The 55,101-nt window shown below is 69.2% G+C and carries 61 protein-coding genes and 1 pseudogene (2 of these 62 cut by a window edge); 32 read left to right on the plus strand and 30 right to left on the minus strand.

The genetic code is table 11. The annotated features are described in order from the left end of the window. Both DMC61_RS04140 and DMC61_RS04145 read right to left on the minus strand, forming a co-directional pair. Positions 1–232, minus strand: partial view of a GNAT family N-acetyltransferase gene (locus tag DMC61_RS04140; RefSeq protein ID WP_016330853.1) — the 5' portion only. It extends 68 nt beyond the left edge of the window; only the first 232 of its 300 coding nucleotides appear in the window; it begins with the start codon at positions 230–232; its stop codon lies beyond the left edge, outside the window. Next, positions 229–3,009 (minus strand): EAL domain-containing protein, encoded by a 2,781-nt coding sequence (locus tag DMC61_RS04145; RefSeq protein ID WP_125686891.1) that lies wholly within the window; start codon positions 3,007–3,009, stop codon positions 229–231. The genes DMC61_RS04140 and DMC61_RS04145 overlap by 4 nt, the downstream gene beginning before the upstream one ends. Before the next feature lie 246 nt (positions 3,010–3,255). Between DMC61_RS04145 and DMC61_RS04150 the strand changes: the two genes are divergently transcribed. After that, the gene (locus DMC61_RS04150; protein ID WP_125686893.1) at positions 3,256–3,777 is read left to right on the plus strand and encodes a serine/threonine protein kinase; all 522 of its coding nucleotides are present in this window, start codon (positions 3,256–3,258) and stop codon (positions 3,775–3,777) included. Here the strand turns inward: DMC61_RS04150 and DMC61_RS04155 are convergent. Beyond that, positions 3,774–5,123 carry a nucleobase:cation symporter-2 family protein gene (locus DMC61_RS04155; protein ID WP_063272037.1) on the minus strand — a complete coding sequence of 450 codons (1,350 nt, stop codon included), beginning with the start codon at positions 5,121–5,123 and terminating at the stop codon, positions 3,774–3,776. The two genes, DMC61_RS04150 and DMC61_RS04155, sit on opposite strands and share 4 nt — an antisense overlap. 95 nt (positions 5,124–5,218) lie before the next feature. On the opposite strand from DMC61_RS04155, the gene DMC61_RS04160 reads away from it, so the two are divergent. The 3 genes from DMC61_RS04160 to DMC61_RS04170 all read left to right on the plus strand — a co-directional run bounded on the left by DMC61_RS04160 (position 5,219) and on the right by DMC61_RS04170 (position 8,271). Further along, a complete protein-coding gene (locus DMC61_RS04160; protein ID WP_125686895.1) occupies positions 5,219–6,433 on the plus strand; it encodes an NAD(P)/FAD-dependent oxidoreductase in 1,215 nt (404 codons plus the stop codon). 32 nt (positions 6,434–6,465) lie between these two features. Continuing rightward, positions 6,466–7,185, plus strand: coding sequence for a Clp protease N-terminal domain-containing protein (locus DMC61_RS04165; RefSeq protein ID WP_125686896.1), 720 nt, complete (start codon positions 6,466–6,468; stop codon positions 7,183–7,185). 126 nt (positions 7,186–7,311) lie between these two features. Next, complete coding sequence (locus DMC61_RS04170; protein ID WP_125686898.1) at positions 7,312–8,271, plus strand: hypothetical protein; 960 nt, start codon at positions 7,312–7,314, stop codon at positions 8,269–8,271. An 82-nt stretch (positions 8,272–8,353) separates the two neighbouring features. On the opposite strand, the gene gndA is transcribed toward DMC61_RS04170, so the two are convergent. Continuing rightward, on the minus strand, positions 8,354–9,793 hold the full coding sequence (gene gndA, locus DMC61_RS04175) for an NADP-dependent phosphogluconate dehydrogenase (RefSeq protein WP_007030805.1): 1,440 nt from the start codon (positions 9,791–9,793) through the stop codon (positions 8,354–8,356). A 384-nt stretch (positions 9,794–10,177) separates the two neighbouring features. Then, positions 10,178–11,086, minus strand: coding sequence for an MBL fold metallo-hydrolase (locus tag DMC61_RS04180; RefSeq protein WP_125686901.1), 909 nt, complete (start codon positions 11,084–11,086; stop codon positions 10,178–10,180). A 221-nt stretch (positions 11,087–11,307) separates the two neighbouring features. On the opposite strand from DMC61_RS04180, the gene DMC61_RS04185 reads away from it, so the two are divergent. The 3 genes from DMC61_RS04185 to DMC61_RS04195 are packed head-to-tail and all read left to right on the plus strand — an operon-like array spanning position 11,308 to position 13,854. Next, positions 11,308–12,165, plus strand: a complete 858-nt coding sequence (locus DMC61_RS04185; protein WP_037335949.1) for a helix-turn-helix transcriptional regulator — start codon at positions 11,308–11,310, stop codon at positions 12,163–12,165. A gap of 1 nt (position 12,166) precedes the next feature. Then, positions 12,167–12,982: an SAM-dependent methyltransferase gene (locus DMC61_RS04190; protein ID WP_125686903.1), complete on the plus strand. Its 816-nt coding sequence runs from the start codon at positions 12,167–12,169 to the stop codon at positions 12,980–12,982. 14 nt (positions 12,983–12,996) lie between these two features. After that, positions 12,997–13,854, plus strand: a complete 858-nt coding sequence (locus DMC61_RS04195) for an SAM-dependent methyltransferase (protein ID WP_125686905.1) — start codon at positions 12,997–12,999, stop codon at positions 13,852–13,854. 7 nt (positions 13,855–13,861) lie between these two features. On the opposite strand, the gene DMC61_RS04200 is transcribed toward DMC61_RS04195, so the two are convergent. Both DMC61_RS04200 and DMC61_RS04205 read right to left on the minus strand, forming a co-directional pair. Further along, positions 13,862–14,134: a hypothetical protein gene (locus tag DMC61_RS04200; protein WP_016330864.1), complete on the minus strand. Its 273-nt coding sequence runs from the start codon at positions 14,132–14,134 to the stop codon at positions 13,862–13,864. Then, complete coding sequence (locus DMC61_RS04205; RefSeq protein ID WP_063272044.1) at positions 14,131–14,403, minus strand: hypothetical protein; 273 nt, start codon at positions 14,401–14,403, stop codon at positions 14,131–14,133. Before DMC61_RS04205 ends, DMC61_RS04200 begins: the two co-directional genes overlap by 4 nt. A 306-nt stretch (positions 14,404–14,709) precedes the next feature. Here DMC61_RS04205 and DMC61_RS04210 point away from each other — a divergent pair, with 306 nt between their 5' ends. Further along, the gene (locus DMC61_RS04210) at positions 14,710–14,964 is read left to right on the plus strand and encodes a DUF397 domain-containing protein (protein WP_016330866.1); all 255 of its coding nucleotides are present in this window, start codon (positions 14,710–14,712) and stop codon (positions 14,962–14,964) included. A gap of 58 nt (positions 14,965–15,022) precedes the next feature. On the opposite strand, the gene DMC61_RS04215 is transcribed toward DMC61_RS04210, so the two are convergent. The 7 genes from DMC61_RS04215 to DMC61_RS04245 form a co-directional block, all read right to left on the minus strand. Continuing rightward, a complete protein-coding gene (locus tag DMC61_RS04215) occupies positions 15,023–15,571 on the minus strand; it encodes a hypothetical protein (protein WP_037333098.1) in 549 nt (182 codons plus the stop codon). Next, positions 15,564–16,694: a hypothetical protein gene (locus DMC61_RS04220; protein WP_125686907.1), complete on the minus strand. Its 1,131-nt coding sequence runs from the start codon at positions 16,692–16,694 to the stop codon at positions 15,564–15,566. Before DMC61_RS04220 ends, DMC61_RS04215 begins: the two co-directional genes overlap by 8 nt. An 18-nt stretch (positions 16,695–16,712) precedes the next feature. Continuing rightward, a complete protein-coding gene (locus DMC61_RS04225) occupies positions 16,713–17,075 on the minus strand; it encodes a FixH family protein (protein ID WP_199749898.1) in 363 nt (120 codons plus the stop codon). A gap of 41 nt (positions 17,076–17,116) precedes the next feature. Then, a complete protein-coding gene (locus tag DMC61_RS04230; protein ID WP_370456383.1) occupies positions 17,117–18,565 on the minus strand; it encodes a hypothetical protein in 1,449 nt (482 codons plus the stop codon). Positions 18,566–18,664: 99 nt separating this feature from the next. Further along, positions 18,665–19,516, minus strand: a complete 852-nt coding sequence (locus tag DMC61_RS04235; protein ID WP_125686911.1) for an oxygenase MpaB family protein — start codon at positions 19,514–19,516, stop codon at positions 18,665–18,667. Continuing rightward, complete coding sequence (locus DMC61_RS04240; RefSeq protein WP_199749881.1) at positions 19,513–20,061, minus strand: TetR/AcrR family transcriptional regulator; 549 nt, start codon at positions 20,059–20,061, stop codon at positions 19,513–19,515. The genes DMC61_RS04235 and DMC61_RS04240 overlap by 4 nt, the downstream gene beginning before the upstream one ends. After that, on the minus strand, positions 20,058–21,440 hold the full coding sequence (locus tag DMC61_RS04245; protein ID WP_125686915.1) for an amidase: 1,383 nt from the start codon (positions 21,438–21,440) through the stop codon (positions 20,058–20,060). The genes DMC61_RS04240 and DMC61_RS04245 overlap by 4 nt, the downstream gene beginning before the upstream one ends. 76 nt (positions 21,441–21,516) lie before the next feature. Between DMC61_RS04245 and DMC61_RS04250 the strand changes: the two genes are divergently transcribed. Continuing rightward, positions 21,517–22,521: a D-cysteine desulfhydrase family protein gene (locus DMC61_RS04250; protein WP_125686917.1), complete on the plus strand. Its 1,005-nt coding sequence runs from the start codon at positions 21,517–21,519 to the stop codon at positions 22,519–22,521. Between the two features lie 78 nt (positions 22,522–22,599). Here DMC61_RS04250 and DMC61_RS04255 read toward each other — a convergent pair. Together DMC61_RS04255 and DMC61_RS04260 are read right to left on the minus strand one after the other, a co-directional pair. Beyond that, positions 22,600–23,151 (minus strand): annotated as a pseudogene (locus tag DMC61_RS04255) (DUF998 domain-containing protein); the annotation flags it as partial. Positions 23,152–23,204: 53 nt separating this feature from the next. Continuing rightward, entirely contained in the window at positions 23,205–23,978 is a 774-nt protein-coding gene (locus DMC61_RS04260; protein ID WP_125686919.1) for a protein phosphatase 2C domain-containing protein, read from the minus strand. A gap of 62 nt (positions 23,979–24,040) precedes the next feature. On the opposite strand from DMC61_RS04260, the gene DMC61_RS04265 reads away from it, so the two are divergent. Together DMC61_RS04265 and DMC61_RS04270 are read left to right on the plus strand one after the other, a co-directional pair. Continuing rightward, on the plus strand, positions 24,041–24,250 hold the full coding sequence (locus tag DMC61_RS04265; protein ID WP_004559389.1) for a sigma factor-like helix-turn-helix DNA-binding protein: 210 nt from the start codon (positions 24,041–24,043) through the stop codon (positions 24,248–24,250). After that, positions 24,250–24,774: a Clp protease N-terminal domain-containing protein gene (locus DMC61_RS04270; protein ID WP_016330877.1), complete on the plus strand. Its 525-nt coding sequence runs from the start codon at positions 24,250–24,252 to the stop codon at positions 24,772–24,774. The genes DMC61_RS04265 and DMC61_RS04270 overlap by 1 nt, the downstream gene beginning before the upstream one ends. A 94-nt stretch (positions 24,775–24,868) precedes the next feature. Here DMC61_RS04270 and DMC61_RS04275 read toward each other — a convergent pair whose 3' ends face one another. After that, positions 24,869–25,501: a YitT family protein gene (locus DMC61_RS04275; RefSeq protein ID WP_125686921.1), complete on the minus strand. Its 633-nt coding sequence runs from the start codon at positions 25,499–25,501 to the stop codon at positions 24,869–24,871. A gap of 61 nt (positions 25,502–25,562) precedes the next feature. On the opposite strand from DMC61_RS04275, the gene DMC61_RS04280 reads away from it, so the two are divergent. Next, on the plus strand, positions 25,563–27,017 hold the full coding sequence (locus DMC61_RS04280; protein ID WP_125686923.1) for a PLP-dependent aminotransferase family protein: 1,455 nt from the start codon (positions 25,563–25,565) through the stop codon (positions 27,015–27,017). A 471-nt stretch (positions 27,018–27,488) separates the two neighbouring features. Here DMC61_RS04280 and DMC61_RS04285 read toward each other — a convergent pair whose 3' ends face one another. Further along, entirely contained in the window at positions 27,489–28,583 is a 1,095-nt protein-coding gene (locus DMC61_RS04285; RefSeq protein WP_233594689.1) for a hypothetical protein, read from the minus strand. Positions 28,584–28,948: 365 nt separating this feature from the next. Here DMC61_RS04285 and DMC61_RS04290 point away from each other — a divergent pair, with 365 nt between their 5' ends. Next, a complete protein-coding gene (locus DMC61_RS04290; protein WP_125686925.1) occupies positions 28,949–29,422 on the plus strand; it encodes an RNA polymerase sigma factor in 474 nt (157 codons plus the stop codon). Between the two features lie 12 nt (positions 29,423–29,434). Here DMC61_RS04290 and DMC61_RS04295 read toward each other — a convergent pair whose 3' ends face one another. After that, complete coding sequence (locus DMC61_RS04295) at positions 29,435–30,598, minus strand: pyridoxal phosphate-dependent aminotransferase (protein WP_125686927.1); 1,164 nt, start codon at positions 30,596–30,598, stop codon at positions 29,435–29,437. Positions 30,599–30,627: 29 nt separating this feature from the next. Between DMC61_RS04295 and DMC61_RS04300 the strand changes: the two genes are divergently transcribed. Next, entirely contained in the window at positions 30,628–31,926 is a 1,299-nt protein-coding gene (locus tag DMC61_RS04300; protein ID WP_125686929.1) for a DUF445 domain-containing protein, read from the plus strand. 182 nt (positions 31,927–32,108) lie between these two features. Here DMC61_RS04300 and DMC61_RS04305 read toward each other — a convergent pair whose 3' ends face one another. Further along, the gene (locus DMC61_RS04305) at positions 32,109–32,576 is read right to left on the minus strand and encodes a CGNR zinc finger domain-containing protein (protein ID WP_037333063.1); all 468 of its coding nucleotides are present in this window, start codon (positions 32,574–32,576) and stop codon (positions 32,109–32,111) included. Positions 32,577–32,669: 93 nt separating this feature from the next. Here DMC61_RS04305 and DMC61_RS04310 point away from each other — a divergent pair, with 93 nt between their 5' ends. The 3 genes from DMC61_RS04310 to DMC61_RS04320 are packed head-to-tail and all read left to right on the plus strand — an operon-like array spanning position 32,670 to position 34,108. Beyond that, positions 32,670–33,038: a VOC family protein gene (locus DMC61_RS04310; RefSeq protein ID WP_016330885.1), complete on the plus strand. Its 369-nt coding sequence runs from the start codon at positions 32,670–32,672 to the stop codon at positions 33,036–33,038. Positions 33,039–33,071: 33 nt separating this feature from the next. Beyond that, positions 33,072–33,449 carry a zf-TFIIB domain-containing protein gene (locus tag DMC61_RS04315; protein ID WP_073846206.1) on the plus strand — a complete coding sequence of 126 codons (378 nt, stop codon included), beginning with the start codon at positions 33,072–33,074 and terminating at the stop codon, positions 33,447–33,449. A 2-nt stretch (positions 33,450–33,451) separates the two neighbouring features. Further along, on the plus strand, positions 33,452–34,108 hold the full coding sequence (locus DMC61_RS04320) for an AAA family ATPase (RefSeq protein WP_125686931.1): 657 nt from the start codon (positions 33,452–33,454) through the stop codon (positions 34,106–34,108). On the opposite strand, the gene DMC61_RS04325 is transcribed toward DMC61_RS04320, so the two are convergent. After that, positions 34,073–35,203 (minus strand): methyltransferase domain-containing protein, encoded by a 1,131-nt coding sequence (locus tag DMC61_RS04325; protein WP_125686933.1) that lies wholly within the window; start codon positions 35,201–35,203, stop codon positions 34,073–34,075. The genes DMC61_RS04320 and DMC61_RS04325 overlap by 36 nt on opposite strands. Before the next feature lie 151 nt (positions 35,204–35,354). On the opposite strand from DMC61_RS04325, the gene DMC61_RS04330 reads away from it, so the two are divergent. The 5 genes from DMC61_RS04330 (at position 35,355) to DMC61_RS04350 (ending at position 38,827) form a co-directional block, all read left to right on the plus strand. Beyond that, complete coding sequence (locus DMC61_RS04330) at positions 35,355–35,762, plus strand: helix-turn-helix domain-containing protein (RefSeq protein ID WP_125687147.1); 408 nt, start codon at positions 35,355–35,357, stop codon at positions 35,760–35,762. Beyond that, positions 35,759–36,433, plus strand: coding sequence for a hypothetical protein (locus DMC61_RS04335; protein WP_125678936.1), 675 nt, complete (start codon positions 35,759–35,761; stop codon positions 36,431–36,433). The genes DMC61_RS04330 and DMC61_RS04335 overlap by 4 nt, the downstream gene beginning before the upstream one ends. Before the next feature lie 84 nt (positions 36,434–36,517). Continuing rightward, entirely contained in the window at positions 36,518–36,811 is a 294-nt protein-coding gene (locus tag DMC61_RS04340) for a DUF2516 family protein (RefSeq protein ID WP_016330891.1), read from the plus strand. Positions 36,812–36,824: 13 nt separating this feature from the next. Beyond that, positions 36,825–37,379, plus strand: a complete 555-nt coding sequence (locus tag DMC61_RS04345; RefSeq protein WP_063271880.1) for a YbaK/EbsC family protein — start codon at positions 36,825–36,827, stop codon at positions 37,377–37,379. Beyond that, on the plus strand, positions 37,376–38,827 hold the full coding sequence (locus DMC61_RS04350) for an aromatic amino acid lyase (RefSeq protein ID WP_125686935.1): 1,452 nt from the start codon (positions 37,376–37,378) through the stop codon (positions 38,825–38,827). The genes DMC61_RS04345 and DMC61_RS04350 overlap by 4 nt, the downstream gene beginning before the upstream one ends. Here DMC61_RS04350 and DMC61_RS04355 read toward each other — a convergent pair. Both DMC61_RS04355 and DMC61_RS04360 read right to left on the minus strand, forming a co-directional pair. Continuing rightward, the gene (locus DMC61_RS04355; protein ID WP_043848531.1) at positions 38,766–39,482 is read right to left on the minus strand and encodes an ABC transporter permease; all 717 of its coding nucleotides are present in this window, start codon (positions 39,480–39,482) and stop codon (positions 38,766–38,768) included. The genes DMC61_RS04350 and DMC61_RS04355 overlap by 62 nt on opposite strands. Next, complete coding sequence (locus DMC61_RS04360; RefSeq protein WP_016330894.1) at positions 39,479–40,165, minus strand: ABC transporter permease; 687 nt, start codon at positions 40,163–40,165, stop codon at positions 39,479–39,481. Before DMC61_RS04360 ends, DMC61_RS04355 begins: the two co-directional genes overlap by 4 nt. A gap of 173 nt (positions 40,166–40,338) precedes the next feature. Between DMC61_RS04360 and DMC61_RS04365 the strand changes: the two genes are divergently transcribed. The 3 genes from DMC61_RS04365 to DMC61_RS04375 all read left to right on the plus strand — a co-directional run bounded on the left by DMC61_RS04365 (position 40,339) and on the right by DMC61_RS04375 (position 42,917). Further along, positions 40,339–41,235: an ABC transporter substrate-binding protein gene (locus tag DMC61_RS04365; RefSeq protein ID WP_199749899.1), complete on the plus strand. Its 897-nt coding sequence runs from the start codon at positions 40,339–40,341 to the stop codon at positions 41,233–41,235. 149 nt (positions 41,236–41,384) lie between these two features. Continuing rightward, a complete protein-coding gene (locus tag DMC61_RS04370) occupies positions 41,385–41,819 on the plus strand; it encodes an SRPBCC family protein (protein WP_016330896.1) in 435 nt (144 codons plus the stop codon). Positions 41,820–41,918: 99 nt separating this feature from the next. After that, positions 41,919–42,917: an NADP-dependent oxidoreductase gene (locus DMC61_RS04375; protein WP_125686939.1), complete on the plus strand. Its 999-nt coding sequence runs from the start codon at positions 41,919–41,921 to the stop codon at positions 42,915–42,917. A gap of 79 nt (positions 42,918–42,996) precedes the next feature. Here the strand turns inward: DMC61_RS04375 and DMC61_RS04380 are convergent, their stop codons facing one another. The 5 genes from DMC61_RS04380 to DMC61_RS04400 form a co-directional block, all read right to left on the minus strand. Beyond that, the gene (locus tag DMC61_RS04380) at positions 42,997–43,626 is read right to left on the minus strand and encodes a pyridoxamine 5'-phosphate oxidase family protein (protein ID WP_063274379.1); all 630 of its coding nucleotides are present in this window, start codon (positions 43,624–43,626) and stop codon (positions 42,997–42,999) included. A 15-nt stretch (positions 43,627–43,641) separates the two neighbouring features. Next, positions 43,642–44,526, minus strand: a complete 885-nt coding sequence (purU, locus tag DMC61_RS04385; protein ID WP_199749882.1) for a formyltetrahydrofolate deformylase — start codon at positions 44,524–44,526, stop codon at positions 43,642–43,644. Next, a complete protein-coding gene (locus tag DMC61_RS04390) occupies positions 44,504–45,163 on the minus strand; it encodes a DedA family protein (protein ID WP_016330900.1) in 660 nt (219 codons plus the stop codon). Before DMC61_RS04390 ends, purU begins: the two co-directional genes overlap by 23 nt. A gap of 63 nt (positions 45,164–45,226) precedes the next feature. Continuing rightward, positions 45,227–46,024, minus strand: coding sequence for a class I SAM-dependent methyltransferase (locus DMC61_RS04395; RefSeq protein WP_125686943.1), 798 nt, complete (start codon positions 46,022–46,024; stop codon positions 45,227–45,229). Continuing rightward, positions 46,006–46,503 carry a DUF2505 domain-containing protein gene (locus DMC61_RS04400; RefSeq protein ID WP_125686945.1) on the minus strand — a complete coding sequence of 166 codons (498 nt, stop codon included), beginning with the start codon at positions 46,501–46,503 and terminating at the stop codon, positions 46,006–46,008. Before DMC61_RS04400 ends, DMC61_RS04395 begins: the two co-directional genes overlap by 19 nt. A gap of 26 nt (positions 46,504–46,529) precedes the next feature. On the opposite strand from DMC61_RS04400, the gene DMC61_RS04405 reads away from it, so the two are divergent. From DMC61_RS04405 to DMC61_RS04435, 7 genes are all read left to right on the plus strand, one after another. Continuing rightward, on the plus strand, positions 46,530–47,582 hold the full coding sequence (locus DMC61_RS04405; RefSeq protein ID WP_125686947.1) for a UDP-N-acetylmuramate dehydrogenase: 1,053 nt from the start codon (positions 46,530–46,532) through the stop codon (positions 47,580–47,582). Between the two features lie 137 nt (positions 47,583–47,719). Further along, positions 47,720–48,895 (plus strand): Ig-like domain-containing protein, encoded by a 1,176-nt coding sequence (locus DMC61_RS04410; RefSeq protein WP_125686949.1) that lies wholly within the window; start codon positions 47,720–47,722, stop codon positions 48,893–48,895. 227 nt (positions 48,896–49,122) lie between these two features. Beyond that, positions 49,123–49,935 carry an alpha/beta fold hydrolase gene (locus DMC61_RS04415; RefSeq protein ID WP_125686951.1) on the plus strand — a complete coding sequence of 271 codons (813 nt, stop codon included), beginning with the start codon at positions 49,123–49,125 and terminating at the stop codon, positions 49,933–49,935. Between the two features lie 21 nt (positions 49,936–49,956). Then, positions 49,957–51,261, plus strand: coding sequence for a D-inositol-3-phosphate glycosyltransferase (mshA, locus tag DMC61_RS04420; protein ID WP_016330906.1), 1,305 nt, complete (start codon positions 49,957–49,959; stop codon positions 51,259–51,261). Beyond that, positions 51,258–51,773 carry a YbjN domain-containing protein gene (locus tag DMC61_RS04425; protein ID WP_125686953.1) on the plus strand — a complete coding sequence of 172 codons (516 nt, stop codon included), beginning with the start codon at positions 51,258–51,260 and terminating at the stop codon, positions 51,771–51,773. Before mshA ends, DMC61_RS04425 begins: the two co-directional genes overlap by 4 nt. A gap of 68 nt (positions 51,774–51,841) precedes the next feature. Then, entirely contained in the window at positions 51,842–52,756 is a 915-nt protein-coding gene (locus DMC61_RS04430; RefSeq protein WP_125686955.1) for a DUF4349 domain-containing protein, read from the plus strand. A gap of 435 nt (positions 52,757–53,191) precedes the next feature. Further along, positions 53,192–53,941: a phosphoglyceromutase gene (locus DMC61_RS04435; protein ID WP_043847866.1), complete on the plus strand. Its 750-nt coding sequence runs from the start codon at positions 53,192–53,194 to the stop codon at positions 53,939–53,941. A gap of 73 nt (positions 53,942–54,014) precedes the next feature. Here the strand turns inward: DMC61_RS04435 and DMC61_RS04440 are convergent, their stop codons facing one another. Then, a complete protein-coding gene (locus DMC61_RS04440; RefSeq protein ID WP_125686957.1) occupies positions 54,015–54,932 on the minus strand; it encodes a hypothetical protein in 918 nt (305 codons plus the stop codon). Beyond that, positions 54,929–55,101: the end of a LuxR family transcriptional regulator gene (locus DMC61_RS04445; protein WP_016330911.1), read on the minus strand. It continues 475 nt past the right edge of the window; only the last 173 of its 648 coding nucleotides appear in the window; its start codon lies beyond the right edge, outside the window; the stop codon is at positions 54,929–54,931. Before DMC61_RS04445 ends, DMC61_RS04440 begins: the two co-directional genes overlap by 4 nt.

The raw sequence follows: 55,101 nt of genomic DNA on the forward strand, positions 1-55,101 counted from the left end.
AGGAACGCACGTACGGGCAGTAGGGCAGGACGGACCTGCCCTGCGACCGGACGTCGTCGAGCGCGGCGGTCACGAGCTTGCCCGCCAGGCCCTGGCCCGCGAAGTCGTCCGAGATTTCGGTGTGCAGGAACAGGATCGCGTCGGTACGCGTACGGGTTTCCAGGAACCCGGCGGGTTTCCCGTCCACGACGATGTCGTAGCGGTCTTCTCCGGCTTTGATCTCGACACTCATCCAGCTGCTCCGAAAAGTTCGTCCGGCGGCGCGGGGCGACCGAGATGGAAGCCCTGCGCCTGGTCACAGTGCAGCTCACGCAGGACCGTGAGCTGCTCTTCGTCTTCGACACCTTCGGCGACGACGATCAGGTCGACGGCGTGCGCCATCGCGATGATGCTCTTGACGATCGCGGCCGCGTCCCGCGATTCCGCGATGCCGGTGACGAAGGTGCGATCGATCTTGAGCGTATCCAACGGAAGCCGTTGCAGCTGGGCGAGCGACGAGTAGCCGGTGCCGAAGTCGTCGATCGCCAGCGAGACACCCAGATCGCGCAACGAAGTCAGGACTTCGGCGGCCGCGGCCTGATCCCGCATCAGCGCGCTCTCGGTGACTTCGAGGGTCAGGGCGTGCGGCGGGAGCCCGGTGGTCTTCAGCGCGTCCTGCACCCCGGCCACCAGATGCGGATCGTCCAGCTGCCGGGCCGACAGGTTGACCTTGAGGTTCAGGTCGATGCCGAGCTGCTCGCGCCGCCTGGCGATCTCGCGGGTGGTCGTGCGCAGGACGTACTTGCCGATCAGGTTGATCAGGTCACTTTCCTCGGCCAGCGGGATGAACTCGGCGGGAGAGATCGTGCCGTGCGCGGGATGTTTCCAGCGCAGCAACGCCTCCACGGCGACCATCTCGCCGGATTCGATGTCCACGACCGGTTGGTACGCCGTCCAGAGTTCCTCGTTCTGCAGGGCGTCGCGCAGGTCCTGCTCCATGCGCAGCCGCCGCTGCATCCGCTCGCGCAGCTCGACGTCGAAGAACTCGTAACGCGCCCGGCCGAGCGTTTTCGCTTGGTACATCGCGACATCCGCGTCCCGCAGCAGATCCTCGGCGGTCCGGGTGTCGTCGTTGGCCGCGGTGACGATGCCGATGCTGGCGTCGATGTGCAGCTGCCTGCCGTTGACGGTGATCGGCTCGGTCAGCGCCTCGCGCAGATGTTCCGCCAGCGCCTTGATCTCGTCCGGCTCGGTGATCTCCGCGGTGACGACGACGAATTCGTCGCCGCCGAGCCTGCCGACGAGATCGTTCTCGCCGATGCCCCGGCGCAGGCGTTCGCCCGCGATGCGGAGCACCTTGTCGCCGACGGAATGCCCGAGGGAATCGTTGATCACCTTGAACTTGTCGAGGTCGATGAACAGCAGCGTGGTCAGCTCGGCGCGCCCGGCGCCGGACAGCGCCTCGGCGAGACTGTCCAGCACCAGCGTGCGGTTCGCGAGTTCGGTGAGCGGGTCGTGCGTCGCCTCGTGGGCGAGCCGCTCGCCGATGGCGCGGCGTTCGGTGATGTCGGTGAACGAGGCGACCACCGCCTCGGCCGACGGGTCTTCCGGGGTCAGCAGCCGCGACGTCAGCGAGATCCAGACGTCGTCGCCGGCGGGCCTGCGCAGCCGCAGCACGAGGCCGGTCAGCGTCGCCCCGGTCCGCCGGGTCACCACCGACGGCATCCGGGCGGGCGGGATGCGGCCCTGTTCGTCGTACAGCTCCAGCGTCACGCACGGGACACCGATGAGGTCGTCGTGGCCGACGCCGATGATCCGGCACGCCGCGGGGTTGGCCGATTCGATGAGACCGCCCGGGCCGATCACGACCACACCTTCGTCGAGGGAGGCGACCACCGTGCTGTAGTGCTGCTCGGCCCGTCGGCGGGCCGTTTCGTCGGCGCAGACCAGGACGAAACCGTCGTTCATCTCCGCGGCCGAGATGCGGATGGCCAGGGTCGAGCCGTTGCGGTGGCGGTGGGTCGTCTGCATGACGCCACCCCGGCGGCGCAGCACCGTTTCCGGGTCGAGCGCGGCGCCGACGAGTTCGCTCACCGTGCGGCCGATCGCCTCGCCCGCCGTCCAGCCGTACACGTTCTCGGCGGCGGGGTTCCAGCTGGTCACCACGCCGCTGCCGCTGGTCGCGATGATCGCGTCGCTGACATGGCTGATCAGCGCGGCCTGGTAGCGCAGCGTCGCTTCGGCGGCCTTCTGCGCGCTGATGTCGCGCATGATGACCTGGAACGCGGGCCTGCCTTCCCAGGTCGTGCGCACCGAAATGCTCTGGACCAGGTACTTCGTGCCGTCGAGGCGGAGCATGACGGTGTCGGCGGGGACGGTCGAGGCGCCCTGACGGTGCAGCGACGCGATCCGGTCCAGGAGAGCCGGAAGCGATTCGTCGGCGACGAAGTCCATGATCGGCCGCCCGATCAGCTCGGCGGTCGACGAGGCACCGAGCGCGGTGAGGGCCGCACGGTTGACGTAGGTGACAACGCCGGCTTCGTGGACACAGACCGCGTCGGGACTGAGTTCGACCAAAAGCCGGTAACGGTCAGTGAGATCTTCGAGGGCCTGCCGGTTCTCGCGGACGTCGGTCACGTCGGTGGCGATGCCGAGCAGCCCCGACGAGCCGTTGTCGTCGCCGATGGTGCGGGCGCGCAGCCGGACCCAGCGGATCTCGCCCGCCGGGTTCCGGAACGACTGCTCGAGTTCGAACTCGCGCCAAGGCGGGGAAGTGCGGGTGCCGGAGGTCAGCGGGGCCACCAGATCGGCGAGCCTGGACTCGATCTCGGCTTCGGAAAGCGTGCCTCCGCCCAGCAGATTCTCGAGTCCGGGCAGCCAGGACAGGGTTTCGGCCTCGAAATCGTACGACCAGATGGCGGCGTGGTCGCCCGCGAGGCCGAGATCGCCGAGCGGCTCGTTTCCGAGCGGCGCGCCTGCCGGACGACCGGAATTCCCGGCCCCGGGCACGGCGAGGGCGTCAGCCTCCATGATCCGTCCGAACCCCCTCTTCCGGTGCTGGCACCGTCGATTACACCACCCGCGGAGGGCGCTGTATACGCGAGCCGGAGGCGGGCCACCGCCGATATGCGCGGGAGCATATGAATACACGCTGTGTGACTGGCCTACGCTAGCGTGTTCCATCGGGTGAATAATTTTTGGTTAACTTCACCCATTCGGCGGTGAGTTGCGGTAAAACTACTCCTCGCTCGTTCCCGGTGCGAAAGGTTTCAGCTGGTGGATGACGACGATGTTTCGGTCGCCGACCTGCTTATTCGCGAGGGCTGGGACGACCACGAGGAGTCACGGGCAAAGTCACGCTGGAGAGTTATCGCGGTCGTGATCGCCGTGGTGGTCGCCTGTGGCGCGGCCGCGGTACTCGTCGGGTTCGAATCCGATCCCGAACAGAATGCGGCGCCGAACCCGGTCAGCGTCATCGAGATGCCGAAGCGGCCTTCGGAAAACGGGGGAGCCGACGCGACTTCGGCCGTTCCGTCCACCGAGACCGTCGAAACCGGTGAAGGCGGGACGTCGACGCGGCCCAGCAAGACGACGTCCAGCCGCCGCACGTCGAGTTCGGCCGCGCAGACGTCCTCCTCGTCCGACCCCACCACGCCGACGTCGTCGGACGGGTCCGCGGATCCGCCGCAGACCACCGGTTCCACGGTCGTCCCGCAGCCGCCCAACCCGACTCCGCCGCCGCCCTCGACGACGCCGACCGAAGAGTGCAACCTGTGGCCGAAGTGGCTCTTCTGTTAGGGCGCTTGCAGTAGATCGGGGTCCCGGCGTTTGCCGAGGTGGTTGAACAGCAGGTTGAGGGTGAAGGCGACGATCGCGGCGACCGTGATCGGGCTGCCGCAGATGGTCTGCAACCACGCCGGGAAGTGCTGGAAGAAGATCGAATTCCCGAACTGGTTGGTGGCGAACGCGGGCAGCAGGCCGACCCCCACCGACACCGCGACGATGAAGGTGTTGTGGTTGCCGGAGAACTCCACCTTCTTCAGGTTCTGCACGCCGACCGCGGCGACCATCGCGAACATGACCACCGCGACCGCGCCGATCACCGGTTCCGGCACGGCGGCGACGAAGGCGCCGACCTTCGGCACCAGGCCCATCAGCACGAGCAGGCCGCCCGCCATCGCGACCACCCACCGGCTGCGCACCCCGGTCATCTGCACGAGGCCGACGTTCTGCGCGAAAGCCGTGTCCGGGAACGAGTTCATCGCGCCACCGAGGATGGCTGAGAGACCATCGGTGGCGAGACCGCGCGCGAGGTCTGAGTCGGTCGCCGGGCGTCCGGTGATCTCGCCGACGGCGACGAGGTCCGCGGTGGATTCGGTGTAGGTCACCAGCATCACGACGCACATCGAGAGTACGGCCGCGATCGGGAAGGTCGGCGGGCCGAAGTGGAACGGCGACGCTAGGCCGAACCAATCGGCGTCGGCGATGCCCTTGAAACTCACCAGACCCATCGGGATCGCCGCGACCAGGCCGATCAGCAGTGCCAGCAGCGGGCCGATCTGGCTCGCGAACCCGCGCAGGACCCGGGTGAACAGGACGATCACCGCGATCACGCCGAACGCCAGCGCGATGTTGGCCGGTTTCGCGTAATCCGGCGAACCGGTGTCGTGGCCGGCGATCAGGCCGACGCCCGGGCCGATGAGCGAGATGCCGATGACCATGAGCAGCGTGCCCGAGACCAGCGGCGGGAAGAACCGGATCATCTTCGCGAACGGCTTGGCGATGAGCAGGCCGAACACCCCCGACGCGATCATCGCGCCGTAGACGGCCTGCATGCCGTACTGGGACGCGATCATGATCATCGGGTTGACCACGGTGAACGTCGCACCCGCCACCACCGGCAGCCGGATGCCGAAGATCCGCCCGATCCCGATCGCCTGTATCAGCGTCGCGATGCCCGCGACCAGCAGATCCGCGTTGACCAGCAACGCGATCGTCGCCGCGTCCAGTTTCAGCGCGCTGCCGACGACGAGCGGGACGGCCACGGAGCCCGCGTACATGATCGTCATGTGCTGCAGGCCGAGCAAGGTCAGCTTCGGCAGCGGCGGGCGGGCGTCCACCGGGTGGACCTCGGGACGGCTCATGGGCATGACCGTAGCGCGTCCGCCGCGGGCGGATCACGTGTCGAAAAGGCCGGAGCTGTGTTGAATGGACGTCGGGCACAACGAAAGGAGCGCCGATGGAGACCGTCCTCGTCGTAGGGGCCGGGCAGAGCGGGTTCGGGGTGGCGACCTCGCTGCGGGACAAGGGGTTCGGCGGGCGGGTGGTGCTGATCGGCGACGAACCCGGGCTGCCCTACCAGCGGCCTCCGTTGTCGAAGGGCTATCTCGCCGGCACCGCGGGCGACGCCCAGCTGCGTCTGCGGCCCGAGGACTTCTTCGCGGAGAAGAACATCGAGCTGATCCCGGGCCGCGTCGCGTCAGTGGATCGCGACGGGACGAAGGTGGTGCTAGAGGACGGGAGCGCTCACGAGTACGACCATCTGGTGCTGGCGACGGGAGCGGTCAACCGGGTCCTGCCGGTTCCTGGGTCCACTTTGGATGGTGTGTTCACCTTGCGCACCAAGGACGAGGCCGACGTCCTGCGCGCCGCCTTGCAGAGCGCGGAGAACGTGGTCGTGGTCGGGGGCGGGTTCATCGGGCTGGAGTTCGCCGCGCACGCCGGGCGGCCCGTGACGATCGTCGAGGCGCAGGACCGGCTGATGGCCCGCGTCGCGACTCCGGAGGTCTCGGCGTACTTCGCCGCTCTGCACGAGGAAGCCGGCCACACGATCCTGCTCGGCAAGGGCGTCGCGGCGCTGCGCGGTGAAGGCCGGGTGGCCGAGGTGGAACTGAGTGACGGCAGCCTGCTGCCCGCCGATCTGGTGCTGGTCGGGGTCGGGGTGGAGCCGCGGACACGGCTCGCCGAAGGGGCGGGGCTCGCCGTGGCGAACGGTGTCGTCGTCGACGAGCACCTGCGCACGAGCGACCCGAAGATCTCGGCGGTCGGGGACTGCGCGAACTTCCCGTGTGTCCAGGCGGGCACGGCGACGCGGTTGGAGTCGGTGCAGAACGCCGTCGACCAGGCGCGGGCGGTGGCGGCCGTCATCGCGGGCGAACCCCAGCCCTACGACAGCCTGCCGTGGTTCTGGACCGATCAGCTCGGCGCGAAACTGCAGATCGCCGGGATCCTGACCGGGGCGGAGAAGACCGTCGTGACCGGGGATCGGGAGGGTGGGAAGTTCTCGGTGCTGTCATTCCGCGACGGCGTGCTCGTCGGGGTCGAGTCGGTGAACCGGCCGCCGGACCACATCGCCGCGCGCCGCCTGTTCGCCGCGGATCCGGCGCCGCGGTTCGAGACGCTGGAGGCCAACGGCTTCGATCTCAAGGCGACCTTCGCGTCAACCCGTGGTTGACGATTGGTAAGCGTCAACCTAGAGTTGACGGCATGACGAATCCCGTGCGGCTCGACGACCTCATCTCCCACATCAAGCAGCAGCATCCCGACGGCGACGTGCTCGGCCAGTTGTCCGACGCGGTCTTCCTCGGCGAACACCTCGGCGAAGTGGCCGACCATCTGATCGGCCACTTCGTCGACCAGGCGCGGCGATCCGGCGCGTCCTGGACCGAAATCGGCAAGAACATGGGGGTGTCCAAGCAGGCGGCGCAGAAGCGCTTTGTCGACTCCAGTGGCTCGTCGCTGGAAGACCTGGTGAAGGTGTTCAGCCGCTACACCGATCGGGCGAGGCAGGTCGTCGTCGCGTCGCGGGACGCCGCGGTGACGGCGAAGAGCCCGCAGATCGAGCCCGTGCACCTGGTCCTCGGGCTGCTCTCCGAACCGGCGGCGCTGGCGGCCGGCGCGATCGTGGCGCAGAAGGTGACTCTCGAAGCCGTCCGTGAGGCCGCGGAGGCGCGGCTGCCCGAACCCGCCGACGAACCGGCGGAGGCGGCGAACATGGCGTTCGGCGCGCAGGCCAAGAAGGCGCTGGAACTGACCATGCGGGAATCGCTGCGGCTCGGGCACAACTACATCGGCACCGAGCACATCCTGTTGGCGCTGTTCGAACTCGGCGACGATTTGCTGACCGGGCTCGGGCTCACGAAGGAGAACACCGAAGCGGTGATCGTGCGGGCTCTGGCGGAGATCGTCGCGGCCAGGCAGGGGTGAAGGACGCTTTCGTCTCATGCCATGCGGGGAAAGTCCCCTTCAGCAGCTATCCACAGGGACCCCCGGTTATCCACAGGTTCGAAATCGGCTCTGGGCAGACCTCGCGATCGGCCCCACGATCGAAGAATGAAAAAAGGATCATGGGGTGACACCCCTGAACTTCTGATGGCGAACAGCGACCACGGCGTCATCCGGGTGGCGCGCCTTCAAGAGATGGGCGTCTCGTCGACCACGGCTTACCGAAGATGCGGACCCCGCGGCCCTTGGACGAGACTCTTACCCGGCATCGTCCTTCTCTACAACGCACCACCCTCGCGCGAGCAACAGGTCGCCGCGGCGATGCTCTACGGCGGCGAGTCCGCTCTGCTCACCGGTGGTGAAGCTTGCCGGATCCACGGCCTGCGAAATGTGCCCGACACCGGTGACGAGATCCACCTTCTCGTGCCGCATGAGCGGAAACTCCATAACTACGACTACGTGGTCGTCGAGCGGACACAACGGCTGCCCCGAACCGTGAACCGGGGTGGTCGCCCGCTGGCAGAGGTCACTCGCGCGACCCTCGACGTCTGTCGCAGGCAAACAGATGTCAGGCCCGTCCGGGCCTTGGTGAGCGAAGTGGTTCAGCGCAGATATAGCTCTTTCGAGCGGCTCTCCCACGAATTGGCCCACGGCAGCCAACGGGGAAGCGCGGTGCCTCGGCTGGTCCTCTCGGAACTGGCTTCCGGGCAGGAGTCGGTCGCCGAGATCGACGCCTGGCGAGTCTGGGAGCTGTCCGGTCTGCCGGAACCGGTGTGGAACAAGAAGTTGTACGACGCGGAGGGCCGGTTCGTCGCGAAACCGGATGCCTGGTTCGACGATGTCGGGCTGGCTTGGGAGGTCGACTCGCTGTCGTTCCATCTCCAGGTCGTGGATGGATTCGACCGGACTCTGGCCAGGAATGGACGATATGCGGCGGCCGGCGTACTGGTTCTCCAGACCTTGCCGTCGCGGCTGCGGACCGAGCCGGACAAGGTGGTCGCCGAATTGCGGGCAGCCCACGCCGCGGCCGCTGCTCGGACTCGGCCGAATGTACGGATCGCGAGTTGACAAAGGGGCCCTTCACCGCATGGCATGCGGTGAAGGGCCCCTTCGTGGCGTCTTATGCGGGGAAAGTCCCCTTCAGCATTTGTCAGGCAGAGGACTCGGGACGGCCGTCGGCGGCCCAGGCGGTGTGGAACGAACCTTCGCGGTCGACGCGGCGGTACGTGTGGGCACCGAAGTAGTCCCGCTGCCCCTGCACCAGCGCGGCGGGAAGCCGCTCCGCGCGCAGACCGTCGTAGTAGGCCAGCGCGGTCGAGAAGCCCGGGGTCGGGATACCCAGGCGCACCGCCGTGGAGATCACCGAACGCCAGGAGTCCTGGGCGTCTTCGACGGCCTTGCGGAAGCCGCCCGAAGTCAGCAGCGTCGGCAGCGCGGGCTCTTCGGCGTACGCGGCCGTGATGTCGTTCAGGAACTTCGCGCGGATGATGCAGCCGCCGCGCCAGATCGACGCGACCTTGCCGAGGTCGATGTCCCAGCCGTACTCGGCGCCGCCCGCCTGGATCTGGTTGAAGCCCTGGGCGTACGCCACCACCTTCGACGCGTACAACGCCTGCTCGACGTCGTCCGCGAAAGTGTCCAAAGCGGACCCCGTCAGCGGCGCGCGCGAAGGACCGCCGAGACCGCGGGAGGCCTCGCGCAGGTTCGACGAGCCGGACAGCGAGCGCGCGAAGACGGCTTCGGCGATGCCGCTGATCGGCACGCCGAGGTCCAGTCCGATTTGGACGGTCCAGCGGCCGGTGCCCTTCTGCTCGGCCTGGTCCGCCACGATGTCGACGAACGGTTTGCCGGACGCGGCGTCGGTGTGGGCCAGCACCTGCGAGGTGATCTCGATCAGGTACGAATCCAGCCGCCCCGAGTTCCAGGTGCGGAAGACCTCGGCGATCTCGGCGGGGGAGTAGCCGCCCGCGCCGCGCAGGAGGTCGAACGATTCGGCGATCAACTGCATGTCGGCGTACTCGATGCCGTTGTGCACCATCTTCACGAAGTGCCCGGCGCCGTCCGCGCCCACGTGCGTGCAGCACGGCTCGCCGTCGACCTTCGCCGAGATGTCCTCGAACAGCGGCCCGAGCGACTGGTACGACTCCTTGGACCCGCCCGGCATGATGCTCGGCCCGTGCAGCGCGCCCTCCTCGCCGCCGGACACGCCGGTGCCGACGAAGTGGATGCCCTTCTCGCGCAGCGCGGCCTCGCGGCGCCGGGTGTCCGCGAAGTGCGCGTTGCCCGCGTCGACGATCACGTCGCCCTTCTCGAGGAGCGGGACGAACTCGTCGATCACCGCGTCCGTCGGCGCGCCTGCCTTGACCATGATCACGACCTGGCGCGGACGCTCCAGCGCGTCGACGAACTCCTGCGCCGAATACGCCGGGATGAAGTCGCCTTCGTCGCCGAACTGCTCGACCAGTTCCTTCGTCCGCTGCTCGGAGCGGTTGTGCAGGGCCACCGTGTGCCCGTGCCTCGCGAGGTTCCTGGCCAGGTTGCGGCCCATGACCGCCAGGCCGGTGACCCCGATGCTCGCCTTCTTGCTCATCCGCACCCTTCCGCTTCGATTCCCGTGCCGAGCCTATCCCCGTTGAGGGATACGGCGCCGGTACGAGAGGGGATCAACCGGGAGTTGTCCACAACCGGGCCTGCCTGTGGACAACTCGGCTCGCGCGGCCCGGCCCGCTCCGGTCGCCGATACGCTGGGATCGGGGTCGCCCCCCCAGGGACGGGTGGGGGCTGCTTGTGGGGGCTCTGGGCTGGATTTGGGTGTCTTGAAGGGACCTTTGGGGCGTTGGATGTCTCGAAGGGGGCCTTCGGGACGTGCGGCGGGTGGGAGGGTTGCGAAAGCCACTTTCGCAACCTTCAACGTTGCGAAAGTGGCTTTCGCAACAGCGGCGGCGGTCAGCGACCGGTCAGGAGAAGCGACCGGTCAGGAGAAGCATCGGATGGGCGCGCCGTTGAAGGTGACCATGTCCGCCAGCGCCGCCCCCAGATCGATCGCCCCACCCCACTCCAGACCGTCCAGTTCGGCATAAGCCCGGTGCAGGTTCGCCGGAAGCCGTTCCTGTTCGGACAGTGCCTCGTAAGGCCCCAGATCCGCCTCGCGAGCCGCCTGAAGCGGTGTCAGCCCCGCGGCCTTCCCGTAGGAAGCGAGTTTCTGCAGGAAACCCAGGTAGCCGTCGACGACATCGATCGCCTCGGGGCCGCACACCGGGCCGTGGCCCGGCACGATCGTCTCCGGCTCCAGTTCGCGGACCAGGTCCAGCGCCTGCCGCCAGCCGGCGGGTGAGCCCATCAGCGCGAAGGGGCTGCCGCCGTTGAAGATCAGGTCGCCGACGAACAGCACCCGCCGCTCCGGCAGCCAGACGAGGACGTCGTTGGTGGTGTGCGCGGCGTGCCCGGGGTGGATCAGCTCCAGCCGGACGTCGCCGGCGTGCACGGTCAGCCGGTCGTCGAACACGACCTCGGGCGGCCGCAGCTCCAGATGGCCCCAGTCGTTCCCGGTGAACGAGTTCTCGTAGGTGTTGATCCCGGTCGCGACCATCACCTCGCGCGTCTTCCGGTGCCCGACGATCGCCGCGCCGGCCGCCAGGTAGTTGCCGTTCGTGTGGTCGCCGTGATGATGCGTGTTGACCACAGTGGTCACCGGCGCCCCGGCGGCCGACTCCGCGGTCGCGAGCAGCGCCCTGGTGCGCCGTTCGGTCGAACACGTGTCGATCACCACCGTGTGATCGCCCGCGGCGACGAAACCGCAGTTGTTGATCCACCACGAGCCGTCGGGCTGGACGTACCCGAACACACCATCGGTGACCTGCCGGGCGAAGGGGGATTGGTCCACTCGGTCAACTATGCCCGACCGACGTGCCCGAAATGTGACGAGATCGCTCCGCCACCAGGGTGACGTACCAGGTGACTGGTGTTTTCGGCCGTTTCCTGGAACGCTGCGCAATGTCATCATCGAACCCCGCAAGGTGAAGTACCCTGGGTGGGTTCGAGTATTCGCGCGCAGGACGGCGGGCAGCCGCGGTCCTGGTCTATGTGGTCCGGGAGAGCAAGGCGATGGCCAGCACCGTCACCTCGCGCCGGAAGCAGCTCGGGAACGAGCTCCGGCATGCCCGCAACGCCGCGCGGATGACACAGCAGCAGGTCGCCGAAGTACTCGGCTGCACCCAGGGCAAGGTCAACAAGATCGAGTCCGGTGCCGTCGGGGTCAAGCTCGGGGATGTGCGATCGATGCTGAACGCGTTCGGGATCAACGGCGACGAGGCCGACACGTTGATGAACCTGGCCCGCGCCGCGGCCGGGCAGCGCGGCCACTGGTCCGGCTACCGATCCGTGGTGCCGCACTGGTTCCGCACCTTCACCGACCTCGAACCCGCGGCCGCGGAGATCCTCACCTGGCACGGCGAGCGCATCCCCGGCCCGTTGCAGTCCGAGCACTACATGCTCAAGCAGTTCACCGAAGCCGGCGCCACCGACGTCACCTCGCTGGTCCGCAACCGCTTGGACCGCAAGGCCGTCTTCGAGCAGCAACAGCCGCCCTACTACCGGTTCATCATCAGCGAGGGCGCCCTGCGCCGCGCGCCCGGCGGCTCCGCCCCGGCGGTGATGCTGGACCAGGTCGAGCATCTGCTGGCGCTGGACAAGCATCCGCGCGTGTACGTGCACGTGCTTCCGTTCGGCGCGCGGCTCGCCGCCGTGCCCAACGACTTCACCATCATGCGATTCCCCGACCGCACCAGGGATTTCGTCTACATCGAACACTCCGCCGGCGGGTTGTACCTCGACGACGTCAAGGACTTCAACATCTTCGTGGACTCTTGGGACAGGCTGCGCGGCGCCGCGCTGGAACGCCAGGAAACCCGGCAGTTCCTCAAGGAACTCGCCGAGCTGTACAGAACACAGATGCAAGCCTGAGATGGATCCCCGGTTCCTCCCCGAAGGCGTGGACCTCGAGCGGCCCAACGCCGCCCGGATCTACGACTGGGCGCTCGGGGGCACCGCGAACTGGGCGGTGGACCGGGAATTCGGCGAGCAACTGGTCAAGACCTTCCCGCTCGTGCGCACCGCGGCCAGGGCGAACAGGGCCTTCCTCGGCCGCGCGGTCCGGTATTGCGCCGAGCACGGCGTGACCCAGTTCCTCGACCTCGGCTCCGGCGTGCCGACGGTCGGCAACGTCCATGAGATCGCCGATGACGTCGACGCCGACAGCCGGTGCGTGTACGTCGACAACGAACCGGTCGCCGTCGCGCACGCCAGGATCCTGCTGGAGAAGAACGGCGATCCGGCCAGGCACGCGGTGATCGGCGGCGACCTGCGCGAGGCGGACGACATCTGGGAACAAGCCTTCGACACCGGCGTGCTCGACCCGGCGAAACCGGTCGCCCTGCTCACCGTCGCGGTCCTGCATTTCGTGCCGGGCCCCGAACTCGACGGCGTCATCGCGCGCTACCGGCGGCTCCTGCCCGCCGGTTCCTTCTACGTCCTCTCCCACGTCACGATGTCCGGCGTGGAGGGTGACGAGCTGGCCCAGATCCAGCGCGTCGTGAAGCAGTACGAACAGTCGAGCACGCCCGCGTCCTTCCGCGACAGGGAAGAGATCCTCGGTTTCTTCGGGGATTTCGACCTCGTGGCGCCGGGTCTGGTCCCGGTCGGCGCATGGCGGCTGGACGATCCCCGCTCGCCTGCGGTTGACTGCGCCATCGGCGGGGTCGCCCGCAAACCCGGTTCCTGACGAGGTGTGACGGTATGACGACGCAACACGACCCCATCGACCCGGTGGCCCCCGAGGGTGTCGATCTCGAACGGCCCAACGTGGCCAGGGTGTACGACTGGTTCCTCGGCGGTTCGGCCAACTGGGCCATCGACCGCGAATTCGGCTCGCAGGTGCTCAAGCAGTTCCCGGAGGTCAAGACCTTCGCCCGCGTCGGCCGCGACTTCCTCGGCCGCGGCGTGGGATACCTGGCCCGCCAGGGGATCACGCAGTTCCTCGACATCGGCTCCGGCGTGCCCACCGTCGGCAACGTCCACCAGATCGCGAGCGCGATCAACCCGGACAGCCGGGTCGTCTACGTCGACATCGAACCGGTCGCCGTCGCGCATTCCCAGCTGCTGCTGGAACGCGAGGGCCTGCTCGGGCGGCACGCGGTGCTGCAGGGCGACGTCCGGGATCCCGCCGACATCTGGAAACGCGCCCTCGAGACCGGGGTGATCGACCCGCGGCAGCCGATCGGGCTGGTACTGGTCGGCCTGCTGTACTTCCTCGGCCCGGAGGAGCCCGTCCACGAGATGGTCCGGCAGTACCTCGATTTCCTGCCGTCCGGTTCGTACTTCCTGTCCTCGCATCTGACCGAGGACGGCGTCACGCGCAAGGAAGGCGACAACCGGGAGAACGTCCAGGAGCTCTACAAGAAGACCAGCGCGCCGTTCCACCTGCGGTCGCGCGCGGAGTTCGCCGCGTTCTTCGACGGGCTGGAGCTGGTGGAGCCGGGGATCGACTGGATGGCCACCTGGCATCTCGACGAGGCGGATTCCCGTGCCAGCGACCGGTTCGCGGACGACCCGACGTTCACCGGCGGCCTCGGCGGCCTGGGCCGCAAGCCCTGATCCTTCCTCAGGCCCGGCCGGTCAGATGCCCGATCAGGGGCGTCAGCTCGAACTGACCTTCGAGCGGCCGGCCGGTCCTGATCAGGTCCCGGTGCGCGCCCGGCGAATCGACTTCGGAGTTCCACGGCGGCTGCTTGCGCAGCGGCGCCTGGATGAGGCTGAACCCGAACCGCTGACGCAGTTCCAGGCCGATGGTGCGGTGGTGGTGCTTCGCCGAGGCCAGGCGTTCGTCCTCACGGCGGAACAGCAGCGTGGTGAGACGGACGGCCACGGCGGTCACACCCCCCGGCTCGGACGCGGCAACCGCGCCTGGTCGGCCGAACCGGCGAGGCCGAGGCAACGCTCACAGGGCATCCCCGAACCGACGGGGACCCATTCCAGGTGGTCGTAGGGCATCGCCGCACCACAGCGGGCGTGCAGGAACTCGGGGTGCGAACCCCTGGAGTGCAAGTCGAAAAGATGCGCGGAGCGGCGGCTTTCGCCCGCCGTCCCGGCCATGAGCCTGCCGACGGCGAGTACCGTCGCCGGCATGGTGTCCTGAATGATCACGCTGATCCCTCCCCCACGAGGTCGGCGGTGGGTGGTCATGCGCCGCGGGGCAGACGTCCCTGCCGGTCATCTGCCGTCGATGGCCTGCCGAAACGGCGAACCGTACTGCGAGCGATTCACCAACAACCGAGCCCCGGCCGCTGCGATTAATCCTACTCCTGGAATAATCTTCATGTCGAGGGTGGGCGGAGTTGATCACCCACTTGGCCGTGCGGGATAGTCCCGTTGAGGCAGGGAGAAGCCGGGACGGTGACGGTTCGCGCAGGTCGCGGCCGCACCCCCGACCGACGTTCGGAGGTACGACCAATGGCCGATTATCCATCGGCGGCGGATTACGATCCGACCACGGCCGTGTCGCTGTTCGACGACTCCGCGTGGGAGAAATCCTTCGCGAGCGAGCCCAACGGGGGGAACTGCGTCGAGGTCAACCTCGCCCGTGAAGGCCTGGTGGGGGTCCGTGACACCAAACTGGCCAACAGCCCTGTCTTCGTCTTCGATTCCGGTGAGTGGAACGCCTTTCTCAAGGCGGTCAAGGCCGGACAGTTCGATTTGAGCCCATGACGAAAGGCTCGCGTGCCCATCGGGACACGCGAGCCATCCGATCTTCGGTCACTTCGAGTCACACCGTCGCGGGAAGCCCGTTCCCCCGTAGCCGGGATTTCGTCCGCCGCCACGCGACGGCGATCAGGACGGCGAGGACGATCAGCGGGATCAGGCTGATCGACCAGCTCACCGCCATCGGCGGCCCCGGCTGTTCGAGCACCGCCAGATCACGGAGTTCTCCCGCGCCCTTGCCCGCGGGCCCGTCGATCTCGAACCGGAACGTCCACGAGCCCTGTGTCTGCAGGGCCCGGATGTCCAGTCCCCACACCTCCAGTTTCCGCGGATGCTTCGCCAGCGGCTGGGGACGGCCCAGCCGCCCGGTCTCCGGATTGAGGAACGCGAGCGTCCCCGACTTCCCGGCGATCCCGTCGTCCGGGATGAACGTGAAGTCCAGCGATTGCATGGCGCGCAACGGCCACGTGCTGAAACCGACGGTCATCCCGTACGGCCCGACCTGAACCCGTTCGGTGTGGACGATGTTCACCGGTTCGTAGGCGTTCGCCGCGGGCGTGGTCGCGAACAGCAACCCGATCGCCGCCGCCAAGGCCAGCAATGTCTTACGCATGCGCGTTCTCCCCCTTCGCCGGGGCCAGCAGCCTCAGCATCCCGCCGAACCGCCACCCGGCGAAGCCGCCGAGCAGCCCGACCACCGCGCCGGCGGCGCCGGTGGCGAACACGACCGCCCAGGGCATCCGGTCGGAGCCGTAGACGATCGCGTTCTGGATCGGCATGCTCGCGCCGACCAGCAGCCCGCCGATCACGCCTGCCAGCACCGAAACCCGGCCTGCCGGCCAGCGGCGTGAGAGCAGGTACACCGCTTCGAGCACGGCCGCGATCGGCAGCAGCGCCATCGGCATCATCGACGGCATCGCGGGGACGCCGTCGATGTAGTCGCGCATCGGCAGGCCGACCGCGCTCGCGTAGGCCTCGGCGGCCCACGGCGAGAACCACCAGGTGATCGCCTGGATGACCGCCAGCGCCGCGGCGACCCGGACCGCTCCGCCCGGCCTTCCCCAGAACCCGGCGCCCGCCGAGACCAGCAGCACCGAAAGCAGCGCGATGCCGACGGAGACGACGTCGAGCCCGTCGACGTCGATCTGCTGCAGCCCCAGCACGGTCACCGTGCTGAACGCGATCAGCACGCCGAGGCTGCAGACCACGCCGACGGTGCCCCAGCGGTGTTCCCGCGCGGCCGCGAACACCATGACCGTGCCGATGATGCTCAGCGTGATCGACAGCAGCAGCCCGATATGCGGCGGCGAGTCGATCACCGCGTCGAAGCCGTACAGGCCGTGCCACCACTGATCCCACAGTCCGTACAGCAGGAACATCGCCGCGCCCGTCCCGGTCACCAGGTAGCCCGCCGGTGCGGCGAAGACCTTGCCGAAGACGTTGATCGCCCGGCCGCCGACCCGCGCGTCGACCGGCCGTCCCGCCCGGCGCGCGGCCGTCGTCATCAGCACGACCACGAGGCTCGCGAGCCCGGAGATCGCGCTGCCCGAGTACAGGAACAGATGCGGCATCGTGAAGAACGTGTCCGGGCCGACGTCGCCGTGCCACTGGATGTCCCAGGTCAGCCCGACCAGCGAGATCACCGATCCGGCCAGCACCGTGCCCGCCGGTACGAGACCGGTGCGTTCACTGCGCGCCACCGGGACGGCCCTCGCCCCTCCCGCGGTGAGATCCATACCCCCGACCTCCCTCTCTTACTTGACCAGCAAAGGAAAAACGTGCTGCGTGGCGCCGGACGGCCCGCGCAGTGAAACGGTGATCTCCCATTGCCCCGACATCGGCAGCAGGACGTCGCCGGTGCGGAACCGGCCCGGTCCCTCCGCGATCGCGGGCGACGGGGCGAGCGCGTGCCCCATCTGCGGCATCACGGGTTCGAGCGTGACGACGTCCGGCGTGGCACCGGTGACGGTCAGCGCGAAGACATTGCCGCCCTGGTGCGGATCTTCGACCGAAAGCTGCACCGTGTACGGGCCCTGCGTCGAGCGCTGCACCTGCGCCCCGCCGCTGCTCGGCCACACCAGCCACGCCACGATCGCCACCGCGAGCACGGCGACCATGGAGATCAGCAGAACCGGCCTTCGTCTGTCCACTGTGGAACTCACTGCGGTGCCCCTTCCGCCGGGACCTCGATCTCCATGGGCACGGTCAGCACCGTGTAGTCGCGTTCGGCCTGGAGCCAGACGCGGTACTTGCCGGGTGCGGCGAAGGTGTAGGTGAACGGGACGTCGGGCCCGTACGCGGCGACCGTTTCATCGGGTTTGTCCGGCATGCCCGGCGATTGCGGGATCATCGAGTGCACGTGGGCCCAGGTCGGCGCGGCAGCGGCATCCGCGCCGACCCGGTGGTCGCCGGTGATCGGGCCGACGACGATGAGATGGCCGAGCATGCCCAGCCAGGGCTGGAGATCGGCCTTGCCGAAGCGCGCGGTGATCGTGGTCGGTGTACCCGGCCGCACCTCGACGTCGACCGGATTCCCTTGGACGACCCGCTTTCCTGCTCCGGCGGGGACTGGCTCCACAGGGGAGCCCGTTCCGGCCGCGACATTCATCGTGCTGCGGACCAGTTGCACACCGCCGCCTCGCCGGGCGAGTTCTGCGGCGACGGCATAGATCCCGGCCTCGGGCGGAGTGAACTTCACGCGGTAGTCACCGGGGCCGACGCGGACGGGATGCAGATGCCAGAGCCTGCCCGTCGGCGAAATGACGACGAGGTGGATCAAAGCGTTGTCGTGCACCAGAAGATCGTCGACCGGGCGGCCGGTCGCGCCGTCGGCGAGGGCGAGGCGCACCTGCGCGAGCGATCCCGCGCGCGCGTTCGGCGAATTCACGGCCAGATTCACCGGCGGCCGTGAGAAGTCCACTGTGGACATCTGCGCGTTCGCGTACGGGTCTTGGACGTTGTCGATCGTCGGATCCAGTGCCGCGCCGGGGGCGGGCGGCGGCGGAGTGGACGCCGACAGCATCGCGCCGGTGACCGCGACGGCGAGCGCGGCGACCATCCCGCCCGCCGGGATCAGCGCGAGCTGCGGCCGCCGGACGCGCATCGCGACGACGAGGCCGAGCACCAGGAACACGCCCGCGGCGACGAAACCGCCGAAGGTGGCCTTCTCCCACGGAGGGATGACCCTGGCCGGGACGATGAACGGGATCGACGCGGTGTCCGTCCCGTCGTCGAGGCCGAGTTCCCAAGGGCCGGGCTGATCGACGCGCAGCTGTGCCGCATGAGCACCGGGTTTCCCGTCCAAATGCACCGTCGTTTCGGAAAACGTGGTTCCAGCGGCCGACGCGCGCAGTTTCAGCGTTCCCGGCGCGCTTCCGGTGTGCGTGACGACGTCGACATGCAGCGGGCCGGGCGCGATGTCCATCCGCCGCAGGATGACCGTGAGATCCCGCGTGCCGAGCGTCTGCGCCACCTGGACGTCCGCGCCGCTCGACACGCCGTCCGCCCGCGCGGTGCCGGACAGCAGAACGGACGCCAGCGCGCAGAGCACGAGTACGCGGGCGATGACCATCGGCGCCGTGCGCCGCCCCCTCGGTGAATTCCCCATCCCGGCCGAAGTTAACGACGACGGCCCGGGAAAGCGTCACAGCGCCGGGTGAATCGGGGTCCCCCGTAAAGGGGACGGCGTCCCTTACTCCGGTTGGGGTCAGCCCCCGAGGAAACGATACGCGCGTGGATGCGCCCGGAACCAGACGTTGAGCCTGCCGATCCGCCGCACGAGCGAAGACCGCAACGTCACCGGCACCAGGCCGCCGAAGAGCCGCACCGCCCGTCGGAATCGGTCGAATCGGCACTGGTCACGGGCGGTCCACTGTAGACCGAGCCGGTCTCGCAGGGCGGGCGGCAACGTGGCGCGGATGACGAACATCTGTCCCCGATGCTGCCACCGCTGAAGCCGGACCCATCGTTTGTCGGGCAGCCACCGCCAGGGTTTCTTCACCGTCCGGATCGTTTCGAACAATGTCGAAATCGTCTCGTTCGGGCCGAATCCGTCGATCATGTCCGCGTAGTACCGCTCGAATTCCGGCCAGGTCGGCGGCAGGTCTTGCTCGCGCAGACCGAGAAGCCGTCCGACGTCGCACATCTGCGCGTAGTATTCGTCCAATTCGGACGGAGTCATCGGCGTACCGTAGAACCGTTGTGTGTCAACGGGAACCATGACGAGCGTGGCGTGCACCCAGGCGTACGCGGGCGGGTTCAGCGCGCTGTAGCGGCGGCCGTCGTCGATGCCGGTGAACGACCGGTGCAGCGCCCGCAGCCGGTCGGCCTCGTAGCGCGCGCCCTCCGGGCCGCCGTAGATGTAGATGGACAGCGACGCGGCCGTGCGCATCAGCCGGGTCCACGGATCCTCGATGTAGTCGGAATGATCCCGCACCCCGGCCGCGACGACCGGATGCGCGACCTGCAGCACCAGCACCTGGCCCGCCAGCAATCCGGCCCGGAAGTCGCCGAAGTACTTCCACGCCGCCGTCCCCTTGACGATCGGCGGACCGGTCATGACGCGCCGCGGACGAGCATCATCAGCGATTGGGCCACCCCGACGCCGTCGTCGCCCGTGGCCAGCCTGCGCAACTGCAGGCCGGCGATCAGCGCGACCACCGGACCGGTCAGCCGGTCCGGGGACGGCACGCCGAGCGTTTTCAGGATCACCAGCGCGAGTTCGTCGTACGCGGCGAAACAGCGGGCGGCCGCGTCCTGGAGTCCGGGGTCGCGCGCGGCCTGCAGGTACAGCTCGTGCGCGCCGAGTTCGTCGGTGCCGAACGGCAGCTGCGCGATGACCTGCTCGACCACCGACGCGGCCTGCTCGACACTCAAGCCCTGCTCGCGGTACGCGTCGACGAATCCGGTCAGCTTCGTGGTCTCTTCTTCGACGAACAGCAGCATCGCCTCGCGCAGCAAGGCGGTCTGGCTGGGGAAGTGGTAGGTCAGCGTGCCGAGCGAGACGCCGGCCGCGGTCGCGATCCGGCGGTTGGTCAGCCCGCCGACCCCCTGTTCCCCGACCACCTTGAGGGCGGCGTGGAGGATGGCCTCGCGGGTGTTCACCAAACGGTCTCGGGTTTGCGGTCCTGCCACCGTTCGACCTCTTCCAGTTGCGCGGCCAGCGAGATGAGCCGCTCCTCGGCGTGCGAGGGGCCGAGCAGCTGACCGCCGAGCGGCAGGCCTTCCGGGCTCAGCCCGGCCGGGACGTTGACCCCCGGCCAGCCCAGCACGTTCCACGGCCAAGCGTAGGGGCACGCGGCGATCATGGCCTGGTCGGTCTGCCAGCCGGAGAGCTTGTCGAAGGTGCCGATCCGCGGTGGCGGCGTGGCGGTGGTGGGCGTGAGCACGACGTCCACCCGGCCGAACACCGAGCCGATCTGCCGTTGCAGCAACGGTTCCGTGGCGCGGGCGAGCCGCAGCGCCGGACCGGCCAGTGCCGAACCCTGCCGCGCGTTGGCACGCGTGCGCGGATCGAGCCGCGCCTGGTCCGGGACGCGGCGGGACCAGTCACGCACGCCGACGAGGGAACGCGGCAGGAAGGTGAGGCCGATCAGCCGGTAGTCGGGTTCGATCTCGACGATCTCGTGGCCCAGTTCGGCGAACCGCTCCGCGAGCCGGACGACGGCCGCGTGCGCCTGCGGGTCGAGCTTCGTTTTCGTCGCGGTGAAAGGGATCCGCGTGGACAGCCCGATCCGCATACGGCCCGGCTCGCGGCGGGCGGCCGCCTGGAACGCGGTGCCGGTGCCGGCGGCGACGTCGAGCAGGAGGGCCGCGTCGGCGACGGTGCGCGCGAGCGGACCGACCACGGTCAGGCCGTGGAAGAGTTCGCGTCCGGTCGGGACGCGGCCGCGCTGCGGTTTGATCCCGACGAGATCGGTCCACGCGGCCGGGATCCGGATCGACCCGGCTCCGTCGGAACCCAGCGCGGCGGCGATCACCCCCGACGCGATGGCCGCCGCCGCGCCGCCCGAGGAACCGCCCGGGGTGCGCTCGGTGTCCCACGGATTGCGGGTCGCGCCGAACGCGGGGCCTTCGGTGAACGGCCATTGGCCGAGTTCCGGGGTGTTGGTCTTGCCGATGAGCACCGCGCCCGCCTCGCGGAGCGCGGCGACCGGCGGGGAATCCGTTGTCGCGACGGAGAAATCGCCCTCGCAGCCGAACGCCGTCGGCAGCCCGGTGACGTCGAGGTCGTCCTTGATCGCGGTCGGGACGCCGAGCAGGGGAGCGGATTCGCCGCCGGCCAGCCGCCGGTCGGCCTCCTCGGCCTCGCGAAGGGCTTCTTCGGCGCGAAGGCACTTGAAAGCGTTGAGAACGGGCTGGCTGGCTTCGGCCTTTTCGAGCGCTTGCCGGGTGAGTTCGACGGAAGTGACCGCGCCGCTGGCGAGCATCGAGGCCTGTTCGGCGAGGCCGGTGAACGCGAGGTCCGTCTTCGAGGTGGTCATGGGCTCCCCCTGCAGGTTCTCGTTCGTTCAAACGAACGATACCACCGAGTAGCCTCGGTGTGGTTACGTGAAGTTCATGAATCTCGATCGCTTCCCCCGCGTCGACCTCGGCGGCTACCCGACGCCGCTGCATCCCGCACCCCGGCTGGGCGAGGCCCTCGGCCTGCCGAAGCTGCTGCTCAAACGGGACGACGTGCATCCGCTCGGGGTGGGCGGCAACAAGCTCCGCAAACTCGAGTTCCTGCTCGGCGCGGCGATCGAGAACGGCGCCGACACGGTGATCACCTTCGGCGCGCTGCAGACCAACCACGGCCGCCAGACCGCCGCCGCCTGCGCGAAGCTCGGGCTGCGATGCGAGCTCGTGCTGACGGCGAAGGTCCCGCGCGACGGTGAAGCGTACGAACGGTCCGGCAACGTCTCCCTCGACCATCTCTTCGGCGCGAACGTGCACATTTGCCGCGACGGCGAGGAGACCGGGAAGACCTACGACCGGCTGATCACCGAGGCCGCGGCCGAGGGGCGCCAGGTGGCGACGTTCCCGGTGGGCGGCTCCGACGGTGTCGGGGCGCTCGGCTACGTCGCGGCCGCGCGCGAGATCGGCGGCCAGCTCTCCGAGCTGGGGATCACCAAGGCGAGGCTGGTCGCCCCGCACGCCAGCGGCGGGACCTCCGCGGGGCTCGTCGTCGGCGCGGCGGACCTCGACCGGCTGACGCTGGACATCGCCTGCGTCAGCCATCCGGTCGACGAAGCCCTCGACAACCTGGCCGATCTCACCATCGCCGCCTCCGCGCTGCTCGGCACCGAGCCGCCGTCACTCGACGGGTTGCGCATCGACGACCGCACGATCGGCCCCGGCTACGGGATCCCGACCGGCGAGACGTGGGACGCGGTGCGGCTTTTCGGCCGCACGGAAGGAATCGCGCTCGATCCCGTGTACACCGGCAAAGTGGGCGCCGCGCTGGTCCGCTGGGCCGCCGAAGGCCATTTCGCGCCCGACGAGCACGTCGTCTTCCTGCACACGGGCGGGCTGCCCGGTCTCTACGGCTACGCCCCCGAATTCGCCGACGCGGTGCGCCGCTGACGCGACCTTCAGCATCCCGGCGATCAGGATCACGTGTGCCACCAAGGAAACCCGCTGCATGACCCCGACCGGCGCGATGTCGGTCAGCGTCTTGAAGAACGGGATGTCGGACAGGCGCACGAAGATGAAGCTGAGCCCGAAGACGACGAGACCGGCCGCGCTGCCCCAGGCCAGGCGCCCGACGAGCCTGGCCGCCGGGGTGCCGCGCAGGTTGTCGCGCAGGGTGAAGCCGGCGGCGGGCAGGCTGAGGAACGCGATGAGGCACGCGTACAGGTGGATCTCGCCGCTGACCGGATCGGGGAACTCGGGGTAGCTCGCCGGGAAGATCGCGGCCGCCGCCAGCCCCAGCGACCACAGCACGAACAGCAGTTTCGTGGTGCGGCTGAGCGGGATCCCGGCCGCGGCCAGCGCGCCGAGCGCGGTGAGCGAGCCGATGGACAGGGAGAGCACGCTGGCGCCGAGCATGCCGGTGCCGCGGTCGACGTAGGCGTAGCTGGAGAGCGTGTCGAACACCGGATCCCGTGAGCTGATCAGGTGGAGCACGACCATGGTGAACAGTGCCCAGCCGATGGCCGCGCCCGACGCGATCAGCCACGGTCTCGTCCGCGATCTCTCCCCAGGCAACGTCATGCGTCCAGCGTGCTCGCGCGGGCGCGGATTTCCGATCCGGGAAGCCCCCGGTTTTACCCTGGGGCTACCCCGAAGTCGACGAGTACCAGTAGCTGGTCATCGTGCCTTTTCGCGCGGGGCCAGCGCTCGCCGTCGGGGTCCTGTTTCTCCGCCGTGCGCACCGCGTCGAGGACGGCGTCGGGGCCACGCTCCCGGCTGATCGCGAGCACCTCCGGCCAGTCGAACAGGCCGTACTCGTCGACGCCGATCGCGACACCGTCGGTGGCGAGGAGCAGGGCGTCGACCTCCGAACGCGGCCAGCTGCGGCGGACGGCCTCGGCGGCGGCCGTGGGTTCCGCTTCGGCGACCCAGAAGCCGTCCGGCGCGTTGCGTTTCGCGCGGACGTCGGCGCCTGTGCGGAGCTGACCGCTTCTGCGCAGCGAGACGAGCCTGTCGTCGGTGAGCGGGTCCGCGCCGGAGGGACCGAAGGCGACGATGGGGCTGTCGGCGAGCACCAGCCCGTCGACGGTGTCGTCCGTCCAGCGCGCGATCGCGACCGTGCTCGACGGTGAACGTCCCGGTTCGAGGCCCTCGCGGCGGGCGACGTCGGCGATCGACTCGGCCAGCAGCACCGCGAGATCGGCTTGGGGTTCGGCGGTCAGCGCCCGCGACAGGCTGTGCACGAGCAGGCTCGCGTACCAGCCTCCGGACGGCAGATCCGGCCTCGGCGCCGTCGCCCCGTCGAGCACCACCACGGCGTTGCCGAGGACGGCGACGTGGTCTTCGGTCGGGCGCGTCGATCCGTCCGCGCCTACTCCGTCCCTTTCCGCCACTGCGATTTCGACCATGTCCCCGACCCTAACTGTCAACCGAGGTTGACGCGGGCGGGATGTCAACGTAGGTTGACGTCATGACCGAAGCGACAGATCTGGCCGCGCGAGCCGGCGACCGCGATCCCCGGGTGGGATTGCGCGCCGTCGCCGCCTTGCGCCGGCTGTTGGAACAACTCGAGGCCGTGCAGGTCCGCAGCGCGCGGGTGCACGGCTGGTCCTGGCAGGAGATCGCGGCCGAGCTGGGGGTCAGCAGGCAAGCGGTGCACAAGAAGTACGGGAGGCATTGATGTTCGAACGGTTCACGCCCGAACTTCGCGAGGTCGTCGTCGGCGCCCAGCGGGTGGCGTCGGACGAGGCGTCCGCGAACGTCGACCCGCTGCACCTGCTGACGTCGCTCTCCCGGGGCACCGGCGTGCTGACCGCGCTGGGCTGCCCGGCGGACGAACTGGCCGACGACCTCCGGCGCGTCCGCCGCCGGGGCGGGATGAGCGACGCCGATGTCGAGGCGCTGAGCGGGTTCGGCATCGACGTCGAGCACATCGTCGAGCGGGTCGAACAGACCCACGGCCCGGGCGCGCTGACCGGCGGGCAGCGCGCCGGACGCGGACATCGTCCGTTCACGCCGGAGGCGAAGAAGGTGCTGGAGAAGAGCCTTCGCGAAGCCATCGACGTCGGCAGCAAGCGCATCGAAGGGGAGCACCTCCTGCTCGCGCTGACGGCCGTTCCCGGCGTGGCCGCCGACGTGCTCGCGCAGCGGGGCATCGACTACCTCGCCGTCCGTCGCCTCCTTGAGCAACGAGAGGCCAGCTGACCAAACCCGCACACGCGTGATCAGAGGCGTAACTCGCGTGATTGAAGGCGGATCTCGCGAGTTGCGTCTCTGATCACGCGAGTTACGCCTTCGATCACGGGTGGGCGCGCTCCCGCCACACGACGTACGGCAGGAACGCCTGGGTCAGCGGGCCGATGGCGAGCGCGTACAGGACCGTGCCGACGCCGACGGTGCCGCCGAGCAGCCAGCCCGCGGCCAGGACGGTGATCTCGATGAGGGTCCGGACGAGGCGGATCGACTTGCCCGTCCGGGCCGCGAGGCCGGTCATCAGCCCGTCGCGGGGGCCGGGGCCGAGCCGCGCACCGACGTAGATCGCGGCGGCGAGACCGTTGAGCACGACCCCGGCGACGAGGTTGAAGATCTGCCAGCCGAGCACGTCCTGGTCCGGCAGGAAGAGCCGCACGAGGTCGACGGTGAGCGAGATGACCACGACGTTGGCCGCGGTCCCGATCCCGGGCCGCTGCCGCAGCGGGATCCACAGCAGGAGAACGAGGACCGACGCGATCGCGGTGACCGTGCCGAACGAGAGACCGGTGATCTTCATCAGGCCTTCGTGGAGCACGTCCCACGGGTCGAGGCCGAGTCCCGACCTGGTCAGCATGGCCATGCTGCCGCCGTAGAGGGCGAGCCCGCCGACGAGCTGGAGCGAACGGCGGGTGGTGTCCTGCGAGATGCCGACAGGTTTGAGGTCGAGTTTGAGTGCCACGAGTGCACCATCAGGGGTAAGTGGCTGCCTTGACCATGGCCAATCTGGAACAATTGGCCTTATGGAACCGCTGATCCCGCTGACTGGACGCGTTTCGGGGCCAAAATTGGCCATCTTGCTGGGGAGTTGGCGGCAGAGTGGTTCTCGACACGGTGCCGCGGATCTGGCGGCCGCCGTCGAGCTGCTGGTGCTCGACGGCAGGCTGCCGCTCGGCACGAAACTGCCCGCCGAGCGGGAGCTCGCCGAGGCGCTGGACGTCAGCCGCACGCTGATCGGCGCCGCGCTGGACAAACTGCGCGCCGACGGCCTGGTCGCGAGCCGTCGCGGGGCGGGTTCGTGGATCGCGGCGCCCGGCGGCCGCGGCCGGAGCGCGATCCTGCCGACCGGCGAGGACCTCATCGACCTCGCCCAGGCCTGCCCGCCCGCCGTCGCCGGTCTGGTCCCGGCCGTGGACGCCGCGCGGAAGGCGCTGGTGGACCACCTCGGCGAGAACGGCTACCAGGTGCGCGGCCTGCGGATCCTTCGTGAGCGGATCGCCCGTCGCTACACCGAGCGCGGTCTGCCGACCAACGCCGAGCAGGTGATGGTCACCAACGGCGCGCATCACGCGTTCGTGCAGATCCTGCGCATGCTGGCCGGGCCCGGCGACCGGGTGCTCGTCGAGCAGCCGACGTACCCCAACTCGCTGGAAGCCATCGGTGCCGCGCACGCGATCGGGGTTCCGGTGCCGTTGGACCCGGTCACCGGATGGGACGTCGTCGGCATCGAGGCCGCGCTGCGCCAGTCCGCGCCGAGGCTCGCGTACTTCGTCGCGGACTTCCAGAACCCGACCGGTCTGCGCATGGACGCCGGCGGCCGGGAGCGGCTCGCGGCCGCACTGAACCGCACCCGGACGCCGGCGATCATCGACGAGACGCTGGTCGAGCTGGACCTCGAAGGCGATCCGGCGGACGGACCACCGCCGCTGGGCGCGTTCCTGGGCGATCTCGGCATCACGATCGGCTCGGCGTCGAAATCGCACTGGGCCGGCCTGCGGCTCGGCTGGATCCGCGCGTCCGAGGACATCATCGGGAGGCTGATCGCCGCCCGGTTCGCCGTCGACCTGGGGTCGCCGGTGTTCGAGCAGCTCGTTCTCGCGGAACTCCTCGACGACGGCGGGGCCGCGCTGGCGCACCGCCGCCAAGAGACGCTGGCCCTGCGCGACGCGCTGACCGGGGCGCTCAACTGGTACTGCCCGGACTGGACGTTCACCGTCCCACCCGGCGGGCTCTCGCTGTGGTGCCGTCTGCCGGAGCCGATGAGCACGCGGCTGGCCGTCGCGGCGGCGGGACACGGGGTGCAGGTGGCGCCGGGCTCGCGGTTCGGTGTCCACGGCGGGCTGGAGCGCTGGCTGCGGCTGCCGTACGCGCTTCCGGCCGAGACGCTCTTCGAGGCCGTACGCCGCCTCGGCGCGGCGGCCGCTTCGGTGGCCGCGACTCCCGCCGTCGCCGCCCCGGTCGCCGTCCAGGTCACCTGATTCCCGCATTTCGTCCTCTGAATGCGGGCCGGGAACGGAAATAGCCGGTGCGCCGGCGGGGCTGCCGATGCTCCAGGGAGGGCATCGGCGCCGCACGACCAGCGCACCGGCTATCCGGCCCGCCCCGAGGCCGAAACCTCGGGACGGGCACCGCGGCGGTTACCCGGCACAGCCCCTCGACGTGCCGGGAACCGCCCGCGGTTCAGGCGGACTTCGAGCTTGGCCGGCTCCTGCTCGGCGCGGTGAGCAGAAGCCCCCGGAGTCCACCCGGTGCTGGTCCCGGCGCCGCAGGGGCAGCGCGGCGCCGGGGCCGGGATCCGAACCGGCCGGGCGCGGTCGGCCGTTCGGAAAGACTTTGGGGTTGCCTGAAAAGGGGCAGGCGAAAGCGGCTTATGCCAGAGGATTCATCAGGCGTCGAAACCAGAAGTTGATCTTGGTTTGGACGTGGTTCTCCCCGGCGACCCGGTCAGGTCAGTCGGGGGAGGTGGCCGGAAGCGCGGCTTCCCGGCCGGTGCGCTCGCCTTCGTGGTCGCAGCCGGTTCCGATGAGCTTCAGCTGCGTGGCGGGCATTCCGGAGTCGAGCACGGCGAGCGGCCCGCGGCCGCCGCCGGTGTTGTCGTGACCCGGCTGGGCGGTCGTGGTGGGCGCGACCGGGGCCACCGGGGCGCTCGGCAGGCCACCGCCGCCGCCCGAACCGCCGCCGTCCGGGGACGCGTGCGTGTCGGACTCGGCGGGCGCGGCCGGAGCGGGCTTGGCGTCGTGCTGGACCTGGACGGGCAGCGTGACGCGGTGGTGCTGGCTCGCCGCGACCGGAACGGGGGTCTCGGCGGGGACGAGCGGACGCGGGTCCGGCGTGGCGGGTGCGGCGGGTGTGGCCGGAACGACGGCCTTCGCCGGGACGGCGATGGTGACCGAGCCGCTCGCCGACTCGCCCGAGCCGCCGCCGAAGACGGGGTCGAGCATGTCGCCGGTGCCCGGCAGGATCACCGGGGCGCCGCCGGCGCAGCACGGATTCGGCGTGATGATCGGCGAGACGACCTGGTCGCCGATTCCGTCGACGACACCGACGACCCCGCCGACGGTCTCGACGACGCCGCCGACCGTCGTCGTGACGACGTTCAGCACGCCACCGATGAGGCCGCCCAGCAAACCGTTGGACGCCTGGGGCTTCGCGGTCTTCGTTTCCGGCTCCGGAGAAGAAGTCTTCTCGACGGAACTCGTGCTCGAAACGGCCGCTTCCTCCACAGTGGCCTCGGGCTCTTCGCTCGGAACGGGAGCGGGCTCATTCGAGGTTTCGGTGGGCTCGGCGGGTTTCGTGGTCTCGGTCGTGGTGGAGTCCGAAGTGGACTCGTTCGGAGTAGTCGTTTTCCCGGATGCGGTTTCGTCCGCGGGCTGGACCACGGAGGTCTCCGGCGTCACGGGAAGTTGTTCCTCGGCCGAAGCCGGGGTGCTCAAAACGGCGCCGAGGAGCCAGCCGGTGAGCGCGAGCCCGCCCGCGAAAAGAATTCGCATGCCGGTCTTGCGGGAGGTGAGGTCGTGACGGCGCACGACTGCCGCACCACTCACAGCAATCACCACCGTCCGCGCCTGAAACCCACGTTTTCCGCGTGAGTTCGATCTTTCTTGGGGTCTCTTCCGGTCAGGTCGCAGTTCCCCCGGGGCTGCACCAGTTTTAGCACCGGAGGGGAGTGTTTCACCTCAGCCGCCGTCGATCCAGCCCGTTAGGCGGAACGACGCAACCGGCTCCGGTGCCTGGAGTACCGAAGTTGATCACTCTCGGTATGTGCCCGGCGGCCATCCGGGGACGGGTGGAACTACTCAAATCCTCGGTGACCTGACCTTTTCCGGATCCCGGATGCGGTGTGTGCCGTCGAAATCGCGTTCGGTGATCGGTGCGGCGGGCGCAAGCCGCCGGGAGGGGAAGGTCCGGGATGTGGGACGTGAACGCGGTGTCGGCGGCGGTGCTCAAGGTGCTGAAGACCTACCGGCTGAGCGAAGCCGACGCCAAGGACATCTGTCAGGAGGCGTGGCTGGAACTGCTTCGCGTGCCAGGCGCGCTACGCGACGAAGCGAAGCTGGGGGCTTGGCTGACCACCACGGCGCGGCGTCGCGCGCTTCGGATGATCACCAGGAACAGGCGCGAAACGCCGCGTCCGCTGCCCGGCGCGGAGACGACCCCGGAGGCCGAGGTCGTCCGCGCCGAACGGGACCGCGCGCTCTGGGCGGCGGTCGATCGCCTGCCGGATTCGCATCGACGGCTGGCGCGGCTCCTCGCGCACCGGCCGGAGCTGTCCTACGCCCAGATCGCGGAAGAACTGGGCCTCAGTCCGGCCAGTGTCGGCAGGCTTCGAAGACGGTGTTTGGACCGGCTCAGACGGACTCTCGAAAAAGGCGGCTGGGCGTGAACATCGGACGGGTCACCGAAGTTTGCGCAACCGGGTGACGGCTTCGTCGATGACCTCGTTGCGTTTGCAGAACGCGAAGCGCAGAAGGTGTTTCCACTCTTCCGGGTGATCGGTGAACACCTTTACGGGCACGGCCGCCACGCCCACCCGTTCGGGGAGCTCCCAAGCCAGCTCCGCGGCGTCGTCGAAGCCGAGCGGACGGACGTCGACGCAGACGAAGTAGGTCCCGGCGGTCGGCCGGACCGCGAACCCCGCGTCCGCGAGGCCGGCCGCGAGCCGGTCTCGCTTGTCCTGGAGGCTCGTGCGCAGTTCCTCGGCCCACGGCAGTTCGTGGTCCAGCGCGTGGGCGACGGCGGGCTGGAACGGGCCGCCCGAGACGAAGGTGATGAACTGCTTCGCCGCCTTCACGGCCGCGACGAGCTCAGGGCTCGCGCAGACCCAGCCGATCTTCCAGCCGGTGCAGTTGAACGTCTTGCCCGCGCTGGAGATCGACACGGTGCGGTCGCGCATGCCGGGGAAGGTCGCCAGCGGGAGATGCTCGGCGTCGTCGAACACGAGATGCTCGTAGACCTCGTCGGTGATCGCGATGAGGTCGTGCTCCACGCAAAGCTTGGCGACGGCGTCCAGCTCGGCGCGGGTGAACACCGTGCCGGTCGGGTTGTGCGGCGAGTTGATCAGGATCGCCCTGGTCCGGCCGGTCACCGCGGCGCGCAGGCCCTCGACGTCCAGCGCGAACCGGCCGTCGCGTTCCACCAGGCCGACGACCCGCCGCTCCGCGCCGGCCATGGCGACCGCGGCCGCGTACGAGTCGTAGTACGGCTCGATGACGATCACCTCGTCACCCGCCTGCGTGAGCGCGATCAGCGACGCCGCGATGGCCTCGGTGGCACCGGCGGTGACCAGGATCTCCGTGTCGCGGTCGTACTCGACGCCGTAGCGGAGCCGATGCCGCGCGATCGCCGCGCGCAGCTCGGGCCGCCCCGGACCCGGCGGATACTGGTTCGCGCCCCCGAACAGCGCGTTCTTGGCGGCGTCGAGCATTCCGGCGGGGCCGTCGGTGTCGGGGAAACCCTGGCCGAGGTTGACGGCTTCGTGGCGGACGGCGAGTGCCGTCATCTCCGCGAAGATGGTCGACGTGAAGGGCTGGAGGCGGGGTACGAGGACAGGTTCGCGCACGATCAGCCATCCTCACGGACAATGGCGGTGTGGAGCAACTGACGCCCGCCAAGGTGACCCCAGCCGATCCGCCCGGTGGAACCGCCGCCGAGGAGGAGAAGCGCCGCGGCCTGCGCAAGATGAAGATGGTCGCGCTGTCGTTCCTGCTCGGCGCGACGGTGATCTTCCTGCTGACCAGCTGGGCCGAGGCCGCCGGCTGGCCCGCGTGGGTCGGCTACGTCCGCGCGGCCGCCGAGGCAGGGATGGTCGGCGCGCTCGCCGACTGGTTCGCGGTGACGGCGCTGTTCCGGCATCCGCTGCGGATCAAGATCCCGCACACCGCGATCATCCCGAACAAGAAGGACGCGCTGGGCAGCAGCCTCGGTGACTTCGTCGGCTCGAACTTCCTGTCCGAGTCCGTGGTCCGCGAGAAGCTGAGCCGGGTCGAGGTCTCGAAGCGGCTCGGCGGCTGGCTCTCGCAGCCCGCCAACGCCGAACGCGTGACGTCCGAGCTGGCCACCGTCGTACGGGCGGCGGTCAAGGTGCTCCGCGACGAGGACGTCCAGGCGATCATGGAACAGGCCGTGGTCAAGCGGATCGTGGACAAGCCGTGGGGGCCGCCGCTCGGCAAGATCCTGGAGGGCGTGTTCGCCGACGGGGCGCACCACAAGCTCGTGGACCTGATGTGCGACCGCGCCTACGAATGGGTGCGGGACAACCACACGACGATGCTCCGCGTGGTCTCGGACCGGGCGCCGAGCTGGTCGCCGAAATTCGTCGACGAGATGCTCGCGGACAAGGTCTACGGCGAGGTGCTGTCGTTCGTCTGGGCGGTGAAGACCGACGTCAACCACCCCATGCGGCTGGCGCTGGACAAATTCCTCGGCGAGTTCGCCCAGGATCTGCAGACCGACCCCGAGGTGATGGCGCGCGCCGAGCAGGTCAAGTCCCAGATGCTGGGGCACGACGAGGTGCAGAAGCTGATCGGTTCGGCGTGGGCGACGGCGAAGGAGATGCTGCTCAACGCCGCCGAAGACCCGTCGAGCGAGCTGCGGCGCCGCGTGCGCACGGGCCTCGAGACGCTCGGCGGACGACTGGTCTCCGACGAGCACATCCGGTCCAAAGTGGACACTTGGGTGGAGGGGGCGGCGGCCTACGTCGTCACGCACTACTCCAAGGAGATCACCACGATCATCACCGACACCGTGGAGCGCTGGGACGCCGAGGAGACCTCGCGCAAGATCGAGCTCCAGGTGGGCCGGGATCTGCAGTTCATCCGGATCAACGGCACGGTGGTCGGCGCGCTCGCCGGCCTGGTCATCTACACGGTCGCGCAGCTGCTCTTCTGAGCCGCCGCGCCTATACCACACTCCGGAGGCCGCACCGGGAGTTGTCCACAGGAAGTGGAGTCATCCCCAGGGTTATCCACAGCTTTTCACGTTTTTGGCCTAACGCTGTGCACAACCCCTGGGGGTAACTCGGGGGTGGGTGACACCAGAAGTTGTGGTCGTTCGGGTCCGGCGCGGACTTCTCAGGTCGAGACGTCCGCGGTCCGGGCCCGCCAGGCCCTCGCCTTTTCGCGGTTCCCGCAGGCCCGCATCGAGCACCACGTCCTCGACCGGTTCCGCGATTCGTCGTAGAACGCCCACAGGCAGTCGTCCGCCGGGCAGATCTTGAGCCGGATCCACTCGCCGAGCACGGTCAGCCGGGTCGACGCCGCCAGCACCGCTTCACAGACCGTTTCCGAGACCAGGAGCGGGCCTTCCGTACCGAGGACGATCTCCGCCGGAGCGCGCAGGCCGAGCCGGGGGAGTCGCGGATCGCCGATCGCCGCCCTCAGCGCGTCCCGGGTTTCGCGTGCGGCCGCGGGGGTATCCGCGCGCAGCCGGTGATCGCGGGCCCAGCGTTGCCAGGACTCCAGCTCGTCCAGGAGGTCGGTGCCGCGTTCGACGTTCACCGTGTTCAGAAACTCGACCACCAGGGACGCGTCGGTGTTCACCCCGCCCAGTGTACGGGCGAGACCGGTTGTCATCGGCTTTGATAACCCTCATACTCGGTTCACTGGTTACTCGATCATTCTGGAGGCTGAACCATGGGTGCGGTACCGACCTTCGGCGCGGTGGCGCTCGACTGCCCGGATCCCGTCGCGCTGGCGGAGTTCTATCGCGAGCTGCTCGACTGGAAGGCGGCCGAAGTCGCCGAAGACGGCCATTGGGTGACCTTGCGGAACCCGGAGGGCGGCGCGCGGTTCTCGTTCCAGCGCGTGCCGGACTACCGGCCGCCCGCGTGGCCGTCCGCCGAGAACCCGCAGCAGGCGCATATCGACCTCGACGTCACCGACATGGAGGCCGCCCACGAGCGCGCGCTGGCCATCGGCGCGAAGCTGCTCGACGACTCCCCGGAGACCTTCCGGGTCTACGCGGATCCGGTCGGGCACCCGTTTTGTCTGTGCGCCTGCTGACCTCGCGGGAGAAAAATGCGTAATCTCTGATACGTGATTTGTCCGAAGTGCCAGAACGCCATGAAGACCGTCGACAAGAACGGCATCCACATCGACCAGTGCCAGGGATGCCGCGGCATCTTCCTGGACCGCGGTGAGCTGGAAGCCATCACCAACGCCGAGACCTCGTACTACGGCGGCGGCGGGCACCAGCCCCCGCCGTACCAGGGAGGTGGGCACGCGCCGGCGCCGCATTACGGCCGTCCGGACTCGCCCCGCCCGCACCGTGGGGGCTACGCCGACTCGCCGAAGGGCTACCGGGGCGGGTACTCGGACTCGCCCAAGGGGTACCGCGGCGGATACGCGGACTCTCCGCACGGCTACGGCCACAAGCGTCGCAAGGGCGGCTTCCTCGAGGGCCTCTTCGACTGACCGTGGTCCTCGATCTCAAGATCTGCCCGGCCTGCGGTGATCGCGCCGAACGGCCACGAGTCGAGAGCGGGCTGCTGGTGTGCGCGGTATGCGCGCACCGGTGGCCGTTCCGGCGGCTCCCGCTGTTCGCGCTGACCGGACCGAGCGGGGCGGGCAAGTCGACGGTCGGGCCGCTGCTGGCGCGACGGCTCGGCGATCTCGCGCTCGTGGTCGAGCAGGACGTGCTGTGGACCGGGGCGCTGCGCGACGACGTCCCCGGCCATCCCGCGTTCCGCTCGACCTGGTTGCGGATGGCGGCGATGCTGCACCAGAACGGGCGCCCGGTCGTGCTCTGCGGCACGGTCGCGCCGCCCGAATTCGAGCGGTTGCCTGAGCGCGTCTTCTTCTCCGACATCCACTACCTGGCGCTCGTCAGCGAGCCCGACGCGCTGCGCAAGCGTTTGCTGGCGCGGCCCGCCTGGCGCGAGTGGGACGAGGAACGCGTCGAGGAGATGCTGGAGTTCAACGCGTGGCTGCAAGCGGAAGCGTCCGCGATGCAGCCGCCGGTCGAGCTGTTCGACACCACCCACATCCCGGTCGAAGACGCCGTCGACCACGTCGAGCAGTGGGTGCGCGGCCTGCTTTCAGGGGCTCAACGGCCATGTGCGGCCCTCGGGTGAATCCAGCCAGATCACCTGTTCGTCCCCGTCGAGGCTGAGCTCGAACCGGTCCCGTCCGGGCTCGCCGAGGTCGAGCCATTCCTCATACGCGGCTTCGACGATCTCCCACAGCCGCCGCGGGCCGCCTTCGGCCACTTCGAACCCGTCGCCCGCCTGCCGATGGCGCAGCCAGGAGCCGTCCGGGTGAACCATGGCGGTGCTCCGGCCGTCCCGTGAGGCCGTCACGCCCGGCAGGCAGAGCCCGGCGAAGAACTCGAAACGGCTGCGGGCCTCGGTGATCACCCCCATCGGCAGCCGCGTCGGCCGCCAGGTGACCTCGCCCTCCGGCACCTTCGACTGCTTGAACCGGTGTGCGCGCAGCGGCATGAAGCGACCGTCGCGCGCGAGCACCCGCCCGTGCCCCGTCGCGCCTTCGCCCGCGACGATCCCGACGAGCACGCCGCCGATCGGCCGGTTCAGCGTGGTGAGGATCAGCCCGCCGGGCATCGTCTGCGCCAGCCACGCGGGCGGGATCGACGACACCGAGCAGGTGCAGATCACCCGGTCGTAGAGCACTCCCGCCGGGAAACCCTCGGCGCCGTCGGCGGCCGCGCACGAGGGCACGTAACCGATCTCCGCGAGCCGTTTGCGCGCGGCGTCGACGAGCTCCGGGTCGATGTCCACTGTGTACACGAGCCCGGCGCCGAGGCGGTGGCACAGCAACGCGGTGTTGTACCCGGTGCCCGTGCCGATCTCCAGTACGCGATGTCCGTCGGCGACCCGGAGCTCTTCGAGCATGATCGCCATGATCGCCGGCTGGCTGGACGAACTCGTCGGTGTTCCCGGCTGCGCGCCGAGATACCGCGCCCGTTCCCAGAGCCCGGAATCGTCGTCCAGCTGCACGACCAGTACGTCGGGTGAGTAGACGCGCCTGAGCCACTCGTCGTCGCCGTGCTCGACCGCGGCCCAGCCGTTCGCCGCCGGGACGAAGAACCGCGGCAGGAAGACGTGCCTCGGCACGGAGCGGAACGCGGTCATCCAGCGCGCGTCGTGCAGCACGCCCTCGGCGAGCAGATGCTCGACGAGGCGCCGCCGCAGCCGCGTGGCGTTCGACATCCCTCCACGGTAGCCGGGTGAGCACCAACACACCCGATGGTTGCAAGCAGAGTGCTTGCAATTGCTAGCACTCGGGCGTAGCGTTGAAGACGTCGCGAGGAGGTGACCGATGTCAGACACCGACCGGGATCAGCCCATATCGGGCGGACCGATGGAGAAGGTCGCGGACATCGCTTCCGACATCGGCGAGTACATCCGCCAGCAGCGCAGCAACGCGAAGATCTCCTTGCGGCAGCTGTCGAAACTCGCCGGCGTGTCCAATCCGTACCTGAGCCAGATCGAGCGTGGGGTCCGCAAACCCAGCGCGGAGATCCTGCAGCAGATCGCCAAGGGCCTGCGTATCTCGGCCGAGGCGCTCTACGTGCAAGCGGGAATCCTCGATCTGCCGACTGGCGGCCCGGTCGGCGACGCGATCCGCGCCGACACCGAGCTGACCGAACGGCAGAAGCAGGTCCTGCTCGACGTCTACGAATCGTTCCGCCGCGAGAACGCCGCCGCGAAGCCAGAGCCGGTGGCGCCAACCCCAGAACAAGCCGCCGAATCCAAGGAGTCAGCATGACCACCGCCACGAAGAACGACCGCAAGCACACCGCCCTCGACCAGGTCCGCACGCCGCTGCTGGCCGCCCTGGGCGCCGGCAACCTGGCCGGACAGGCCGTCGTCGACGCCGTGTCGAAGGCCAAGGAGAAGGTCGTCGAGGGCAGCGAGACCGCCCGCAAGAACATCGAAGAGCTCCCGCACGACGTCGAGGGTCTCCGCGAGAAGCTGGACCCGGCCGAGCTGCGCAAGGTCATCGACGAGTACACCGAGGCCGCGCTGAAGCTGTACAACAAGCTGGCCGAGTCCGGCGAGCAGGCGTGGGACAAGATCGCCGCGCAGCCGCAGGTCAAGAAGGCCATCGAGCAGCTCGAGGACGCGATCAGCACCGCGCAGGACCGCGTCGAGGGGGCGACCACCGACGCCCGTGAGCGCATCGACACCGTGCTCGGCAAGGTCACCAAGGGCACCCGCTCCGTCGGCGAGAAGACCGCCCGCAAGGTGACCGAGGTCGCCGGCGAGATCGCCGACGAGGTCGAGGAGATCGGCGACGACCTCGCGCACGAGACCCGCTCGGCTTCGCGCAAGGTCGCCAACAAGACCGCGCCGAAGACCACGACCACCGCGCGCCGTACCACCACCAGCCCGGCCGCCAAGAAGCCGGCGACCGCGCCGAAGACCACCGAGAAGTAAGGTCCGCGTGAATTCCAGGGCCCCTGGCACCGCTTCGGTGCCGGGGGCCCGGGTCATTCGCCCGGTTTGACGTAAGCTGAGTTCGTGTTCGTTGCCAACTGGATCCTCATCGCCATCCATTGGGGCGGCGCGCTGACGGGGCTGTTCGCGTTCGTGCACGCGCTGTTGCAGCGTGCGGACGCGTATTCGGCCGCCGATCGGAAGACCAAGCCCATCTGGATGCTCATCACCGGTGGATCCACCGTGGTGCTGACGTTCTTCCAGTTCTACGGCGGCGGCATGATCCTGTGGCTGCCCGCGCTGGTCGCGGTCCTGGTCTACCTCGTGGACGTCCGGCCCAAGCTCATCGAGGTCCAGCGCGGCGGCCGTAACTGGTGATTAGGGTGGCGGTGTGACTGACTGGACCATCGCCGGAACCCTCACCGTCGTCCCCGCCCTCACCCGCACGGATCTGCTCGCCGAGCCCGTCGCCAAGGCGCTCGCCGCCCTGCCCGATCCGGACGCCGTCGGCGTCGTCGAGATCGACGCCGAGCTGGCCGACACCGCCGCCTTCTGCGAGGCGTACGGCTCACCGCTCTCCGCGTCCGCGAACTGCGTCGTCGTCGCCGGCAAACGCGCCGGTGAGGTGCGCTTCGCCGCCGCGATGATCCTCGCCACCACCCGCGCCGACGTGAACGGCGTGATCAAGCGCCGTCTCGACGTCCGCAAGGCCTCCTTCGCCCCGATGGACGAGGCCGTCTCGCTCACCGGAATGGAGTACGGCGGCATCACGCCGGTCGGGCTGCCCGGGGAGTGGCCGATCCTCATCGACCAGCGCGTCGCCGACGAACCCGAGCTGGTCATCGGCAGCGGTATCCGCGGCGGCAAGCTGCTGATCCCGGGCTCCGTCCTCGCGTCCCTGCCCGGCGCCGAGGTGATCGACGGGCTCGCGCGCCCCGTCGAGTGAGGCTGTCCACAAAGGACTTCCCGTTGGCCTCCGCCTTCGAGGCGGAGGTCATCGAGATCGACCCGGCGTTGCTGGCGAGGCTCGGCGAGAACCGTGCCCGGGTCCTCGCCGCGCTGGACGAGCGCCCCGTTTACGGCGTGAACACCGGCATGGGGCGGCTCGCGGGGGTCGCCGCGCCCGCGTCGAGTGAGCACCAGCGGAACCTGCTGATCGGCCGTGCCGTCGGCGGCCCGCCGTGGCTCTCGGCCGACGAGGTGCGGTGGCTGCTGCTGGTGCGCCTGCGGGATCTGCTCGCGCCCGAAGCCGGCGCCAGTCCGGAGCTCGTGACCTTCCTCGTCGACCGGCTGAACGAGCGGTTCACCCCCGCCGTGCCTCGGACGGGGCTGGGCAGCGCAGGCGAGATCATCCCGCTGGCGCACGCCTTCCAGACCTTCCTCGGCCTCGGGACCGTGCTGGTGGACGGCGTCGAGACCCCTGCGTCGGAGGTGCTGGCGGAGCCGTACGAGCCAGGCCTCAAGGAGGCGGCGACCCTCATCCAGGGTTCGCCGCTGGCCGAGACGCTCGCCGCTTTCGCGCTTGCCGAGGTGCGGCAGGTGGTGGAACTCCAGACGCTGGCCGCCGCCATCGCGATCGACGTTCTCGGTGCGCCGCAAGGGATCTATCGTCCCGCGTTGGCGGGAGACGATCAGGTGCTGCGTTCGGTCCTGTGCGAGGTGAGCGGCCTGATCCGAGGTGGTGTCGAACGGCCGGTCGTGCAGGCACCCGTTTCCGTGCGGGTGGCACCGCGCGCGCTCGCTCATCTGACGCGGGTCGCCGCCGAACTGGGCGGGGTGCTCGGGCGCTCGGTGCCGACCGATTCACCCGTGTTCCTCGATGGCGAATTCGTGTCCACGACCGGGTTTCATGCCGTCGAACTCGGGCTGCGGATGGACGCGGTGACGGCGGCGCTGGTGCACCTCGGCGAAGTGAGCGTGCAGCGGACGCACCGATTGCTCGACGAGCGGTTCAGTGGTCTTCCCGCGCAGCTCGCGGTGGTGCCGGGGCCGCAGGCCGGGCTGGTCCCGTTGCACAAACGCGCGGTGGGGGAGTTGCACGCGCTGCGGCGCCTCGCCACACCCGCGACGTTGGGTTCCGTCGACACCTCCGGTGGGCAGGAGGACGTGCAGGCGTTCGCCTGGGCGGCGGGGAACCAGCTCCGTGACGCTTGCGCGCGGATGTTCGCCATCACCGCCTGCGAGCTGATCACGGGTTCGCAGGCACGGTGGCTGGCATCCGGCGATGGGGCGCCCGAGCTGCGCGCGACCTACGAGCGGCTGCGGGAGCTGGTGCCGCCCGTCGAGGAGGACCGGGCGCTGGGCCCGGCGGTGACGGCGGTGGTTTCGGCGCTCAGGAACGGGTTTCCGCACGGGACTGGATCGCCAGCCCGCGCGGAGTCACCCAACGCGTGACGAGCGCGAAAACCCCTTCACACACCAAAGCCAGCACGACGACCGCGATCCCGCCCGCCAGGATCTCGCCGTGGCCGGGTTCTCCGAGCGCGAAACCGTCCACAATGTACCGTCCGAGCCCGCCGCCGTCGTTGACGATCGCGCCGATCGCGACGGTCGCCACCAGTTGCAGGAACGCGACGCGGGCACCCGCGAGGATGACCGGTGAGGCGAGCGGCAACTCCAGGCGCAGCATGATCTGCCACTCGCGGTAGCCGGTTCCGCGCGCGGCGTCGACGGTTTCCTGCTCCAGCTGGATGACGCCCGCGTAGGTGTTGGTGAACAACGGCGGCAGCGCCAACGCCACCAGCGCGAGCATCAACGGCCAGAAGCTCGTGTCGGCTTCGAGCCGGGAAGCCAGGAACCAGAACAGGATCACCAGCCCGAAGCTGGGGATCGCGCGGCCGATGTTCACCGCGCTGGTCGCGAGGAACTGCGCGCGGCGGTAGTGCGCCAGCCACAACGCGGGCGGGATCGTCAGCACGGCCGAGATCGCCAGTGCCAGCAAGGAGAACTGGAGATGCTCGACGGTCCGGTACGGCACGCCCGCCGGATCGGTCCAGCTCCAGCGGTTCGGCTCGCCGAACCATTCGATGGTCTGGTCGATGATGCTCATCGCGACGCCGCCTTCCGCGACCACGGCGCGAGCGCGCGCCCACCGAGCCACAGCAGCAGATCCACGAGCACGGCCAGCACCACGGAAAGCCCGACGCCGACGATGATCGACGTCGGATTCGGTGTCGCGGTCTGGATGCCGTTGCGGATGAAGTACCCCAGGCCGCCCTTGCCGAGCATGGAGGTCACCGTCACGAGCCCGATCGTGGTCACCGCCGCGACCCGCAGGCCCGCGATCACCACCGGCAGCGCGAGCGGGAGTTCGACCTGCCACAGGAGCCGCGCACGCGTGAAACCCATGCCTATCGCGGCTTCGCGGACTTCCTTGGGTACTTGTTCGACGCCGGTGACGATGTTGCGGATGAGGATCAGCAACGTGTACGTCGCCAACGGGATCACCGCTGTGGTGAAGGACGTCAGGCCGGTGAAGGGAACCAGAACGGCGAAGGCGCCGAGACTCGGGATGACGTACAGGGAACCGGCCGTGCCCAACGCGATGACGTAGAACCACCGGCGACGCAGCGAAATCGCGGAAACACCGATCGACACCACCAGTCCGATGGCGAGCGCCGCCGCGGTCAGGACGATGTGCTCACCGAGCCGCTCGAAGATCTCGTCGAGGTGGCGATCCACCCAGCGCCACTCGAAGAGCGGCCGTCCGCCCTGGGCGGGAACGGGGAACACGGAGGATGCTCGCACCGGCCGACCTTACCCCGTTCGGGGCGCGGGATTCCGTTCTCTGGGAGCGCAAGGGGTGCAACTCTCAAAATGTGGATTCTGTCGTGACCCGGAGATACTGTCCATTCCTCTGAACGAGTCATAGGAGTGTGCACGTGCGCTGGACACGGAATGTTCGAGTGGGCGCGGTGCTCGCCGCCGCCGTCCTCGGTATGACCGCCTGTGGGGGCGGCGACGACGCGGCGGCCCCGGCCGCGCAGAGCAAGGGCGGGGCACCGATCGTGGTCGCCTCCTTCAACTTCACCGACAGCGTGATCCTCGCCGAGCTGTACGCGAACGCGTTGGAGGCCAAGGGTTACCCGATCACCCGCAAGCTGAACCTCGCTTCGCGCGAGCTGATCTACCCGGCGCTGAAGTCCGGCGAGCTCCAGTTCATCCCGGAGTACCAGGGCGCCGCCATCACCACCGGCTACGGCAAGGAAGCCCCGACGGACGCGGCGGGCGAGCACGAGCAGCTCAAGAAGTTGTTCGAGCCGGACGGTATCGGCCTGCTGGACTACTCGCCGGCGGAGAACAAGAACACCTACATCGTGAAGGCCGATCTCGCCAAGGAGAAGGGGCTGGCGAAGATCAGCGACCTGGCCAAGGTCGGCGACGTCGTCGTCGCCGGTGCTCCGGAATGCGCGGAGCGGCTGCCCTGCTTCAAGGGCTTCACCGACGTCTACAAGCTGAAGGCCACGTTCCAGACGGTGCAGGAGGCGGGCCCGCGCGTCGAGCAGTTGCGGTCCGGCAAGGTCACCGTCATCCCCGTCGACTCGGTGAGCCCGCTCGTCGGCGACCCGCAGTTCGTGGCGCTGGAGGACGACCTCGCCATCGTGCCGACCGAGAACGTCGTGCCCGCGGTGAACAAGAAGGTCCTCGACGAGCGCGGCGCCGACTTCGCGGCCGCCGTCAACGCCGTGAGCAAGGCGCTCGACACCGTGCAGCTGCGTGAGTTGAACAAGCGCGTCGACTCGGACGGCGAGAAGCCGGGCGATGTCGCGAAGGACTGGCTGAAGGAGAAGTCGCTCATCTAGCCCCCTTCGAGTGCCATGAAAGGTCCTTTCCTTGCAAAATTTGCGAGGAAAGGACCTTTCCTTGCATCTGGGCAGGGGGTGCGCGTTCCTCCGGCGGGCAGCGGTGGAATCGTGGACGCTGTCTTGCCATACGGGTGAAAGGGAGTGGGATGGGAAAGGTCACGGCCGTCGCGGAGCGCACCATCGAGGCGCCGGCGGACAAGGTCAGGGCGCTCGTCGCGGACTACGCCGAAACCCGGCCGAAGCTGCTGACGGAGCACTACCGCGACTACGAGGTCATCGAAGGCGGCGTCGGCGCGGGCACGAAGGCGCGCTGGAAGCTGCAGGCCACGTCGAAGCGCGTGCGTGACGTCGCCGCGACGGTGACCGAGCCGTCCGAAGGCACCCTCGTCGAGACCGACGCGAACTCCAGCATGGTCACCACCTGGACCGTCCGCGAGGTGCCGGGCGGCAGCCTCGTCCGCATCGAGACCACCTGGGACGGCGCGGGCGGCATCGGCGGCTTCTTCGAGAAGACCTTCGCGCCCGGTGGGCTCAAGCGGATCTACGAGGGCGTGCTCGGCAAGCTCGCCGAGGTCGTGTAGCCCTCGCCACAATCGGAATGGGCGCCCCGGTTAGCTCGTTGTACCCGTGGTGAATACGGGGCGACCGCCCCGCTTCGGCAACAGACTTGGAGTTACCTCGTGAACGCAACCGAGATCCGGCTCGCCTCCCGTCCGCACGGTGTCCCGACGCCGGAGAATTTCGAGATCGCCGACGTCGAGATCCCGGTGCCGGGCGAGGGACAGATCCTGGTCCGCAACCAGGTGCTGAGCGTGGATCCGTACATGCGCGGCCGGATGAGCAGCGCGAAGTCCTACGCCGAGCCGTACGAGGTCGGCAAGGTCATGCACGGCGGCGCCGTCGGTGAAGTGATCGAGTCCACCGTGGACGATTTCAAGCCCGGCGACATCGTGCTGCACGGCCTCGGCTGGCGTTCGCACGCCGTCGTCGCCGCGAAGCACGCGGTGAAGGTCGACCCGGAAGCCGCCCCGATCACGGCGTACCTCGGCGTCCTCGGCATGACCGGGCTCACCGCGTACGCCGGGCTGCTTGAGGTCGCCGAGTTCAAGGAGGGCGACACCGTCTTCGTGTCCGGCGCGGCGGGTGCCGTCGGGTCGGTCGTCGGCCAGCTGGCGAAGCTGAAGGGCGCGAAGCGGGTCATCGGCAGCGCGGGCACGGACGACAAGGTCAAGTGGCTGACCGACGAGCTGGGCTTCGACGCGGCGTTCAACTACAAGGACGCCCCGGTGGCCGAGCAGCTGCGCGCGGCGGCGCCCGAAGGTATCGACGTGTACTTCGACAACGTCGGTGGCGAGCACCTCGAAGCGGCCATCGACTCGATCAACCTGCACGGCCGGATGGCGATCTGCGGGATGATCTCGGTCTACAACAACACCGAACCGGCCGCGGCGCCGCGCAACCTCGCGTCGATCATCGCGAAGCGGTTCACCATGCGCGGCATGCTGGTCGGTGACCACTACGCGCTGCAGCCGCAGTTCGTGAAGGAGGTCGCTCCGCTGGTCGCCTCCGGGCAGCTGAAGTACTCGGAGACCATTGTGGACGGTATCCGCAACGCGCCGCAGGCGTTCCTGGACCTGTTGGGCGGAGCGAACACCGGCAAGATGCTGGTCCGCGTCTGACCCGCCTCCCGATGCTATGAACGGTCCGTTCCTTGCAAAATTTGCAAGGAACGGACCGTTCATAGCATTCGGGCGGGGCTCAGTACTGCGTCGTGAGCGCGCCTTCGGTCAGCGCCGCATCGAGCGCCTCCGCCGACACGTCCAGCTTCATCTGGTCACGGAAGATCTGGCCCGCGGTCGGCAGGCTCGACCGCTCCGGCCACGTCTCCGGCTTCCACAGCGACGACCGCAGGAAAGCCTTGGCGCAGTGCATGTACAGCTCTTCGACCTCGACCAGGATCGCCAGCGCCGGCCGCTTCCCCTTGACCACCAGGTCGTCGAAGAACGGCGCGTCCGCGACCAGTTTCGCGCGGCCGTTGATCCGCAGGGTCTCGTTCATCCCCGGCACCAGGAACAGCAGCCCGGCGTGCGGGTTTTCGAGGATGTTGGTCTGGCTGTCGAGCAGTTTGTTGCCCGGCCGGTCCGCCAGCACCAGCGTCTTGTCGTCGAGCACCTTCACGGAACCGGCGGGATCGCCGCGCGGCGACACGTCACAGGTCCCGTCGGACGACGCCGTCGCCAGCAGGTAGAACGGCGAGTGTTCGATCAGCGTGCGCGCGTGCGGATCGAGGAAGGGGATGATCTTCCCCTTGGTCCGCTCGGCCGGGTGGCCGAGGTGCTCACGCAGCGCTTCGAGCGTCTCGATCACCTTGATCTCTGAGGTCCCCATAGCGACAGTGAACCACTAGAAGACGACAGTCCGGTTCCCGTGCACCAGCACGCGCCCCTCCAGATGCCACCGCAGCCCGCGCGCCAGCGTCACCTTCTCGATGTCGCGGCCCTTGCGGACCATGTCCTCGACCGAGTCGCCGTGGTCGACGCGGATGACGTCCTGGTCGACGATCGGGCCCGCGTCGAGGTCGGCGGTGACGTAGTGGCAGGTCGCGCCGATGAGCTTCACCCCGCGCGCGTGGGCCTGGTGGTACGGCCGCGCGCCGACGAACGACGGCAGGAAGCTGTGGTGGATGTTGAGCGCCCGCCCGGCCCACGCCTCGCACAGCTCCGGCGGCAGGACCTGCATGAACCGGGCGAGGACGACGGCGTGCGGGTCGTGCTCGTCGACGAGTTTCCGTACCTCGGCGAACGCCGCAGCCTTGGCGGCCGGGTCGCCGGCGGGGAACGGCACGTGGTGGAACGGGATGCCGTGGGCGCGGGTGATGTCTCCCAGCGAAGCATGGTTGCCGATGACGGCGGCGACGTCGACGTCCAGTTCGCCGGACGCGACCCGGCCGAGCAGGTCGTAGAGGCAGTGCCCGGCCTTGGAGACGAGGATCACCGCACGGCGGCGCTCGCCGGTGTCGCTGACCTGCCAGCTCGACTCACTCGAAAGCGACTCCGCGACCTCGGCGAAGCGCGTGCGCAGCTCGGCGGCGTCGAACGGGAGCGAATCGGCGCGGACGACCTGGCGGGTGAAGAACCAGCCGGTGTCCGGGTCCGTGTGATACGCCGCTTCGACGATCCAGCCGCCGTGCTCGGCGAGGAAACCCGAGATACGGGCGATGATGCCGGTGCGGTCAGGGCAGCCGAAGGAGATCACATAGCGACGTTCAGGGTTCGACACGCACACCATTGTCGCTGGTCCCGGCCGCCGCGCGGCGCCGGGTCAGGATGCGCACCCGGACCCGCCGCCCGATCTCGATCGCCGCGACCAGCAGCAAGCCGAGGGCGAAGGACAGCAGAAGGCCCTTCTCCGGTTCGTCCGCGAAGGCGGCTCCGCCGACGAGCCCGATCAGGACGCTGTACACCGCCCAGATGCCCGCGCCGAGGGCGTCGAGCGCGACGAACTTGCGTGGCGGATAGCCGAGGCTGCCGTTGGCGAGCCCGCTCGCGACGCGGCCGCCGGGCAGGTAGCGGGCGGCGAGGATCAGCAGGACCGCGTTGCGCCGCACCTGGATCTTCGCCCATTCGTAGCGCCGGACGCCGTCCGGACCGCGCTGCAGACGGGCGAGCGCCCGCGGGCCCGCGGCGGCGCCGACGGTGTAGCCGAGACAGTCGCCCAGCCAGGCCCCGAGCGCGGCGATCAGCGCGAGCAGTGCCAGCAAGGAGAAGTCCGTGCCGATCAGGACGGCGACGGTGATGACGGTGGTCTCGCTCGGCATGAACGGCAGGAGCGCGTCCAACCCGGACACGAGGAACACGATCACCCACAGCCAGGGCGATCCGAGCGTGCCCTCGAGCAGCCCGGTGACGTACTCCAGCAGTTCCACGGTTCCATGGTGATCACCGCAGGTCGCTTTGGGGTGACGGAGCGGGGTTCGACCGGTGAATTCCTAGTCCGGGGCCACCGACGACCACGGCACCGTCAGTTCACCCAGCCGCCACCGTGACGGCCGGTTCAGCACCGGCCAGCCCCGGGCGGTGAGCAGATGGACGGCGTGCGCCCAGCGGGCGCGGACGCCGAAGTTCTGATGCGGCGCGGCCGTCGCCCAGCATATGTCCAAAGTGGACAGTAGATCGTGGACCCGTTCGCCGGGAACATTGCGGTGGATGAGGATCTTGGGCAGTCGTTCGGCCACTGTGGACGGACGTTCCAGGCTGGCGAGATGTACCGACAGGGTCAGCGTGCGCGGCCCGTCGTGCCCGACGGCGAGCCAGGTGCTCAGCCGTCCGATCTCGTCGCAGGTGCCCTCGACGAGGAGCCCGCCCGGCGTCATCGCGTCCAGCATGAGCGACCAGGCACCCGGGACCTCGGCTTCGTCGTACTGCCGCAGGACGTTGAACGCGCGCACCAGCACCGGCCGTGCCCCGGCCAGCTCGAAGCCGCCGCGCCGGAAGTCCAGCCACGGCTTGTCGACGGCGGATTGCGCGACGGCGACCCGTTCGGCGTCCAGCTCCAGGCCGAGCACGCGGACATCACGGCGGACCGTGCGCAGCCATCGCGCCATCTCGATCGTGGTCACCGGTGAGGCGCCGTAGCCGAGATCCACCACGAGTGGCTCGTTCGCGCGGCGCAGCAGCCGCGTCACCCCCGGATCGCTCGCGAGCCACCGGTCCACCCGGCGGAGCCGGTTCGGGTTGGTCGTGCCCCGGGTCGGTGCCCCGACCGGTTTCAGCGCTCGGCCAGCCATTTCGCGACGAATTCCGCCTCGCGCTCCAGCAGCTTGGTGACCTGTTCGGCGATCACGCCCTCCAGCTTCCCGCCGACGAACGGGATCCGCACCTTGACCTGGCCGCTGTTGACCAGCGTCGTCCGCTCGCCTTCGGCGGTCAGCGACGTCTTCGCGGTGATCTCGCCCGGCACGCCCGAGACCGCCGCCGTCGCGGTGCCGGTGTAGCCGTCCCCGGCCGCCTTCCAGCTCTGCTCGCGCTCGACGATCAGGTCGCCCCGGTGCAGCGTCCGCACGGCCGACGGGAGCTTGTCCGAGCTGATGCCCTGACGCAGCTTGTAGCGCACTCCGTCCGCGGCCGGGACGTACTCCAGCAGTTCCGCGTCGTCGCCGCCGATCTCCTCCAGCCGCGCCCGCAGCGCGGCCTCGCCGGCGACCGCGTCGAACGTGGTCGCGAGGTCTGCGGAGAACGCCGAACGGTGCTCGATACGGGAGGCCATGGCGCCAGACAGTACCGTTCACGGGCGTGAGCACTGCCGAAACTCCCACCCTCGCCGACCACACCACGTTGCGCCTCGGCGGTCCGGCCCGGCGTTATGCCGAGGCGAAGACCGTGCAGGCCCTGGTCGACGCGGTCCGCGAGGCCGACGAAGCGGGCGAGCCGGTCCTGCTGCTCGGCGGCGGCTCGAACCTCGTCGTCGCCGACGACGGTTTCGAGGGCACGGTGCTGAAGGTCGGCAACACCGGCTGGACACGTGACGGAGATCTCGTCGAGGTCGCGGCGGGTGAGAACTGGGACGGTTTCGTCGAGGGCCTGGTCGCCGAGGGCGTCGGCGGACTCGAATGCCTCTCCGGGATCCCCGGTTCGGTCGGCGCGACGCCGATCCAGAACGTCGGCGCGTACGGCTGCGAGGTGGCCGAATCCCTGGTCTCGGTCGATCTCTACGACCGCGCCACCGGCGAGATCCGCACGCTGACCGCCGAAGAGCTCGGCTTCGGGTATCGCACGTCGATCCTGAAGGGGACCGACGCGGGCGTCGTGCTCACAGTGCGCTTCAAGGTCAGCGAAGACGGTCTCTCCGCCCCGATCCGCTACGCCGAACTCGCCCGCACGCTCGGCGTCGAGATCGGTGACCGGGTCCCGGCGGCCGAAGCGCGCGAAGCGGTCCTCGGGCTGCGTCGCGGCAAGGGCATGGTCCTGGACGCCGACGACCACGACACCTGGAGCGCGGGCTCGTTCTTCACCAACCCGATCATCGGCGAGGCCCGGCTGGCGAAGGTGTTGGCGGGCATCGTGGATGTCGTCGGCGAGGACGTGCGCGTGCCGCAGTACCCGGCGCCCGGCGGCACGAAGCTGTCCGCGGCCTGGTTGATCGAGCGGGCCGGGTTCGCGAAGGGCCACGAAGGGCCCGGCGGCCGGGTCTCGCTGTCGACGAAGCACACGCTCGCGCTCACGAACCGGGGCAAGGCCTCGACCGACGACCTTCTCGCTCTGGCGCGCGAAGTGCGCGACGGAGTCGAGGCTCGCTTCGGCGTTTCGCTGCACCCCGAACCCCTGCTCATCAACTGCGCGCTTTGACCGAACAACCCCGACCCACCCTTGTGCGTCTATCCCTCTGAGGGGCGAGGGCGAGTTCCGTCGCCGCGGGTAACGTCGGAGAGGTTCCCGGCGCTGAGCGGGTAGAGGCTCGCGGGGATCTTCATGGGAGGTACACGGTGATCGAACGGCGCACGGTGTTCAAGGCCGCGCTCGCCGCGGGGGCGGCCATGCTGGCCGCCGCCTGCTCCAGCGAGGAAGGCGGCAACGCCAAGCCGGAAGGCAGCGGTGGCGGAGAACAGGGCGCCGCCCCGGTCGCGAAGATCACCGCCGAACCCGCCGCCGACGCCAAGGACGCCTCCGTGGTGACGCCGGTCGTGGTGAAGGTCGCCGACGGCAAGCTCACCGAGGTCAAGGTCACCGGCGACAGCGGCAAGGACGTCAAGGGCGAGCTTTCCGCCGACGGGCTCACCTGGACCAGCACCGAGGTGCTCGGCTACGGCAAGACGTACACGTACGCCGCGAAGGCCACCGGCAGCGACAACAAGCCCGCCGAGTTCAAGGGCTCCTTCAGCACGGTCAAGCCGGCCAAGGAGGTTCGCGCCACGCTGAACCCGACCGACGACGCCGAGGTCGGCGTCGCGATGCCGATCAGCGTGAAGTTCGCGTCCCCGGTCAAGGACAAGGCGGCCGCCGAGAAGGCGCTCAAGGTGAAGACCGACAAGGACGTCGAGGGGTCCTGGGGCTGGCTGTCGGACACGCAGGTCGACTGGCGGCCCAAGGAGTACTGGCCCGCGAACATCAAGGTCAACGTCGAGGCGAAGCTCTACGGCGTCGCGCTCGGCGGCGGCGCGTACGGCAAGGCCGACGTGACCACCGAGTTCAAGATCGGCCGCAACCAGGTGGTCAAGATCAACACCCCGGACCACGTGATGAAGGTCTACCGGGGCGGGGCGGAATCGGCGAGCTACCCGTGCTCGAACGGCCTGGACTCCGACGTCCAGCGCAACACCCCCAACGGCACGTTCATCGTGATGACGAAGGAGCCGATGGCGCGGTTCGACAACGCGCGCTACGGCTACACCAACGTCAACAAGAAGTGGTCCTGCCGGATCTCGAACAACGGCGAGTACATCCACGAGAACCAGGACAACGCGGCGAACATCGGCAAGGCCAACACCTCGCACGGCTGCGTGAACCTGCTCGAAGCGGACGCCAAGAAGTACTTCGACTCGGCGATGATCGGCGACCCGGTCGAGATCACCGGTTCGAAACTGGGCAGCCCGACCAAATCGGACGTCAAGAACTGGTTCTACGACTGGAAGTCCTGGAAGGCCCTCTCGGCGATCAAGTAGCCGTTCGGCCTCGCCGCCGCTCTTGCTCGCCCCGGCGATTTCACGTGATCCAGCGGACGACACGGGTGATCCGGCGGACGACACGCGTGACTGGATGGACGACACGTCCGCGTCCAGGAGATCTCCGCGAGTCGTCCGCCTGATCACACGTGTCGTCCATCCAGTCACATGTGTCGTCCATCCAGTCACGAGACCCATGCACACCTGAACCTCATAGGCTGGCGACCATGAAAACCGAGGTAGTCGGCTACGGCGGGACCCGCATCGGCTTATGGGTCGAAGGCGCCGAGAACACTCGTCCGATCGTGTTCGTGCACGGCTGGGCCCAGTCGAGCCGGGCTTGGGCGCCGCAGCTGGCGGATCCCGCGCTCAGTGAGCGGTTCCGCCTGGTCGCGATGGATCTGCGCGGTCACGGAGATTCCGAAGTGCCCTCCGCCGGCTACGACGATCCGCGGGTGTGGGCGGAGGATCTCGCCTCCGTTCTCGACTTCGCCGGCGAAGACGCGATCGTCGTCGGCTGGTCCTACGGCGGGCTGGTCATCACCGACTACCTCCGGGTGCACGGCTCTTCGCGGCTCAGCGGCGTCGTTTTTGTGGGCGCTATCACAGAAATCGGCAAGAACCGCCCCGGCGGCAAGGTCGGGCCCGCGATGCGCGACGCCATCCCGGCGGTGCTTTCGGACGATCCGGCGGTCGCGATTCCGGCGTTGGTGCAGTTCAGCGCGCGGATGACGGCGGCCCCGGTGTCCGGCACGCTCACCCAATCGCTGCTCGGCGCCTGCCTTTCGACGCCGCCCGCGGTGCGCTCCGCGCTGTTCCGGCGTGACGTCGGGAGCGAGGACGTCCTTCGCGATCTGGACAAACCGGCACTTATCGTCCATGGTCTCGCCGACGCTGTGATCGATCCGACGGCGGCGGAGTACGCGGCGGGGAAGATTCAGGGGGCCGTCGTGCGTTGGCTACCTGAGGTGGGGCATCTGCCGTTCGCCGAAGCGGCGGACGAGTTCGGTGAACTGCTGCGCGGGTTCGCCGATCAGTAGGACTTCGGGAGTGTTGACCAGGTGACGATCCCTCTGCACGGGTTCGACGCCGCGCCCAGGCGCGTCGCGGTGCTGTCGTTGCACACTTCTCCGCTGGAACAGCCGGGTACCGGCGACGCCGGGGGCATGAACGTCTACGTGAGCCAGACGGCCACCGAGATGGCCCGCCGGGGCGTCGAGGTCGAGGTGTTCACGCGGGCCACGTCCTCGGATCAGCCGCCGATCGCCGAGCTGGCGCCCGGCGTGCTCGTCCGGCACATCCCGGCCGGGCCGTTCGAGCCGCTGGGACGCGACGAGCTGCCCGCGCAGCTGTGCGCCTTCACCGCCGGGGTGCTGCGGGCCGAGGCGTTCCACGAGCCGGGCTACTACGACCTCATCCATTCGCACTACTGGCTCTCCGGCCAGGCGGGCTGGCTCGCCCGCGACCGCTGGGGCGTGCCGCTGGTGCACACCGCGCACACCCTGGCGAAGGTCAAGAACGCCGCGCTGGCCGAGGGCGACACGCCCGAGCCGCGCACCCGCGTGATCGGCGAGGAGCAGGTCGTCGAGGAGGCGGACTGCCTGGTCGCGAACACCCGCGTCGAGGCCCGCGAGCTGATCGAGCTGTACGAAGCCGACCCGCACGCCGTGCACGCGATCCCGCCCGGCGTCGACCTCGACCGCTTCACGCCCGGCTCCCAGGCCGCCGCGCGCCGGGCGCTCGGCCTCCCGGCGGACGCGATCGTGCTGGCCTTCGCGGGCCGGATCCAGCCGTTGAAGGCGCCGGACGTCCTCCTGCTGGCCGCGGCCGAAATGCTGCGTGAGCGGCCGGAGCTGGCTTCGCGGCTGGTGGTGCTGATCGTCGGCGGCCCGTCCGGGACCGGGCTGGAGCAGCCGCAGGCCCTGCGTGAACTGGCCGTTTCCCTCGGGATCGAGGCGCAGACCCGATTCATGCCGCCGCAGCCCGGCCAGTCGCTGGTCGACGTCTACCGGGCGGCCGACATCGTCGCCGTGCCGAGCTACAACGAGTCGTTCGGGCTGGTCGCGCTCGAAGCGCAGGCCTGCGGGACGCCGGTGATCGCGGCCGAGGTCGGCGGGCTGCCGGTCGCCGTCCCGCACGGCGTCTCCGGGCTGCTCGTGCCTTCGCACGACGCGAAGGACTGGGCGGGCGCGCTCGCGAACGTCGCGTTGCGGCCCGAGCGGCGTGCCGAGCTTTCGGCCAACGCCGTCGTCCACGCGCGGCGCTTCTCCTGGCGCCGGACGACGGACCGCCTGCTGGACACGTACGCTCAAGCGACCGGCGCGTTCCGGCGTGCCCTCGAACAGCGCGCGGAGGTGGCGGTTTGACGCTCGACGAGACCTTGCGGTCCTCTTTGGACAATGCGGGCCTGAAATACGACAGGCGTGGCGAGGGAAAGTACTTCGTCACGTTGCCCGGCACCAAGAAACTGCAGACGAACTGCTGGCTGGTCGCCGGTGACCACGCTTTCGCCGTCGAGGCCTTCGTCTGCCGGCGTCCCGACGAGTCCCATGAGGACGTTTACCGCTTTCTGTTGCGCCGCAACGCGAAACTGTACGGCGTGCACTACACCGTGGACGCGATCGGCGACATCTACCTGGTCGGCCGGTTCGGCCTGGACACGGTCACCGAAGCCGAATTGGACAAGATCCTCGGGCAGGTGCTGGAAGCCGCCGACGGCGATTTCAACACCCTGCTGGAACTCGGGTTCGCCGAATCGATCAAACGCGAATGGGACTGGCGTGTCTCGCGCGGCGAATCGCTGGCGAACCTTCAGGCGTTCAAACATCTCGTCGAGCCATCGAACGGGCACGAGCCCGGGGCCTTGACCGACTCGTGACCCGGACGGTGCAACGGCACCGTCGTCCGTTCCGTCTCTTTCCGCAGCACTGGAGGGAGACGGTTTTCATGCACAAGGGATTGAGATGGGTCGCGGCCGCCGGCATCGTGCTGGCGCTGGCGGGCTGCTCGGCGAACGATTCCGGCGGTGAGTCGGCCGCGATGCCGATGTCGGCCGACACCAAGCAGGCGGCGCCCAAAGAAGGGGTGCCGAACAAAGAGGCGACCGACAGCAAGGCGGGTTCGGGCAAGGCGCCGGCGCCCGCGGGGCAGCCGGGGATCACCGACCGCAAGCTGGTGCGCACGGCGAGCCTGGAGCTCACCGCCCCGAACGTCGCGGACGTGATTACGCAGGTGCGCGTCATCACCCAGGGTGCCGCCGGCTACACCGGGCAGGAGAGCACGCAGGAGAAGCGGGCGTCGGTGAACGTCATCGTCCCCTCCGAGCGCCTCGACGGCGTGCTGGACCAGCTCGCGAAGCTCGGGAAGCAGCAGAAGCGCGAGGTCACCGCGACGGACGTGACCGAGCAGATGGTCGACGTCGAATCGCGGCTGGCGACGCAGCGGGCGAGCGTCGAGCGCATCCGCGCGCTGCTCGCGAGGGCGACGTCGGTCTCGGAGATCGCCTCGGTGGAGAGCGAGCTGACGAGCCGGGAAGCCGAACTCGAGTCGCTCCAGAAGCGGCGCGAAAGCCTCGCGGGCAGTGTCGCCATGTCGACGATTTCGTTGCAGGTGAAGGCGGAGACGGTCGCGGCGTCGGAGCAGTCCCGCAGCGGGTTCCTCGGCGGGCTCGCCGACGGCTGGGACGCGTTCCTGACCTTCGGTGGCGGCCTGCTGACCGTGCTCGGTGCGATGGCGCCGTTCGTGCTGGTCTTCGGTGTTCCCGCGGCCGCGCTCGTGTGGTGGCTGCGCAAGCGGCGCCGTCCGGCGGAACCCGCGATGGCGACCGCTTCGGATCTGCCGTCCGCGCCCCCACTGGACTGAAGAGGACAGGCGGGACGGCTCGAGGGAGGGGGGAGTCGCGATCTCGAGCCGCCCCGCTGAAGTTCCCGCCAAGGTGGACCCGGTGACGAGGGGGATGCCAACGGGGCCGGCGGGCGCCGCGACTCGGCAGGGGGGAGACGAGTCGCGGTCGTCACCCGCGTCGAGCCGGGGAGTGCGTGGAATCCGGCCGCGCGGGACTTAGTCAACCTGTCAGATCTCCACCTGTAATCACAAGACTACCGGTTACTCCGTTCGAGTGAACTTCGAAAACCGGGATAACGGAGTGCAGCCTGATTTCCGGGGATCGGGACTTGTTGGCGACCCGTCTTCTGGACGGGTGAAGGTGTTACTCGCGGGTAACGCACTCTCCGTAGAAATAAAGTCAAGCGCGGCCCTCTGACCGGCGCTTCCGCTCCCTCTGGCAGGCTGAACCCCATGGCTGAGCTTGGGACTCTGGTGCTGCTGCGTCACGGGCAGAGCACGTGGAACGCCGAAAACCTGTTCACCGGCTGGGTGGACGTGCCGCTGTCGGAGCAGGGCGAGCAGGAGGCGCGCAAGGGCGGGCAGCTGCTCGCGGAGTCCGGCCTGCTGCCGGACGTCGTGCACACCTCGCTGATGCGCCGCGCGATCTCGACCGCCAACCTGGCGCTCGACGCCGCCGACCGGCACTGGATCCCGGTGAAGCGCGACTGGCGCCTCAACGAGCGCCACTACGGCGCGCTCCAGGGCAAGAACAAGAAGCAGACCCTCGACGAGTTCGGCGAGGAGCAGTTCATGCTCTGGCGCCGCTCCTACGACACCCCGCCGCCGCCGATCGACCCGGCCGACGAGTTCAGCCAGGTGGGCGACGCGCGCTACGCCGACCTCGGCGACGCCGCCCCGCTGACCGAATGCCTCAAGGACGTCGTCGCGCGGCTGCTGCCGTACTGGGAGTCCGAGATCGTGCCGGATCTGCGCGCGGGCAAGACCGTGCTGGTCGCCGCGCACGGGAACTCGCTGCGGGCGCTGGTGAAGCACCTCGACGGCATCTCCGACGACGCGATCGCCGGGCTCAACATCCCGACCGGCATCCCGCTGCGCTACGACCTCACCGAAGACCTCAAGCCGGTCACCGTCGGCGGGACCTACCTGGACCCGGAGGCCGCCAAGGAGGCCGCGGCCGCCGTGGCGAACCAGGGCCGCTGACCCACCCTTCGCATTTCGCCCTCTGGATGCGGTAGTTCGCTCTCGAACCACCGCGTTCAGAGGACGAATTGCGTCAGGGGAGGGCTTGGACCGACTCGACGCCCGCCGCCTTCCAGCCGTCGGGCAGCCGCTGGAGACGCAGGACGAGCGGCAGGTACTTCTTCGTCGTCTGCCCGGCCGCGTCTGTGACGTCCGACGTCGCGAAGAGCAGCACGCTCGCCTTGTCGTCCACGACCTCCATGACCGCGGTGGCCGGGTTCGGCGCCAGCGACGCCTTCGTGCCCCCGGACCGGATCTGGTTCAGCCGCCCCGCCTTGTCCTGCTGGAACTGGGTCAACAACTGTCCGGTCGATACCGACTCGTAGCGGGCGTACGTGCCTTCGGGGTCGGCCGGATTCACGTTCAGCAGGGCTTCCGCGGCACGCAGGGCACCGTCCCGCGCGGAATCCCGCACCCGTGCGAACACCCGGTCACCCGCGCCCGGCTTCTCCGCCGCGGACGGAGGGTCCGCCGGGTTCACCTTGATCTCGCCGATCCGCCAGCGGTCACCCTCGCGGACGGTCGCGAGCAGCACCGACGCGACACCCTTGCTGGTGGCACCGGCCCTGGTGCTGCTCTGGTCCAGGACGGTCAGCACCCGGGCCTTGTCCGGTGTCTGCTCGACCGCCGCCGAGAGGATCACCCTGGTCACGAGCTTGACCGGCTCGGCCGATTTCCGGACCTCGGCGAACAGCTTCGCCAGCTCGTCGCGCGCGCCCGGCGTCAGGTGGTCGGCGAGCGCCTTCTCGTAGGCGGGCACGGCCGTGCTGTCGTAGGAGAACGCCGCTTCGGTGGCCGTCTTCACCGCCGTGAGCACGGACGCCGTCTTCGCCGGATCGACCAGCGCGAGGTTCGCGGGCGGACTCTCCGGTTCGGGCCGGGCGGTACCGGAGACCGTGGTGGTGCAGCCCGCGAGCGCGAGCAGCACGGCCAGCCCTGCCCAGCGCTTCACAGGAGGCCGAGTTCCCGTGCCCGCGCGTCGACCTGCAGACGCGATGTGACGCCGAGCGCGACCAGCAGCTCCGAGACGCGGCGCTGATAGGTGCGCACGCCCATGCCGAGGCTCTTCGCGGCCTTCTCGTCCTTGCAGCCGGTGGTGAGGAACTCGAGGATCTGCGGTG

This window comes from Amycolatopsis sp. WAC 04169 (genome assembly GCF_003947535.1).
Classification (GTDB): domain Bacteria; phylum Actinomycetota; class Actinomycetes; order Mycobacteriales; family Pseudonocardiaceae; genus Amycolatopsis; species Amycolatopsis keratiniphila.

Coding starts and splice junctions, on each gene's coding strand:
- DMC61_RS04245 (WP_125686915.1), bottom strand. CDS start 21,440: ATGACCACCTCGAAGACGGACCTCGCGTTCACCGGCCTCGCCGAACAG.
- DMC61_RS04270 (WP_016330877.1), top strand. CDS start 24,250: ATGTTCGAACGGTTCACGCCCGAACTTCGCGAGGTCGTCGTCGGCGCC.
- DMC61_RS04415 (WP_125686951.1), top strand. CDS start 49,123: ATGAAAACCGAGGTAGTCGGCTACGGCGGGACCCGCATCGGCTTATGG.
- DMC61_RS04250 (WP_125686917.1), top strand. CDS start 21,517: ATGAATCTCGATCGCTTCCCCCGCGTCGACCTCGGCGGCTACCCGACG.
- DMC61_RS04225 (WP_199749898.1), bottom strand. CDS start 17,075: ATGGTCGCCGTGCTCGCGGTGGCGATCGTGGCGTGGCTGGTGTGGCCG.
- DMC61_RS04265 (WP_004559389.1), top strand. CDS start 24,041: ATGACCGAAGCGACAGATCTGGCCGCGCGAGCCGGCGACCGCGATCCC.
- DMC61_RS04170 (WP_125686898.1), top strand. CDS start 7,312: ATGAAAAAAGGATCATGGGGTGACACCCCTGAACTTCTGATGGCGAAC.
- DMC61_RS04280 (WP_125686923.1), top strand. CDS start 25,563: ATGGAACCGCTGATCCCGCTGACTGGACGCGTTTCGGGGCCAAAATTG.
- DMC61_RS04210 (WP_016330866.1), top strand. CDS start 14,710: ATGGCCGATTATCCATCGGCGGCGGATTACGATCCGACCACGGCCGTG.
- DMC61_RS04335 (WP_125678936.1), top strand. CDS start 35,759: ATGACCACCGCCACGAAGAACGACCGCAAGCACACCGCCCTCGACCAG.
- DMC61_RS04220 (WP_125686907.1), bottom strand. CDS start 16,694: ATGGATCTCACCGCGGGAGGGGCGAGGGCCGTCCCGGTGGCGCGCAGT.
- purU (WP_199749882.1), bottom strand. CDS start 44,526: ATGGTGTGCGTGTCGAACCCTGAACGTCGCTATGTGATCTCCTTCGGC.
- DMC61_RS04370 (WP_016330896.1), top strand. CDS start 41,385: ATGGGAAAGGTCACGGCCGTCGCGGAGCGCACCATCGAGGCGCCGGCG.
- DMC61_RS04330 (WP_125687147.1), top strand. CDS start 35,355: ATGGAGAAGGTCGCGGACATCGCTTCCGACATCGGCGAGTACATCCGC.
- DMC61_RS04160 (WP_125686895.1), top strand. CDS start 5,219: ATGGAGACCGTCCTCGTCGTAGGGGCCGGGCAGAGCGGGTTCGGGGTG.
- DMC61_RS04325 (WP_125686933.1), bottom strand. CDS start 35,203: ATGTCGAACGCCACGCGGCTGCGGCGGCGCCTCGTCGAGCATCTGCTC.
- DMC61_RS04400 (WP_125686945.1), bottom strand. CDS start 46,503: ATGGCCTCCCGTATCGAGCACCGTTCGGCGTTCTCCGCAGACCTCGCG.
- DMC61_RS04395 (WP_125686943.1), bottom strand. CDS start 46,024: ATGGCTGGCCGAGCGCTGAAACCGGTCGGGGCACCGACCCGGGGCACG.
- DMC61_RS04260 (WP_125686919.1), bottom strand. CDS start 23,978: ATGGTCGAAATCGCAGTGGCGGAAAGGGACGGAGTAGGCGCGGACGGA.
- DMC61_RS04435 (WP_043847866.1), top strand. CDS start 53,192: ATGGCTGAGCTTGGGACTCTGGTGCTGCTGCGTCACGGGCAGAGCACG.
- DMC61_RS04290 (WP_125686925.1), top strand. CDS start 28,949: ATGTGGGACGTGAACGCGGTGTCGGCGGCGGTGCTCAAGGTGCTGAAG.
- DMC61_RS04310 (WP_016330885.1), top strand. CDS start 32,670: ATGGGTGCGGTACCGACCTTCGGCGCGGTGGCGCTCGACTGCCCGGAT.
- DMC61_RS04185 (WP_037335949.1), top strand. CDS start 11,308: ATGGCCAGCACCGTCACCTCGCGCCGGAAGCAGCTCGGGAACGAGCTC.
- DMC61_RS04355 (WP_043848531.1), bottom strand. CDS start 39,482: ATGAGCATCATCGACCAGACCATCGAATGGTTCGGCGAGCCGAACCGC.
- DMC61_RS04235 (WP_125686911.1), bottom strand. CDS start 19,516: ATGACCGGTCCGCCGATCGTCAAGGGGACGGCGGCGTGGAAGTACTTC.
- DMC61_RS04165 (WP_125686896.1), top strand. CDS start 6,466: ATGACGAATCCCGTGCGGCTCGACGACCTCATCTCCCACATCAAGCAG.
- DMC61_RS04190 (WP_125686903.1), top strand. CDS start 12,167: ATGGATCCCCGGTTCCTCCCCGAAGGCGTGGACCTCGAGCGGCCCAAC.
- DMC61_RS04155 (WP_063272037.1), bottom strand. CDS start 5,123: ATGAGCCGTCCCGAGGTCCACCCGGTGGACGCCCGCCCGCCGCTGCCG.
- DMC61_RS04430 (WP_125686955.1), top strand. CDS start 51,842: ATGCACAAGGGATTGAGATGGGTCGCGGCCGCCGGCATCGTGCTGGCG.
- DMC61_RS04195 (WP_125686905.1), top strand. CDS start 12,997: ATGACGACGCAACACGACCCCATCGACCCGGTGGCCCCCGAGGGTGTC.
- DMC61_RS04215 (WP_037333098.1), bottom strand. CDS start 15,571: ATGCGTAAGACATTGCTGGCCTTGGCGGCGGCGATCGGGTTGCTGTTC.
- DMC61_RS04145 (WP_125686891.1), bottom strand. CDS start 3,009: ATGGAGGCTGACGCCCTCGCCGTGCCCGGGGCCGGGAATTCCGGTCGT.
- DMC61_RS04230 (WP_370456383.1), bottom strand. CDS start 18,565: ATGGGGAATTCACCGAGGGGGCGGCGCACGGCGCCGATGGTCATCGCC.
- DMC61_RS04380 (WP_063274379.1), bottom strand. CDS start 43,626: ATGGGGACCTCAGAGATCAAGGTGATCGAGACGCTCGAAGCGCTGCGT.
- gndA (WP_007030805.1), bottom strand. CDS start 9,793: ATGAGCAAGAAGGCGAGCATCGGGGTCACCGGCCTGGCGGTCATGGGC.